Source organism: Ruegeria sp. BJ6 (genome assembly GCF_056537885.1).
Genome location: NZ_JBQFSG010000012.1, coordinates 57,672 through 115,342 on the forward strand (window position 1 = coordinate 57,672; position 57,671 = coordinate 115,342).

50 protein-coding genes (2 of these 50 cut by a window edge) are annotated in these 57,671 nt (G+C 57.1%); 13 read left to right on the plus strand and 37 right to left on the minus strand.

Features of this window, described 5'->3' with window-relative positions; genetic code table 11:
* From ACR0D6_RS19975 to ACR0D6_RS19985, 3 genes are all read left to right on the plus strand, one after another.
* On the plus strand, positions 1 to 509 hold the final stretch of the coding sequence (locus tag ACR0D6_RS19975) for a CoA transferase (RefSeq protein ID WP_480766811.1). It extends 1,954 nt beyond the left edge of the window; 509 of the gene's 2,463 nt are visible here — the last part of the coding sequence; its start codon lies beyond the left edge, outside the window; the stop codon is at positions 507 to 509.
* A gap of 63 nt (positions 510 to 572) precedes the next feature.
* Positions 573 to 2,264, plus strand: a complete 1,692-nt coding sequence (locus tag ACR0D6_RS19980; RefSeq protein ID WP_480766812.1) for a BCCT family transporter — start codon at positions 573 to 575, stop codon at positions 2,262 to 2,264.
* Positions 2,265 to 2,351: 87 nt separating this feature from the next.
* Positions 2,352 to 3,488: a mandelate racemase/muconate lactonizing enzyme family protein gene (locus tag ACR0D6_RS19985; RefSeq protein ID WP_480766813.1), complete on the plus strand. Its 1,137-nt coding sequence runs from the start codon at positions 2,352 to 2,354 to the stop codon at positions 3,486 to 3,488.
* On the opposite strand, the gene ACR0D6_RS19990 is transcribed toward ACR0D6_RS19985, so the two are convergent.
* The 12 genes from ACR0D6_RS19990 to ACR0D6_RS20045 form a co-directional block, all read right to left on the minus strand.
* Positions 3,476 to 4,138, minus strand: a complete 663-nt coding sequence (locus tag ACR0D6_RS19990; protein WP_480766814.1) for a GntR family transcriptional regulator — start codon at positions 4,136 to 4,138, stop codon at positions 3,476 to 3,478. The genes ACR0D6_RS19985 and ACR0D6_RS19990 overlap by 13 nt on opposite strands.
* A 146-nt stretch (positions 4,139 to 4,284) precedes the next feature.
* Positions 4,285 to 4,911: a hypothetical protein gene (locus ACR0D6_RS19995; RefSeq protein ID WP_480766815.1), complete on the minus strand. Its 627-nt coding sequence runs from the start codon at positions 4,909 to 4,911 to the stop codon at positions 4,285 to 4,287.
* Positions 4,912 to 4,914: 3 nt separating this feature from the next.
* Positions 4,915 to 6,372 carry an aspartate aminotransferase family protein gene (locus tag ACR0D6_RS20000; protein WP_480766816.1) on the minus strand — a complete coding sequence of 486 codons (1,458 nt, stop codon included), beginning with the start codon at positions 6,370 to 6,372 and terminating at the stop codon, positions 4,915 to 4,917.
* Positions 6,369 to 7,028, minus strand: a complete 660-nt coding sequence (locus ACR0D6_RS20005) for a class II aldolase/adducin family protein (RefSeq protein ID WP_170652734.1) — start codon at positions 7,026 to 7,028, stop codon at positions 6,369 to 6,371. The genes ACR0D6_RS20000 and ACR0D6_RS20005 overlap by 4 nt, the downstream gene beginning before the upstream one ends.
* Positions 7,021 to 8,661, minus strand: a complete 1,641-nt coding sequence (locus ACR0D6_RS20010) for a xylulokinase (protein WP_480766817.1) — start codon at positions 8,659 to 8,661, stop codon at positions 7,021 to 7,023. Before ACR0D6_RS20010 ends, ACR0D6_RS20005 begins: the two co-directional genes overlap by 8 nt.
* Positions 8,662 to 8,761: 100 nt before the next feature.
* Positions 8,762 to 9,859 carry an AraC family transcriptional regulator gene (locus ACR0D6_RS20015; protein WP_480766818.1) on the minus strand — a complete coding sequence of 366 codons (1,098 nt, stop codon included), beginning with the start codon at positions 9,857 to 9,859 and terminating at the stop codon, positions 8,762 to 8,764.
* Entirely contained in the window at positions 9,856 to 11,535 is a 1,680-nt protein-coding gene (locus ACR0D6_RS20020; protein ID WP_480766819.1) for a N,N-dimethylformamidase beta subunit family domain-containing protein, read from the minus strand. The genes ACR0D6_RS20015 and ACR0D6_RS20020 overlap by 4 nt, the downstream gene beginning before the upstream one ends.
* Before the next feature lie 167 nt (positions 11,536 to 11,702).
* Positions 11,703 to 12,983: a Coenzyme F420 hydrogenase/dehydrogenase, beta subunit C-terminal domain gene (locus ACR0D6_RS20025; protein WP_480766820.1), complete on the minus strand. Its 1,281-nt coding sequence runs from the start codon at positions 12,981 to 12,983 to the stop codon at positions 11,703 to 11,705.
* A gap of 102 nt (positions 12,984 to 13,085) precedes the next feature.
* Positions 13,086 to 13,826 (minus strand): maleate cis-trans isomerase family protein, encoded by a 741-nt coding sequence (locus tag ACR0D6_RS20030; RefSeq protein WP_480766821.1) that lies wholly within the window; start codon positions 13,824 to 13,826, stop codon positions 13,086 to 13,088.
* Positions 13,823 to 14,890, minus strand: a complete 1,068-nt coding sequence (locus ACR0D6_RS20035) for a pyridoxal phosphate-dependent aminotransferase (protein ID WP_480766822.1) — start codon at positions 14,888 to 14,890, stop codon at positions 13,823 to 13,825. Before ACR0D6_RS20035 ends, ACR0D6_RS20030 begins: the two co-directional genes overlap by 4 nt.
* Positions 14,887 to 16,551, minus strand: a complete 1,665-nt coding sequence (locus ACR0D6_RS20040; RefSeq protein WP_480766823.1) for a hydantoinase B/oxoprolinase family protein — start codon at positions 16,549 to 16,551, stop codon at positions 14,887 to 14,889. The genes ACR0D6_RS20035 and ACR0D6_RS20040 overlap by 4 nt, the downstream gene beginning before the upstream one ends.
* Positions 16,551 to 18,650 carry a hydantoinase/oxoprolinase family protein gene (locus ACR0D6_RS20045; RefSeq protein WP_480766824.1) on the minus strand — a complete coding sequence of 700 codons (2,100 nt, stop codon included), beginning with the start codon at positions 18,648 to 18,650 and terminating at the stop codon, positions 16,551 to 16,553. The genes ACR0D6_RS20040 and ACR0D6_RS20045 overlap by 1 nt, the downstream gene beginning before the upstream one ends.
* Positions 18,651 to 19,045: 395 nt before the next feature.
* Between ACR0D6_RS20045 and ACR0D6_RS20050 the strand changes: the two genes are divergently transcribed.
* Complete coding sequence (locus tag ACR0D6_RS20050) at positions 19,046 to 20,788, plus strand: thiamine pyrophosphate-dependent enzyme (RefSeq protein ID WP_480766825.1); 1,743 nt, start codon at positions 19,046 to 19,048, stop codon at positions 20,786 to 20,788.
* A gap of 104 nt (positions 20,789 to 20,892) precedes the next feature.
* Complete coding sequence (locus ACR0D6_RS20055; RefSeq protein ID WP_480766826.1) at positions 20,893 to 22,470, plus strand: FMN-binding glutamate synthase family protein; 1,578 nt, start codon at positions 20,893 to 20,895, stop codon at positions 22,468 to 22,470.
* A 26-nt stretch (positions 22,471 to 22,496) separates the two neighbouring features.
* Here ACR0D6_RS20055 and crcB read toward each other — a convergent pair whose 3' ends face one another.
* From crcB to ACR0D6_RS20070, 3 genes are all read right to left on the minus strand, one after another.
* On the minus strand, positions 22,497 to 22,859 hold the full coding sequence (crcB, locus tag ACR0D6_RS20060) for a fluoride efflux transporter CrcB (protein ID WP_480766827.1): 363 nt from the start codon (positions 22,857 to 22,859) through the stop codon (positions 22,497 to 22,499).
* The gene (locus ACR0D6_RS20065) at positions 22,856 to 23,251 is read right to left on the minus strand and encodes a fluoride efflux transporter FluC (protein ID WP_480766828.1); all 396 of its coding nucleotides are present in this window, start codon (positions 23,249 to 23,251) and stop codon (positions 22,856 to 22,858) included. Before ACR0D6_RS20065 ends, crcB begins: the two co-directional genes overlap by 4 nt.
* Before the next feature lie 65 nt (positions 23,252 to 23,316).
* On the minus strand, positions 23,317 to 23,646 hold the full coding sequence (locus ACR0D6_RS20070; RefSeq protein WP_480766829.1) for a hypothetical protein: 330 nt from the start codon (positions 23,644 to 23,646) through the stop codon (positions 23,317 to 23,319).
* A gap of 213 nt (positions 23,647 to 23,859) precedes the next feature.
* On the opposite strand from ACR0D6_RS20070, the gene ACR0D6_RS20075 reads away from it, so the two are divergent.
* The gene (locus ACR0D6_RS20075) at positions 23,860 to 24,336 is read left to right on the plus strand and encodes a hypothetical protein (protein WP_170652763.1); all 477 of its coding nucleotides are present in this window, start codon (positions 23,860 to 23,862) and stop codon (positions 24,334 to 24,336) included.
* Positions 24,333 to 25,268 (plus strand): polyprenyl synthetase family protein, encoded by a 936-nt coding sequence (locus ACR0D6_RS20080; protein WP_170652765.1) that lies wholly within the window; start codon positions 24,333 to 24,335, stop codon positions 25,266 to 25,268. The genes ACR0D6_RS20075 and ACR0D6_RS20080 overlap by 4 nt, the downstream gene beginning before the upstream one ends.
* Positions 25,269 to 25,289: 21 nt before the next feature.
* Here the strand turns inward: ACR0D6_RS20080 and ACR0D6_RS20085 are convergent, their stop codons facing one another.
* From ACR0D6_RS20085 to ugpB, 7 genes are all read right to left on the minus strand, one after another.
* Positions 25,290 to 28,571, minus strand: coding sequence for an adenylate/guanylate cyclase domain-containing protein (locus tag ACR0D6_RS20085; RefSeq protein WP_480766830.1), 3,282 nt, complete (start codon positions 28,569 to 28,571; stop codon positions 25,290 to 25,292).
* Between the two features lie 35 nt (positions 28,572 to 28,606).
* Positions 28,607 to 30,391: an FAD-dependent oxidoreductase gene (locus ACR0D6_RS20090; RefSeq protein ID WP_480766831.1), complete on the minus strand. Its 1,785-nt coding sequence runs from the start codon at positions 30,389 to 30,391 to the stop codon at positions 28,607 to 28,609.
* 142 nt (positions 30,392 to 30,533) lie between these two features.
* On the minus strand, positions 30,534 to 31,472 hold the full coding sequence (locus tag ACR0D6_RS20095; RefSeq protein ID WP_480766832.1) for a glycerophosphodiester phosphodiesterase: 939 nt from the start codon (positions 31,470 to 31,472) through the stop codon (positions 30,534 to 30,536).
* Positions 31,472 to 32,527: a sn-glycerol-3-phosphate import ATP-binding protein UgpC gene (locus ACR0D6_RS20100; RefSeq protein WP_480766833.1), complete on the minus strand. Its 1,056-nt coding sequence runs from the start codon at positions 32,525 to 32,527 to the stop codon at positions 31,472 to 31,474. The genes ACR0D6_RS20095 and ACR0D6_RS20100 overlap by 1 nt, the downstream gene beginning before the upstream one ends.
* Before the next feature lie 10 nt (positions 32,528 to 32,537).
* The gene (ugpE, locus tag ACR0D6_RS20105; RefSeq protein WP_170652772.1) at positions 32,538 to 33,389 is read right to left on the minus strand and encodes a sn-glycerol-3-phosphate ABC transporter permease UgpE; all 852 of its coding nucleotides are present in this window, start codon (positions 33,387 to 33,389) and stop codon (positions 32,538 to 32,540) included.
* On the minus strand, positions 33,389 to 34,270 hold the full coding sequence (gene ugpA, locus ACR0D6_RS20110; protein WP_170652774.1) for a sn-glycerol-3-phosphate ABC transporter permease UgpA: 882 nt from the start codon (positions 34,268 to 34,270) through the stop codon (positions 33,389 to 33,391). The genes ugpE and ugpA overlap by 1 nt, the downstream gene beginning before the upstream one ends.
* A 64-nt stretch (positions 34,271 to 34,334) precedes the next feature.
* Positions 34,335 to 35,636: a sn-glycerol-3-phosphate ABC transporter substrate-binding protein UgpB gene (ugpB, locus tag ACR0D6_RS20115; protein WP_480766834.1), complete on the minus strand. Its 1,302-nt coding sequence runs from the start codon at positions 35,634 to 35,636 to the stop codon at positions 34,335 to 34,337.
* A gap of 141 nt (positions 35,637 to 35,777) precedes the next feature.
* Between ugpB and ACR0D6_RS20120 the strand changes: the two genes are divergently transcribed.
* Entirely contained in the window at positions 35,778 to 36,695 is a 918-nt protein-coding gene (locus tag ACR0D6_RS20120; RefSeq protein ID WP_480766835.1) for a LysR substrate-binding domain-containing protein, read from the plus strand.
* Positions 36,696 to 36,742: 47 nt separating this feature from the next.
* Here ACR0D6_RS20120 and ACR0D6_RS20125 read toward each other — a convergent pair whose 3' ends face one another.
* From ACR0D6_RS20125 to ACR0D6_RS20170, 10 genes are all read right to left on the minus strand, one after another.
* A complete protein-coding gene (locus ACR0D6_RS20125) occupies positions 36,743 to 37,573 on the minus strand; it encodes a 3-oxoadipate:acetyl-CoA acetyltransferase (RefSeq protein ID WP_480731605.1) in 831 nt (276 codons plus the stop codon).
* 12 nt (positions 37,574 to 37,585) lie between these two features.
* Positions 37,586 to 38,206, minus strand: a complete 621-nt coding sequence (gene pcaG / locus ACR0D6_RS20130; RefSeq protein ID WP_480766836.1) for a protocatechuate 3,4-dioxygenase subunit alpha — start codon at positions 38,204 to 38,206, stop codon at positions 37,586 to 37,588.
* On the minus strand, positions 38,206 to 38,934 hold the full coding sequence (gene pcaH / locus ACR0D6_RS20135; protein ID WP_480766889.1) for a protocatechuate 3,4-dioxygenase subunit beta: 729 nt from the start codon (positions 38,932 to 38,934) through the stop codon (positions 38,206 to 38,208). The genes pcaG and pcaH overlap by 1 nt, the downstream gene beginning before the upstream one ends.
* A gap of 29 nt (positions 38,935 to 38,963) precedes the next feature.
* Positions 38,964 to 39,341, minus strand: a complete 378-nt coding sequence (gene pcaC / locus ACR0D6_RS20140; RefSeq protein WP_480766837.1) for a 4-carboxymuconolactone decarboxylase — start codon at positions 39,339 to 39,341, stop codon at positions 38,964 to 38,966.
* Positions 39,342 to 39,371: 30 nt separating this feature from the next.
* Positions 39,372 to 40,541 (minus strand): 4-hydroxybenzoate 3-monooxygenase, encoded by a 1,170-nt coding sequence (gene pobA, locus ACR0D6_RS20145; protein WP_480766838.1) that lies wholly within the window; start codon positions 40,539 to 40,541, stop codon positions 39,372 to 39,374.
* Between the two features lie 83 nt (positions 40,542 to 40,624).
* The gene (locus tag ACR0D6_RS20150; RefSeq protein ID WP_480766839.1) at positions 40,625 to 41,287 is read right to left on the minus strand and encodes an ABC-type transport auxiliary lipoprotein family protein; all 663 of its coding nucleotides are present in this window, start codon (positions 41,285 to 41,287) and stop codon (positions 40,625 to 40,627) included.
* Positions 41,284 to 42,600 carry an MlaD family protein gene (locus ACR0D6_RS20155; RefSeq protein ID WP_170652790.1) on the minus strand — a complete coding sequence of 439 codons (1,317 nt, stop codon included), beginning with the start codon at positions 42,598 to 42,600 and terminating at the stop codon, positions 41,284 to 41,286. The genes ACR0D6_RS20150 and ACR0D6_RS20155 overlap by 4 nt, the downstream gene beginning before the upstream one ends.
* A gap of 8 nt (positions 42,601 to 42,608) precedes the next feature.
* A complete protein-coding gene (locus ACR0D6_RS20160; RefSeq protein ID WP_170652792.1) occupies positions 42,609 to 43,424 on the minus strand; it encodes an ATP-binding cassette domain-containing protein in 816 nt (271 codons plus the stop codon).
* 1 nt (position 43,425) lies between these two features.
* Entirely contained in the window at positions 43,426 to 44,550 is a 1,125-nt protein-coding gene (locus ACR0D6_RS20165) for an ABC transporter permease (protein WP_480766840.1), read from the minus strand.
* 121 nt (positions 44,551 to 44,671) lie between these two features.
* Entirely contained in the window at positions 44,672 to 46,441 is a 1,770-nt protein-coding gene (locus ACR0D6_RS20170; protein ID WP_480766841.1) for a hypothetical protein, read from the minus strand.
* 211 nt (positions 46,442 to 46,652) lie between these two features.
* Here ACR0D6_RS20170 and ACR0D6_RS20175 point away from each other — a divergent pair, with 211 nt between their 5' ends.
* A complete protein-coding gene (locus ACR0D6_RS20175) occupies positions 46,653 to 47,879 on the plus strand; it encodes a HupE/UreJ family protein (protein ID WP_480766842.1) in 1,227 nt (408 codons plus the stop codon).
* Between the two features lie 299 nt (positions 47,880 to 48,178).
* The gene (gene gntH / locus ACR0D6_RS20180; RefSeq protein ID WP_480766843.1) at positions 48,179 to 49,348 is read left to right on the plus strand and encodes a guanitoxin biosynthesis MBL fold metallo-hydrolase GntH; all 1,170 of its coding nucleotides are present in this window, start codon (positions 48,179 to 48,181) and stop codon (positions 49,346 to 49,348) included.
* Between the two features lie 11 nt (positions 49,349 to 49,359).
* On the opposite strand, the gene ACR0D6_RS20185 is transcribed toward gntH, so the two are convergent.
* Genes ACR0D6_RS20185 through ubiT form a run of 4 tightly spaced genes read right to left on the minus strand, consistent with a single transcriptional unit; the run spans position 49,360 to position 53,019 of the window.
* Positions 49,360 to 50,571, minus strand: a complete 1,212-nt coding sequence (locus ACR0D6_RS20185; RefSeq protein WP_480766844.1) for an NnrS family protein — start codon at positions 50,569 to 50,571, stop codon at positions 49,360 to 49,362.
* An 18-nt stretch (positions 50,572 to 50,589) separates the two neighbouring features.
* Complete coding sequence (ubiV, locus tag ACR0D6_RS20190) at positions 50,590 to 51,495, minus strand: ubiquinone anaerobic biosynthesis protein UbiV (RefSeq protein WP_480766845.1); 906 nt, start codon at positions 51,493 to 51,495, stop codon at positions 50,590 to 50,592.
* Between the two features lie 4 nt (positions 51,496 to 51,499).
* Positions 51,500 to 52,477: a ubiquinone anaerobic biosynthesis protein UbiU gene (ubiU, locus tag ACR0D6_RS20195; RefSeq protein WP_480766890.1), complete on the minus strand. Its 978-nt coding sequence runs from the start codon at positions 52,475 to 52,477 to the stop codon at positions 51,500 to 51,502.
* On the minus strand, positions 52,477 to 53,019 hold the full coding sequence (gene ubiT, locus ACR0D6_RS20200; RefSeq protein ID WP_480766846.1) for a ubiquinone anaerobic biosynthesis accessory factor UbiT: 543 nt from the start codon (positions 53,017 to 53,019) through the stop codon (positions 52,477 to 52,479). Before ubiT ends, ubiU begins: the two co-directional genes overlap by 1 nt.
* 159 nt (positions 53,020 to 53,178) lie before the next feature.
* Between ubiT and ACR0D6_RS20205 the strand changes: the two genes are divergently transcribed.
* Both ACR0D6_RS20205 and ACR0D6_RS20210 read left to right on the plus strand, forming a co-directional pair.
* Entirely contained in the window at positions 53,179 to 54,687 is a 1,509-nt protein-coding gene (locus tag ACR0D6_RS20205; RefSeq protein WP_480766891.1) for a UbiD family decarboxylase, read from the plus strand.
* Positions 54,684 to 55,250, plus strand: coding sequence for a UbiX family flavin prenyltransferase (locus tag ACR0D6_RS20210; protein ID WP_480766847.1), 567 nt, complete (start codon positions 54,684 to 54,686; stop codon positions 55,248 to 55,250). Before ACR0D6_RS20205 ends, ACR0D6_RS20210 begins: the two co-directional genes overlap by 4 nt.
* A gap of 6 nt (positions 55,251 to 55,256) precedes the next feature.
* Here the strand turns inward: ACR0D6_RS20210 and ACR0D6_RS20215 are convergent, their stop codons facing one another.
* On the minus strand, positions 55,257 to 56,561 hold the full coding sequence (locus tag ACR0D6_RS20215) for a UDP-glucose dehydrogenase family protein (RefSeq protein WP_480766848.1): 1,305 nt from the start codon (positions 56,559 to 56,561) through the stop codon (positions 55,257 to 55,259).
* Positions 56,562 to 56,719: 158 nt separating this feature from the next.
* Between ACR0D6_RS20215 and gmd the strand changes: the two genes are divergently transcribed.
* Positions 56,720 to 57,671: the 5' portion of a GDP-mannose 4,6-dehydratase gene (gene gmd, locus ACR0D6_RS20220; protein WP_480766849.1), read on the plus strand. It continues 173 nt past the right edge of the window; only the first 952 of its 1,125 coding nucleotides appear in the window; its start codon is at positions 56,720 to 56,722; the stop codon falls past the right edge of the window.

Sequence of the window (57,671 nt, forward strand, 5' to 3'; positions counted from 1 at the left end):
ACGAGGCAGCAGATCAATGGATGTTCTTCGCAGCACCCACCGAACGGCAGGTTGCCCTGACAGCGGTGGCGGATCTGGCGGACCTGGCCAATCTTCCTGAAGATGAGTTGCACGGGGCACTGGCCGAGCGTTTCCGGACCCGGCCGCTGGATCATTGGCAAACCGCATTCGCAAACGGAAAAAACACCGTGGTTCCGCTGGCCTCGCTGCACGACACACGCGACCGGTCGCTGCAGCTTGAAAGCGAGGGCGAGATCGACATTTCCAGCGCAACATTTCGCGTCATCCGCCATGACCAGCACCCGATGGGCCGTTGGTGCGATCTGGTGGCGCCCAATGCGGTTCGGACAGAAACCGGCAGGATCACGATACCGGGGCCGATGCCGAAATACGGGGAACACACGACCAGAATTCTGAGGGAAATCGGATACGACGAGGAACAAATTCAGAAAATGGTCGAACACGGTGCGGCCGGCACAAGCTGGTCCGAGAAATACCTGCCCGAGTAATTCGGGCCGTAATTGGCGTGCCCCGCCGGGCGCGCCTTCATTTCGTCAAAAGGGAGGTCCCATATGTCAGACGAAAACCCCAATGCCCATCTGGTGGCTAAATCCGGTTTCTTTACCGGTCTGCACCCCGGCATGGGCTTGGCCGCGAAGGCGATGGTCGCCGCATTCGTGATCTTTACCATCCTCAACGTAGAGTTCGCAGGTGGCATCTATCGCTCGATCCGCTCCTGGCTGGAAAGCGGGTTAAGCTGGTACTACATCTCGGTCGTTGCCGGGATCATGCTTTTCTGCTTCTTCCTGATGTTCTCGAAATACGGCTCGCTGCGGCTGGGGGATGATGATTCTCGCCCCGAATTCAGCAACTTCAGCTGGTTCGCCATGCTGTTCTCGGCTGGTATCGGGATCGGCATCCTGTTCTTCGGCGTGGCTGAACCGATCTTCTATTTCGACAACTCTGGCGCATTCGGCTATCCGAATAACCCGCATGCCGACATGAACGGGCATACGGAAATGAACATGCAGCGTGCCATCGACGCAATGCGTGTGACGTATTTCCATTGGGGTTTCCACGGCTGGGCGCTGTATGTGATTGTCGGCCTGTGCCTTGGCTACTTCGGCTTCAGAAAAAAGCTGCCGTTGACCATGCGCTCGGCGCTGTATCCGCTGATCGGCGAAAAGATTTATGGCCCCATCGGTCACATGGTTGACCTGCTTGCCGTGTTCGGCGCGGTGTTCGGTATCTCGACCTCGCTGGGTCTGGGTGCAAGCCAGATGGCGACCGGCATGAATGTGCTTTTCGGGATGGAAAACACCATGGGCCTAAAGATCGCCCTGATCATCATTGTGACGGTGATCGCGGTTGCTTCGACCGTTTCAGGTGTTGGCAAGGGTATCCGGATCATTTCCGAATGGAATATCTGGCTGTCGATCGTTCTGTTGGCCGGGTTCATCATCATCGGCCCATTCCAGTGGTTGCTGGGCTTCTACGTTACCACTCTGGGCGATTACCTGTGGAACTTCATCCCGATGGGCTTCTGGACTGCGGTTGACGGCGATTCCGTCAAATGGCAGGGCGGCTGGACCATCTTCTACTGGGGTTGGTGGATCGCATGGGCACCGCTGGTTGGTATCTTTATCGCGCGCATTTCGCGTGGGCGTACCATTCGCGAGTTCATGGTGGGCGTCCTGTTTGTACCGACATGCATCGCGTTCTTCTGGCTCTGCATGTTCGGTGGCACCGCTATCTGGCAAGAGCTGAACATGGGCACCGGACCGGCAACCGAAGGTGGTGCAGGTCTGATCGAAACCGTTCGTGCTTGGGATCTGCCCGCCGCGCTGTACGGAGCGATCGAGAACCTGAACAACACGTCGTGGATGGGTGACCTGAGCTGGCTGACCTGGCCGATGTGGGCACTGGCGACGCTGCTGCTGTTCTCGTGGTTCGTCACTTCGGCGGATTCGGGCACTCTGGTGATCACGACGATGCTGTCGATGGGCGATGACAACCCGCCGAACAAGTTCCGCATCATCTGGGGCTTCGGCATCGGTGCAACAGCGATCGTTCTGCTGTTGGCGGACGGCCTGTCCGCGTTGCAGACGGCGAACATCGCGGCAGGCTTCCCGATGTCCTTCGTGATCCTGGCGATGGCCATCGGCCTCTACAAGTCGCTGCGCGAAGACCCGTCGGCGGCTCCGATCAGCCAGACTGTAACCCCGCCGGACGGCACAAGGGTTACGCAGGACCTGCGCGCCTGATCTGACCGGAGCAGTAACTTTGGGCGGACCAACCGCTTCTTACGGGCGGCCCTATTGGGGCCGTCCATTTCATTCACGGAGCCCAAGATGCGCATCACCGATATCGGCGTTATTGAACTATACGCGCCAAAACCCGCGGGGCAGGACGCCCATGACACGGCTTATTCAACCTGTCTGATCCGCATCAGTACAGATGACGGGTTGATGGGTGTGTCCGAAATCGACACCATCCCGTCTATCGCCAATGCTATCATTTCGGCACCAACGCGGTCCCCCTTGCAGCGGGGTCTGCGCGAGATTCTGATAGGCAAGGACGCCACCGATATCGAAGCGCGGTGGATGGACATGCTGGAGCAGACCAGCTTTATCGGGCGCCGCGGCCTGGTGATGCATGCCATATCGGGCATCGACATCGCGCTGTGGGATCTGAAGGGCAAGGCTGAAGGCAAAACCGTCTCAGAGCTTTTGGGGGGGTGTCGTCACGACCGGGTACCGGGATACGTGACCATCTACCCTCTGGGGCGCTGCCCGGATGAGGCGCGCCGCAAGCTGGACAAGGCTGTTCAAACCTACAACCCGGTGGGGATCAAGATCGCCGCCGACAGGTTCTGGCATGAAGATCCGGCTTTGGCCGAAAAAATGATCCGCACGACGCGCGAACATCTGGGTGCAGATTTTCCGCTGATGGTCGATGCGATCACGGCATTCGACACGGTGGAGGATGTGCAGCGAATGTTGCCGGTTCTGCACGACTGCAATATCCACTGGCTGGAGGCTCCGCTGCCGCTGGACGACATTGATGGCCACGCATTGCTGAAAGGATGCGGGTTGCCGGTGGGTGTGGGCGATCTTGGTCTGACCGCGCCGCTGGAATGGCGTCCGTTCTTTGAGGCAGGGATTGTAGACATCGCCCAACCGGACCTGTCGCATATCGGCGGGCTGACCGGGCTTGTGAAGTTGCAGGCAATGGCGAAGCGTTTTGGCTGTGACAGGATCGCGCCCCACGGCTGGAACTCGAACCTGACACTTGCAGCTAACCTGCACGTTCTTGCCAGCCGCGACCCCTTGGAAATGGCCGAATTCTCGACCTCAGCTTCACCACTCAGATGGGCCGTCACGCGTGAAGAGATCGCGTTTGATGACGACGGTTATCTGCCCGTGCCACAAGCGCCGGGGCTTGGTATGCGGATCGACTGGGAACGGATAGAAACCTATCGGACCTGAGCCTGCGCGAGGCCGGGGCGCAGGTTGTCTGTCGCGCGGGCGAACGCCTCGAGATAGTCAATAAGCGCGTGTGATGCGGCGCCCGCGGCCTGCTTGTCGCCCTGCGATACGGTGTGCAGAATATCGGCGTGCAGACTGGCCGCGTGCTGATAGTCCTCGAAAGTGGCGTGAAAAAACCAGAACCGGCGTGAAAGACCTTGAACAGGCCGCATGGCCCGAACCAGAAACGGGTTATCCGCTGCTTCGGTAAGCGCTTCGTGCGCGGTTCGCAGAATCCGCAGAAAATCGGCACGGTTATCAACATTATCCGCCGAGCGTTTCAGGTTCTCCGCCAGATCGGCAAGTGCGCGGCGTTGTGTGTCCGATGCGTTTTCACAAGCCGTTTCGATGCAGATCGATTCAACCGCGCGACGCACGCGTAGCAGTTTCATCTGATCATCCATGCTGATGGGCGGAATCTGGATGCCGCGACGTGGCTGAATCTCGACCAGCCCCTCATGCGCAAGGCGTTGCAGCGCTTCACGGATCGGAGTGCGCCCGAACTGAAGAAGCTCACCCAATTCCCGTTCGGTATGCAGGCTGCCCGGAGATAGCTGGCCTATCACCACCATGGCTTCCATGGATTCATATGCTTTTTCGGCCTCGGACAAGCTGTGCTCCGATCAATTCATATATTAGGCATGACTATTTACAACGCGCAGGTGAAAACGACCAGTGGCAAATACTGAGGCTCAGATTACGCAGCTTTGCAGTCAGCCGCAGATCCACCATCCGATCGTGCTGTAAAAAAGGGTTATCAGTACCCTTTGGCAAGAACAGAGAACTCGCCCCGCGCGTGATGCTCAGCCGCTTTGCGTTCGTCTTTTTTCAGGCGGCCATCCGCGATGAGCTGAACCCAAAAGGGTATCTGCCTGACGGTCTGGCCGGTGGACTTCGCAAGAACAAAGGCTTTGGCGCATTTCTCAAGCAGCTCAACGTTCAAAAGCAACCGTTCAAGACCCATGCCCAGACAAAAGGAAGTATCCGCAAAAACAACGGCATTCGTGGTTCCTGCAAGGCTTTTTGGCTGCACCGCCTCGTTGGCGGTTTTTTGAAAGACCGGAACGCCGCGCCCCAGATGTCGAACCTGTTCGTCAAAGATTGCAGGCATGGGGGCCGCCATTTCGTGCATTGCCCGCAGCCAGCCCATCCCGCTTTGCAGCGCAGCACCCACGTCCGGCCGGTATGAGTAAATACGCTGGAGTGTCGACCCGTCCGGGTTTGGCGCGCTCCATTCCAGAGCGCCGCCGTGTGACAACATCGCCACCTTATTCAACTCCGGGACTCGCATTGTCAGCGTATCACCAGCAAAAAAAAGTGCCTGTTCCGACAGAAGCTCTGCCGCCTGCCGCATTTTCTTTTCAATCTCGGTACGATCAGCCATTGCTCAGACCAGTTTGAATACGTCTTCGAAACGGTTCAGCGCATCGTCAATCACGTCATCCGTGTCGGCCATGCTGGTATAGATACGGCTGCCTGCAAGCGTCAGGATACCATGTGCCAGATAGGCGGCGCCCATCTCCTCCATCGCGTGTTTGCGCGCGTTGGCTTCGCGCATCAGCTTCAGCGGCGTGCGCATGCTCATCAACATGACCGCCGTGGTCTGCAGATGCACGATCGAACCGAAGTTATAGGCGACAAACGGCAGGCCCAGCCGATCAAGGATTTCAGTCAATCCCTGACGCAGGCGATCACCGGCGCGACCTGCGTGACCGGCGGCATCGGTCTTGGCCATCTTGCGGATCGCGTAGTATCCAGCGACGCAGGAGAGCGGGTTGGCGGATAGGGTGCCACCGACAAATGCGCGTTTCTGACTGCCGCCGATACCACCCGCAAGCCGCATCATCACATCTTTCCGGCCACCGATACCCCCCGCCATCGGATAGCCGCCAGTCAGGCATTTACCGAACACGGTCAGATCGGGATAAACATCGAAGTACCCTTGCGCACCGCCCATTCCGGTACGGAAGCCCGTCACCACCTCGTCAAAGATCAAAAGCGCTCCGAATTCGTCACACAGTTTGCGCACTTCGTTGTTGTAGGTGCGGTCGGCAGGGCGGGTGCCGCTTTCCGGGCCAAGCGGTTCGACTATGACGGCGGCAGTCCCACCCCGCATCCGGTTCAGCATCAGCCTGCGGCGCAACGTGCCCAACTCATTCGGGAACACCTCGTGCGTTCGTGTCGTGGTGCCGCGCGGAATGCCCATCGCCTCGCGCCGCCGGGTTCCGGGCACGCGCAGACCGTAAACCATCTGATCGCTCCAGCCGTGATATCCGCCGCCGATCTTGATGATCTGTTTTTTGCCGGTGAAGGTCCGTGCCAGCCGGATTGCGGCCATCACGGCCTCGGTGCCCGAGCCCAGCATCCGAAACATCTCGACCTTTGGCATATGCGTGCGGATGAGTTCGGCAAGCTTCATTTCGTATTCATGGAACAGGCCGGTGACGGGACCGCAATCTTCAAGCAGATCGACTACTTTCTGACGCACATCCGGATCGTTTGATCCCAACAGTGTCGGCCCGCCTGCCTGCAGAAAGTCGATATAGCGGTTGCCGTCGGCGTCCCACATATACGCCCCTTCACATTTCGACGCTTCCAGCGGAAATGGATAGTTGAAGGCCAGATTGTGCTGAACACCACCGGGTATGACCTCGGCGGCGCGTGCGGACAAAGCCTTGGATTTCTGGCAATTCTGCTCGAAATACTCCAGAATCTGCGGCATGGCGTCGGGCCGGATCGAACGCACGGGTTCCTTCAGAAGCGCCTGAAGCTTGTCCATTACAACCTGCGTATCCGGATAGGTCGGCAGGCCAGTGGGTTGCTTTATCTTTTGTTCCGCGTTCACGATTCTGATCCTTTGGTCAGGATACCTTCCAATGTGCCAAGCGTCATTTGACGGGTGACGTCCGAAAGGTTCGGGTTGTTCCGGATGAGTGGGCTCAGATATTGCGCTGCCGCGTCCTCGATCTTGGCAACCAGATCGGCACCGTGTTCTAGGGAAGAGGCGGATGCGATCACGCCGTGGCTGGCCAGAAGATAGCAGTAGGCATCCTTGCGCAACGCCTTGCCCAGGGCCTTGACCAGCATTCCGGTACCTGACGGCCGGTATTTGGCCAATGCGATGTGATCGCCGATTACGACCTTGTCCGATCCGCCTGGCCATTCCAGGCGCTTGTGCAGCAAGGCGACCGCACTGGCGACCGGCTGATGGGTATGGATGCTGGCTGGTCTGTCGGGGAACATGCTCAGCATTCGTGCGTGCAGTCCTTTTTCCACCGATGCGGGCTTGTTACCATCGATCTGTTCCAACCCGTTCAGCCGGATTACCGCGATGTCGGCGGGTGTGAGCGTGGTATAATCGGTGGCCGACGGTGTAATCGCAAACAGATCTTTATTCAGCCGCAGGGCGACGTTGCCACCTGTTCCGGCCAGATATCCCTGATCGGACAGCTGGTGACAGATATCAACAATGGCAGCGCGTTCGTGAACGAAGTCAACCATGTGCCCCTCCTGATGTTTTGGAGTTGAGATGCCGGAATGTGGGTGTCAGGCGCTTCTGCAGATCGCGAAAAACATCGAAGCGGGCGTCATAGATGCCCTTGTTTGCCAGGTCAGGCTCGAAAACCTTTTCGATATGCACCATCTCAGCCGCACTGGCATAGTCCATCTGGCCGACGCCCACGGCGCCTATGACAGCAGCCCCCAGCGCATTGGCTTTGATCGGCGCGACGGGCCTGCGGATCGGAGTATTCAGGACATCCGCGTAAATCTGGCACCAACTGTCCGATTGTGCGCCGCCACCGACGATGTTGATTTGCCCCGGCCAGCGGCCCAGAAAGCGTTTGACGGAACCGGCCATCATTCGGGTGTTTAGCGCGGTACCTTCCAAAACCGCGCGGGCCATGGTGGCGCGGCTGTGATCGGCATGAATGTTCAGAAAACACGCGCGCAAAGCGCTTTCATCATTTGGGCTGCGTTCGCCAAACAGCCAGGGAAGGTACATCAGGCCCTCGCTGCCGGGCGCAATTCCGCTGGCCGCCGTATCGAGGCGGGCAAAGATATCCCGGGGAGCACCGCCTTCGGTCAGCCCGTCAGAATGATCCAGCATTCTGTTCTTGAAAAACTCGATACTGCTTGCGCCGTTGCTTTGCATTGCCATCATCAGATAGCGTGAGGGCAGGGCACATGGAACCGAAGCGATCTGGTGAAGCACATTGGCCTTTTTGAACGGCACATGCGCCGCCAGCCACGAGGATGACCCGACATAAAGATGGGTATCATAATCCCCCACAGCACCGCTGCCGATGGCAGCGGCGGTGTTGTCGATGGCGCCAGCGACGACCGGTGTGGAGGATGGAATGCCCAACTGTTCGGCAAGATCCGGTAAAACCGGCCCCAACACCTCGTCACAGCGAACAAGGTCAGGGAATTTGTCCGCCTCAATACCGCTCTGGGCGATCAATTTGTCATCATAGCGGATGTTGGCGGGATCGCGGTTGTCTGTCACCCATGAGGTCAGAATGGAATCCTGTGTTGCCACGAACCGCCCAGTGAGCCGCAGGTTGAAGAAGTCCAAGACGTTGAGGAATTTGTAGGTGCGTTCATAAATGCCCGGAAAGCGATCCCTTACCAACAGCATATGCGCTGCCGGGTCCTTGCCCGACAAGGCAGGGGCCCCGCCACACAGGCGCAGCCATCGAAACAGTTTTAGCGGATCATATCCCGCAATCCTCAGCAAACCCTTCATGCTGTCGTGAAGGTGCTGCTGCCCGCGCATGTCCAGCCAGGTGATCGCGTTCATCAACGGATTACCATCCCGGTCGACCGGTAGGGTACCTTCACCCTGCGTGGAACTGCAGATGGCAAGAATGCTGTTTCGCTTCACCCCGCTTTGCGCAAGTGCGTCGTCAGCGGCGCCCAGAAATGCAGTCCACCAATCATCGGGCACCTGCTCGGCGCCGACCTCGCCCACAACATGCAGGGCAACGGGACGAAAGGCCCAGCCCGACACCTTTCCATCCAGCGATATGACACCGACCTTGCACCCGCTTGTACCAAGGTCGATCGCCAGAATGTGGGCTTTGGTGTTTGTATTTCCGTCGCTTTGCATCTGCTGCCCCGAAACCAATGACATCAGATACTAGGTACCATCAGGGACTGCGCTAACTTCCGAAATGGCCAGTGAAGGGTCATTATCGGCCAAAAATGTGGCCACTCAGATGCTGTCGGCCAATCTATCTTTCCATCATTTCCCGACGGGCCTGCGCTGGCGTTTTTCCGGTCCAGCGGCGAAATGCGCGGCGGAAATTTTGCGGATCGCTGAATCCAGCCTCCTGCGCGACTTGATCCAGTGACCAGACGGGGTTGCGAAGCAGTTCCAGCACCCTGAGCCTTTTTTGCCGATCCAGAAGCGATTGATAGGTCACATCCAGCTCGCCCAACCTTCTGCGGAGTGTCCGGTCGCTCATATGCAGTGCTTTTGCCACGGCAGAGAACTTTGGTGCATCGGAAAGGTTCTGCCGGATAATCCTTTCGACCGTTTCCACAAGCTCCATCATTTCCCGCGCCCGCATACCGGTCTCCTGCAGGTACCCCAGCACTTGTTTGTGGGCCAATGGGTCGGCGGTCAACAAGGGCGTCTGATGCCAAGCCAGATCATAGACAAAGGCGTTTTCCGACTGTCCGAACCGTATGTCGCATCCGAAAACCTCTGTGTATCGCAGGCCGGAATAGACCGGTTCGGGATAGGTCAGGTCGACGCGCAACGGCGCGAACGTGTCACCGATCAGGTCCAATGCAAGTTGCATGAAACTGGAAAAGGCCTCTTCAACCAGAAAGACATGGATGTCGGGATCATGAAACCGGCTGTTTGCCGACACAACGAAAGCCCCGTCTTCGGACCGCGCATCAAACTCCAGCATACTGCCGGTTTCCTTTTGCAGCCTCAGCCCCAGTTCAATGGCGTCACCCAGTGTATTGCTGGTGATCATAGCAAATCCGACCAGACCGATTGAGGTTATTCTCTCGCGCGAGCCGGTTTCCAGACCCAGTGCTCGATCCTCGGCCATATCGAGAGCACGGCGGATGAATTCGCGGCCTTGCCGAAAGGAAACGCGACAGTAGGGGTCGGTCAGGTCTTCGATCGACAGTCCCAAACCTGTCGTTAGCCGCGCGGTCGAAATCCCCAGATCCTTCATGGTCGCGGTTAGACAGCGGATCAGGAAAACTGGAATATCCGCGGTCAGATAGCGGGTGTCGTTTTCACCTGTTTCGTGACTTGTGGGCGCTGCCTCTGTGAATGAAGTATCCGGGTTGCCGGGCATTTGTTTCATATGGCCTGTTCGTTCGTTTCTTGATCGAACGGCTCCACGTCCAGAGACGTGTGACCAAACTTCTGCAATACGTTCCGGGTTATGCGCTCGACCTGCCAATCGTGACGTACAAGCCCCATAATCCACTCGCAGGTACCGGCGGTAAAAACCTCGCCCTTGCCCCGTTTCCAGTTCACGATTACCCCGTTGCCCCGCGAGCTGCGGTCCAGCGTTTCTGCCGTGACCTCACCAAACATGGTGTGCGCTTTGAAAGTCGCATCGGCGTCTCCGATATAGACGGTTTCGCCCCAAATACCGTGCTGTGGTTCGACATTGGTGGCTAGGCCAAGGGCCAGAATCTCCATCTCGGGGTCGGCCCCGTCAGTCCCTGTGGCATAGGGCAGGCCGTCCTCCATGCGATAGTCCACGCCATCCACTTCATAGCCAAAGATGCGTGAAGCCGCGCCCAACTGATCGCCATAACCCAGTTGGGTGCCATCCAACGCCCAATGACTGGGCCGGTATACCGTGAAACCGCCGCTGCCCTGACCCACGCAGCGCCCCAGCCCGGCATAAACCCCTTTCAACCCGTTGGCACCAAACGTTTTTGCACCGGGCCAGTTGATCGGATCAACCTCCCAAGCGGCCGTGACCAGATGGTCCTGATCGGTGCCCACCAGAGGGTCCTGATCGGCCGTGTACTTGTAGCAGACCTGGCTGCGCCCTTCGTCTTCGATGCGCGTCTGCCACAGGAAATTGCCGCCGAACCGCGCAATGTTACCTCCGGCTTCTGTGTATCGATCAACGGCGTGACGCATGTTGGCGGACCAGTATTCGTCGTGGCCGACAAATATGGCACAGCGATATCGGCTCAGCAAATCCGGATCGGCATCAAGATCGTGTTGGGTGGCAAAGTCGATCTCAAACCCCTGCACCTCGGCCCAACGGGCGAAATGGCGTTCATAACTGGCCCAACCGGCCGAGGCGTATTTCTTGGAATAGCCATAGCTATACGCCCATTCCATGTACGGATAACGAACCATTCCACCCGGGGTGTGAGGGGATTCTGGTACTGCCCGGGGCGCGCCTTCGGGCAATTTGCAGAACCCGCGCGTCCATGGGCGCTGGGTCGAGACCACCGGTGAGAAGGCATTGCCTTCGGGACCAGTGATGCCTTCGTAATGGTTTGATCCGCCCCAGCAGTTATAGGCCAGCCATGTTCCGGTGGCGCAGACCAGCAGATAAGGCGCAGGCGGTTTGTCGGCCGCGCGGCGGACAAGGAACATGTGGTGTTCCTCGACCATGTCTCCGTCGCGTTCGGCGCGCAACGTCACCAGATAGCCGCCTTCTCTCCAATCGTCGGGAATGGTGAACTCAAAAGACGACTGCCAACCGCAACCACGTACCGAACAATCCTCGGGTGTATCCTGATGCACGCCTTTCAGACCGGTTTCCGTCAGCATGGCCTCATAAACTGCACCATCGCGACCGATCTCAAGGCTCCATGTTTCGGCGGTCGTCGATACACGCACGGCCACGTTGTCGCCGGGCGCATAGGTCATACGCTCTGTATAACCCCAGATTTCCAATACCTCAGCATCCCGCGACGGACCGATATAGTAGTTATCAAGGATGTGCCGCGCCTTGGCACGGGTGCGTGGCGTTGTCGCCGGAGCGGCGGATTCCAAGGCGGGCATAGGTCATTCCCATTATGGCAGATATTCCGGACCAACTGACGCCAGTGGCCCCGTAACCGATCATTGCACCATTCCTTTTTTCGGAAAAGCCGACAAGTCAAAGCCTCAACTGCTCGCGCAAGAAGTGGCTACAACCAAGGTTCCGGCTAATCTGGTGGCAGTCGACGTCACATTTTTGGTCTGGGCGTGGGTTCTGAGGCCTTGCCGATCCGAACCCGTTCTCGCGTGCCCTCCCGTTGAAAGGCAGCTTGCTCGGCATCCAGATCGCTCATAAGCGCATCCAGCCGGAGCCGATTGGTCATGGGTGTCGTTTTACCTTCGGCGCGCAGGCCTTCGTGGCGGGCACCAGCAGCGTATTTCTTGTTGCGCTGATGCGGTTGGACACTGTCCATGTAACGCGGATCGACCGGCGTGGTGACCGTCAGATATCCGGCCGCGACCGCGCGGTCCACCAGATCGGCACCACGCGCTGTGCGGACGACAATGGCGTTGGTGCCGGGATCGTCATCTTCGGTCGCCGGATCAGGAGAGCCACCGGGCCATGTATCCGAGGCCGCAATATCCGCAGCCTCGCCAATACCGTCAGGGCAGACCTTGCAGCGGAAAGGCAGCACCCACATGCTTTCGTCGGTTCCCCAGAAATCAGTATAGCGCCTTTCGTGAACCATCCCGTCCGCCGTTACGACCCGGGCCAGACCGGGGCAACCGTGGCCGCGATAGCGAAATCCGGTTACCTGTTCGGGGTTGACCCCAAGTTCCTGATCCAGAAAACGCGCCATGCCCTGTGGCGGCATGAAGCCCCCGCAAACCGGGGTCAGCATGTATTTGACCAGCGTGTTCACCCGTGCATCCACGCGCGCAAGATTGCGCAGCGCAGCGATGTCGCAGGGCTTGCCCACAAAAGCAAATGGCCGATCCTTGTCCAATTGCTCCAGCACATCAATCAGCGGTGCGGTCGGGCCATAGCGCGACCCGGCACCCGCCAGTACATCCGCAGCCGTGGGCGAAACGGCGCGTTCTCCGAATGTCGGTTCTGTTGTGGACGCTCTGGCATGCAGAATGAAATCGACCTCACCGCTGTCGACCAGATACATCCCCAAGGCGGTCAAAACGCCCCCTGTTGATCCCTTGTGCCTTACATCGGGATCACTGGCATGGGCGAGAGACATGCTCTGGTAAGGACCCCAAACCAGATCGGTCTTTGTGGTTTCGTCGATCTGGCACTCAGGCAAGCCCTCAATCCGGGTGCCCGGGCACAGATCCATCAGATGATCCACCATTTCATGTGTCAGCTCTCCGGTCACGACCGGCCGCTCGTAACCGGTTTCAACGACCTGCATCTGCACTGTCTGAGGTCCGGCCACCGATTGACACAAGCCACAGCCGATACACATGGCATCTTCGGTTATCCGGTTCATCCGCTCGGCCGGGCTTGATGTTTGTGTCACGAAATTTCCTCCACCGAACCCACCCCAACCCATCCCCGCCCTTCAGGCTTGCCCAAAAACGGCAGATACAGGGCAGGGGCGCATTCTATGATCACCTGCAGATTAAAGCTGATTGAACAGTTCCCCGGGCAAGTTGTCGTGCCGCGGCAAGCCAAGCGCACGCACCAGGCAAAACATCATGGCCTGGTTCGAGGTGACGACAGGTTTTCCAAGATGTGCCTCGATCCGGTTGACGGCCTCAACTGCGCGCATGTCGGTGCAACTGAGTACGATGGCTTGCGCGTCCCGATGGTCGGCCCGGCAGGCAAGTTCAAATACCTCATCGGGTGTCAGTTCACCCTGCCCGTAGTTGCCAAGCTCGCGACCGATATCGGCACGTTTGACGGTTTCGATCCCGTTTTCAGCCAGAAACGCCACGGCCTGTTCGTTTATTTCACCCAGATAGGGCGAGGAAAATCCCACGCGGGCGGCCCCCAGCGCATTGATCGCTGCGACCAGCGATCCGGCAGCAGTCAGGGAAACCGCGCCCGAGCCTGCCTTGATCAGCCGCGCCAGATCGGTGTCGAATTCTGGTCCGTGGGTCAGTGTCGCCGAGGTGCAGCCGTACAGCACCGCGTCCGGGCGGACACCTGAAATCATCCGCAGATCATGGCTGATATCCGACGCGCCAAGACCTGCCATCTGATCCGCGCCCGGAACCTCATCCACATCGTAACCGCCCATGCGTTGAAAATGCATAGTGGTGCCGGGTGGGCGCATCAATTCCATGTCCGGTTCCAGATTGGTGTTGGTGAAGGGAACCAGCACACCAATTTTGGCGCGGGTTCGTGTCTGGATCGTCATGTCAGAACTCCTTTCAACACTGAAAACGCACGCTCCATTACCGGAGGCTGGCATATGGTGGCGCGCAGACAATCGGGCAGACCATAACCGCCCATACCGCGCATCAGCAGCTTAGCCTCGCGCAGCGCGGTATCGGCGCGGCGAGCAGTATCAGGGCTATCAAATCTCAGTAGAACGAAATTGGTGTGACTGTCGGGAACCTCCAGACCCAGCCTGCGGCAGTCGTTGGCAAAACCGTCGCGGATTTCGGCAGTTTGCGCCACGGTTTCCCGCATATGGGCCTGATCCTGCATGGCTGCGGCCGCCATAGACTGAGAGCAGATCGAGATGTTGTTCGGGTTCAGAAGTTTGCGCAGTTCATTGGCGATATCGGGAGGGAAATACCCCCAACCTGCCCGCGCGCCCGCCAGCCCGTAAGCCTTGGACAATGTGCGCATGACCACGGTGTCGCCCCGCTCCACCAAACCAAAAATATCTCCGGGGTCCTGAGCTGCATCAGCAAACTCGGCATAGGCCTGATCCACCACCAGAAGCACATCGGCGGGCAGGTTCGACCGCAGACGCAGAACGTCGGAGTTTGATATCAGGGTCCCGGTCGGGTTACCTGGATTGCACACAAAAACGATCCGCGTTTTCGGGGTCACCGCAGCAAGGATGTCGTCAACCGATACCGTCAGATCAACCTCGCGCGCCTTGACATAGTCCGCCTGCACCTGCGCGGTTGCCGAGGCCACATAGGCATAGCCGTAATCAGTGCCAAGAACACGATCGCCGGGCCCGGCAAAGGCGCGGATCAGGCAACCGATCAGTTCCATCGAACCTGCGCCGCACAGGATTTTCGCAGGGTCCAGCCCGTGAACATGGGAAATGGCCGCACGCATTCCGGTCCATTCCGGATCGGGATAAAGCGGCACCTGATCCATCGTCGCGCGCCCGGCAGCGATAGCCGCTGGGCTTGCCGGAAAGGCGCTTTCGTTTTGTGCCAGCGAGACGGTATCGGACCCGCCAAGATCGGCAAGCGCATAGGCCGCCATCGCGTGAACATGAGGAACGGGGCGGATCATGGTGCACCTCGATACAGTTTGGCTCCGGCCTCGGTCACCAGCCCCCGTTTGCGGTCTCGCGCCACAGCTTTCGGGTCGCGATCGGACGGATCGCCAAAACCACCGCCGCCTGGGGTTTCGAAAATCAGATAGTCATCTGCCTCAACCCGAAGCTCGCCTTTGCCGGGGATATCATCACCTCCATCGCGAAACCGGATGCGTCCCGGCGCGCCGGGCAGTCCTCCATCCCGGCCAAGCGCAGGGAACTTCAGCCTTTCGACCGACAGAAACACAATGAATGGCGCACCGTTGGCCGAGGTCATCTCGATCCTCTGTCCCAGCCCGCCCCGGTATTTACCCGCGCCACCTGAATCCGGGCGCAACTCGCGCTGCCAGATGGTGACAGGCGCCACGCTTTCGGTGATCTCGACCTGAGAGCCGTATACCCCTGAAGGGTAGGCGGTAGCTGACAGCCCGTCTGCATGAGGGCGGGCACCAGTGCCGCCGTTGTGGACGGGCTCGACGGCAAATTCGCGCCCTCCATCCCTCGCCACCTCGGGCGCGTGACGCATAGGCAGATCGAACATGCAGGATGCGCCTTCGGCCGGAACTTCATCGGGCAGGGCCTGATGCAGACACCCGAGTACCAGATCAGGTGTCACCTGACCCAGCGTGTGCCGCATGGCGACCGGAACCGGGCGCTGCGCGTTCAGGATGCAGCCTTTGGGTCCCGTCACGGTAAAGGGTTCCAGCGAGCCTGCGTTATTGGGAATGTCCGGCCCCACGATGCAGCGTAGCGCAAAAACGGTATAGGCGGTCGCATAGTTGAGCGGCACGTTGATACCTTTGCGGGAACAGCCGGACGTGCCTGCAAAATCTACATGCATCCCATCCTTGCTGACGGTCAGTGTGGCATGCAGTTCCAGTTCGTTTTCATAGCCATCCATCTTCAGGGCGTTCTTGTAGACGCCCTCGGGCACCTCTGCGATAGCCTCCAGCGTTCCGCGCCGTGACGTGTCGATGATGTATTGTGAGAGCGTCTCAAGATCGTCGAGCCTAAATTCCTCCATCATGTCCAAAAGCCGTTTCACGCCCGCCTCGCAACAGGCGATCAGGGCATAGATGTCGCCCTCATTGGCAATGGGCTCTCGGCTGTTGGCGCGGACGATGTCCAGCAAAAGCGCGTTGGGCTCTCCGGCCTCGACCAATTTGCAAGGTGGGATCAGAAGGCCCTCGTCATAGATGTCGGACCCTTCCGGTCCCATGCCCAGACCGCCCAGATCCACCAGATGCGACGTACACGAGGTGAAACCTACGACTTTGCCGTTCCTGAACGCCGGCATCATCAGCAGAAAGTCATTCAGATGACCTGAGGCCAGCCAGGGGTCATTTGTCATATAGATGTCGCCCGGCTGCATGTCCTGCACCGGAAAGCGGTCGCGTAAATGCAATACCGCCTCGGCCATGGTGTTGATATGGCCCGGTGTGCCGGTCACGGCCTGCGCCAGCATGCGGCCCTTGGCGTCGAATATTCCGGCTGAGATATCGCCGCATTCACGGACAATTGGGGAAAAGGCGGCGCGGATCAGGGTCTGTCCCTGTTCCTCGACCACTGCCAGCAGCCGGTTCCACATCACTTGCAAGCGGGCAGGGGACAGATCGTTTGTCGGGGTCATGTTCATCATGCAACTCCTTTCCGGTCACGGATCAGAACAAGATTGCCAACACCGTCCACATGGGCCGAGAAATCGGCCGAGACCAGCGTCGTTGTCTGAGGTTCGGTGATCAGGGCAGGGCCAGTGACCCGGTCGCCCGGTTGCAGGCTGTCGCGCGCCACGAAGGCGGCCTGTTTTATTGTACCGTCAATGTCGCAGGTGATCGGGCGGGTCTCGGATACGCTGACCGTGGCGGGGGGTGGCATCGCCGGAACTGACTGATCAGGTCGGTCCAGCGTGGACACACGGACTGCCCAGTTCAGTATCTCGATCTCCATTCCCGGAACGGGGCGCGAAAACTGCCTTTGGTATTCTGTCTCGAATGCTGTTGTCAGTGGCACGATATCTTCTTTGGAAAGTGCCCGGTTCGGCAGAGGTATTTCGATTTCGTGGCCCTGACCGCTGTAACGCATGAAAGCGGTGCGGAATGTCTGAACAGGAGCATCACCAGCGCCTTGCGAGACGACGGCCTGTGCCTCGGCAATCATTTCGTCGAACACATCATTTATCGCTTGGACATCCAGACCGTTCAGCAACGAATAGCGTGAGCGCACGATCTCGAACGAGACCGGCGCGAACAGGAACCCCACAGCAGAACCGACGCCCGGATTGGGTGGGATCACGATCCGGTCGACTCCTGCGGAACGTGCCACCCGGCTTGCATGCAGTGGACCGTTGCCGCCAAAGGCAATCATCGTGCGCGCGCCCAGGTCCTTGCCGCTTTCTACCGCATGCATCCGCCCGGCACTGGCCATGCTTTCGTCGACGATCCGACTGACGCCATCGGCAGCACCGATTGCACCAAGGTCCAGCGGCGCACCGATGACCCTTTCCAAAGCCGCAGACGCGGCTTGCGGATCGATGCTGATATGCCCCTCTGCAAATGTGTCCGGCACGATATAACCAAGCGCGATGTCGCTGTCGGTCACTGTAGGCTCGTCGCCGCCCCGGCCAAACGCCACCGGGCCGGGTTCCGACCCTGCCGATTTGGGTCCAACGGTCAGGCGGCCCAGCCGGTCGACCCCGGCGATAGAACCGCCGCCCGCGCCAATCTCAATCATTTCGATTACAGGAATTCGAACCGGCATACCCGAGCCTTTGATGAAACGCGCTGCGCGGGCAATCTCGAACTGTCGCGAGGTCTGCGGGCGGGCGTTGTCGATCAGACAAAGCTTGGCGGTGGTGCCGCCTACGTCAAATGAAAGCACCTGTTCCAATCCTGAACGCGCCGCGATCCGGGCCGCTAGAATGGCACCTCCGGCCGGGCCGGATTCGACTAATCGAATCGGGAACCGTGCGGCGGTGTCGATGGTGCACATGCCGCCACCAGCGGTCATCATCAGGATCGGGCAGGTCACACCTTCGGTCGCAAACCGCTCGGCAAATCGTGACAGATAGGTTTCCATCAGCGGCTGGATGTAGGCGTTGGCGACGGTGGTGCAGAGACGGTCGAATTCCCGCGCCTCGGGGCTGACTTCGGACGAGATCGAAACCTTCAGCTGTGGTCGCTGGCCTGCAAGAACATCGCGCAACCGGCGTTCATGCGCGGGATTTGCATAGGAATGCATGAGGCAGATCGCAACGGCTTCGGCACCGCTGTCATCAAGCTGCTCCAGCAGCGCATTGATCGATGCATCGTCCATCTCGATCAGAACCTTACCATCTGCGGACATTCGTTCGCGGACGGTCAGCGCCCTGTCTCGGGGCACCAGAAGATCGGGCTTTTCCAGATTGATATCATATTGCGAATATCGCCTTTCGTAAGCGATTTCGAGGATGTCGCGGAACCCTTCGGTGGTGATGGTGGCGACGGTTGCCCCGCGCCGTTCGATCAGCGCGTTTGTGGCCAGAGTCGTGCCGTGTATGAACCCGGTTACCTGACCCAGATGCCGGCCCGATTGTGCCATGACGCGGGCGGCACCCTCCATGGCTCCGTCGGCGGGGTTTTGGTGCGTTGTCAGGGTCTTGGTCGAAGCGACAATGGTCTCGTCACCTGAAACAAGAACGGTGTCGGTGAAAGTGCCGCCAATATCAATGGCAAGGCGCAATGCAGGAGGAGTGGTCATAGGGCATTCCAAAGCTGGACATCAAAGCATCAGAGACGGGAAAATCCGATCTCAGCCCCGGGTGACCAGATCGCAGCCGGTGATACGGCGGTTCAGACAATTTGGAACGCAATGTTTGATCATGGTGTCAGTTGGGCCTGTTGTTGCGATTCCGGCAAGCCGAATTGCGACCTAAATGCCCGTGAGCGACAAAAACCTTTTGTACGTCACCCACGTTGAAAGGTGCAAAACTACAGAATTTGGCAAAAATCCCGAGTGCACGAGCCTTACGGGTATCTGCAATCCTGTTGAAACTTTACATTTTTTTGTTTTGGCCACCTACTATGGCCAGAGTATTTGAACATTTTTCATAAGGCAGGCGTGTAGCCTGTACGCCGACCAGACCGGAGGGACCGATGAGCAAGAACGTCTGCGAAGTGTTGTTGGATATTCTCGCCGACGCAGGGGGTCACCAGATTTTTGGTGTTACCGGTGATGCACTCAACCCGCTTCTGGAAGCGATGCGTGGGGATGACCGGTTTGAATGGATCGGCGTCCGCCACGAGGAAAACGCAGCCTATGCCGCTTATGCTCAATCGCACCTGACAGGCGGGATCGGTATTTGTGCAGGAACGGTTGGCCCCGGTGCGCTGCACCTTATCAACGGGCTTTATAATGCCAGACGTGAAGGGGCCGGGGTGGTTGCGATCACTGGTCAGGTGGCGCATCGCGAACGCGGCACCGGCTATCATCAGGAGGTCAATCTGGACAAGGTCTTCGAGGATGTCTGCGCCTATCAGGCCGTCATCAACACCCCGGACCAGATGCCGCGACTGGCCCAGATCGCCGTGCAGCGCGCGCTGCTCAACCGCGAGGTGGTCCGGATCGAACTTCCCATGGATGTGTCGGAAAAGCCGGTGCCAAGTCTGCACCAGATGCATCCGCTGGTGAAAACGCCATCAACCCTGATCCCGCCGGATTGTGAGATCGACCGGGCAGCAGGGATCATCAATGCCGGAAAAAAAGTCGCCATCTTTGCCGGAGTTGGTTGCCGCGATGCAAAGGACAAGGTCATGGCCCTGTCCAAGCGGCTGAATGCGCCTGTTGCCCATTCACTCAAAGGCAAGGACATCTTCGATTACGATGATCCGAACGTTGTCGGCATGACCGGGTTGATCGGCAACCCCGGCGGGTACCACGCGGTGCGAGATTGCGATGTTCTGGTGATGATCGGCACGGATTTTCCGTATGAGTGGTTTTTGCCGGACAAGGCCAAGATCGTGCAGATCGACCGGAGCGTCGAAAATCTGGGTCGCCGCGCGCCGATTGCATCAGGTCTTTTGGGAGATGTCGGGGCGACGTTGGACCTGCTATTGCCGAAAATTGAGGAAAAAAGTGACCGCAGTTTTGCCGACTATCAGATCAGACTTTGCACCAAGTGGCTAAAACAGCAGGATCAGGAGGCGAGCCTTGAGCGCAGTTCTGAACCGTTGCATCCGCAGCTGTTTGCCCGCGAGATTTCGGATCAGGCTGCTGACGATGCGGTTTTTGCCATGGATATCGGGGAATGTACGGTTTGGGTGGCGCGGCAAACGCGGATGAAGAACGGTCGGCGCATGGTTGGTTCATTCAATCATTCATCGCTGGGATCGGGTCTGCCGTCTGCACTGGGCGCTGCCGCGCTGGACCCGGGCCGCGAGGTCTGGACATTCTGTGGCGACGGCGGATTTGGCATGTCGATGCAGGATTTTGTGACTGCAGTTCGCTATGACTGGCCGATCAAGGTGATCGTGTTCAACAACCAGACGCTTGGTTTCGTGAAGATGGAGATGCAGGTATCGGGCTATGCGATGAACCCCGCGGCGACCGACCTTGTGAACCCCAATTTTGCCGAATACGCCAAAGTGTGCGGCGGCGATGGCGTCCGGGTGGAACATGCCGCCGACATCAGGGATGCGATCTCTCAAGCCAAGACCAGCCGCAAGCCTTTCATAATCGAAGCGATGGTAACCCCGGGCGAGTTGGTGATGCCGCCCCATATCAAGGCTGACATGGCTTGGGGTTTTGGCATGTCCAAGCTCAAAGAAGGTATTCTGCTGGCCAAGGGCGATCATGCGCAGTGGGACAATTGGGTCAAGGAACTCAAGGCACAATGGTGAGGTGGGTTATCGGCGCAAATCTGACCGGCCGCATCTGGAACTGACATTGCGATCCCGGATTTCACCGGGGTCTCTACGGAATACTTCTGTCGGAGAATGGAAGAATGGTACGCAAAATCTATTACGCTGTCGCTTTCCTCGGCCTGCCGCTGACGCTGTTGCTGGGATGGCTCTGGGCACCGGCCCTGTGGTTGCTGGTGATTGTCATCCCCTATGTTCTGATCGGTTTTTATGATCTGACCACAACAAAGCACAACGTCCTGAACAACTATCCTGTTTTGGGGCATTTCCGGTACATGCTGGAATTCGTCAGCCCCGAAATCCGCCAATATTTTGTGGAAACAAACGACAGCGGCCGCCCGTTCAACCGGATTACGCGCGCGTTGGTCTATTCTCGCGCAAAGGGGCAGCAGGATACGCAAGCCTTCGGCACACAATATGACATCATGAAGGTCGGCTATCACCGGTCCAATCACTCGCTTGCGCCAAAGGAAGTGGACAAGAGCGAAGAAAGGATCACGCTGGGCGGACCGCAATGCGACAAGCCATACAACGCATCCCGCCTGAATGTGTCGGCGATGAGTTTCGGTGCGCTCAGCCATACGGCGATCCGAGCGCTGAACGGTGGCGCAAGGGATGGCGGGTTTGCTCACAATACGGGCGAGGGCGGCCTCAGCCCCCATCATCTGGCAGAAGGCGGAGATATCATCTGGCAGATCGGGACCGGGTATTTCGGTTGCCGAACGCCTGAAGGCGGCTTTGACAAGGACAAATTTGCGGAAAAAGCCGGAAAAGATGTGGTCAAGGCGATCGAGATCAAACTGAGCCAAGGGGCAAAACCGTCCCATGGTGGCGTTCTGCCCGCAGCCAAGGTGGATGAAGAGATTGCGGAAATTCGCGGGGTTGAGCCGCACAAGGATGTGATTTCTCCTCCGACTCATTCCGCATTTGACGGGCCCGAGGGGCTGATGAAATTCGTGCAACATCTGCGCGAGATGTCGGGCGGCAAGCCTGTGGGGTTCAAACTCTGCATCGGGAACCCTTCGGAGTTTATGGGGATATGCAAGGCGATGCTCGAAACCGGTATTCTGCCAGATTTCATCACGGTCGACGGGGCTGAAGGTGGTACTGGCGCTGCACCGGTCGAATATTCGAACCGTCTGGGTGTGCCGGTGAACGAAGGGCTGATTTTCGTTCACAACTGCCTGCGGGGGATCGGCGTGCGTGACAAGGTGCGCATAATCTGTTCGGGCAAGGTCGCCACCGGTTATGATCTGGTCGAAAAGTTCGCGTTGGGGGCAGATATGTGCAACTCGGCCCGGGCCATGATGTTTGCGGTCGGATGCATTCAGGCGCTGCATTGCAATACGAACCGCTGCCCCAGTGGCGTGGCCACTCAGGATCCGGTGCGGGCACGTGCAATTAATGTGCCGCAAAAACGGCAGCGCGTTCACCGCTTTCATGACACCACATTGGAGAGCTTTCGTGAGATTTTGGGTGCGATGGGCCGGCAAACCGTTCGCGAGCTGCAGCCTTCGGATATCCTGCGGCGGACTGCCGACGAAAGGGAACGGAGCTATGCCGAATTATATACGTTCCTGACGGATGGCGCGCTGTTGAATGGCGACGTGCCGGAACCTTATGCTGCCAATTGGGAACGGGCGTCTGCCATCCATTTCTAACGCTGAATGTTGCGGGCCGGGGTCTGTCACATGCTCAGGTGCAACCCGATCCACAGCGCGATCCAGCATAGACCGAGGCTTAGTAGAACGTTGCCAGCGGCCATTAGAACAGTGCGTTCACGGCGAAGCTGAAGCGACTGGTAGGCAAAGCTGGAAAACGTAGTGAACCCGCCGCAAAAGCCAAAGACAAGGCGGCGTTCTTCTTCGGGCACTGTTGGAAGGTCTCCAAGGTACCCGAGCCAGAGGCCCAAAAGCAGGCAGCCCGCCACATTTACGATCAGTGTGGACAAGGGCAGTTCATGGGTGACAACACGGGTAAGCCAGTGGCGCAGAACAGCACCCAGTCCACCCCCCAAGGCAAATGCGGCGTGCAGGTAAAACTCGTTCATCTTTGCTTTTTCTGCGCGTGATAGCGCCGCCCGATTGCCTCGCCCAGTATCGCAGCGCCCAGACCAAAGGCAATTTCAAAAAAAATGGCCGCAGTTACGTAACCGATTCCGTCTTGGGCAAGCCTTTCAAGCTCTGCCACGAATGATGAGAATGTTGATAATCCGCCGCAGAATCCGATGGCGCCCAAGTGTATTACATGGGCGTGAACGCGATGCCGGACAGCATAAAGCCAGCCCAACATAAGACAGGCCGCGATGTTGATCCCGAAAGTCGCCGTCAGAAAAGGCGCGCCGGGGATTTCCAGCGCGAAAACCTCGCGCAGCAGCGACCCCAATGCACCACCAACGAAGACGGCACCATACATCAAAATACGTTCACGCAGACCGGTCACCGTTTTCGTACACTCGTCCCCGCCAAATGGATGCAGGTTTCATGACAGCATGCTGTTGTCAGAATTTAGTTCTTTCTCTTGGCGCTGGCCTGTCGCATGGCACCGCCATTACCGGTTATCCTGAGATTGCGACCATTCTCCAGCAGCTCTACGTCCGCCTTTTCAAGCTTTCCTTCCCAGCCACCATTGGTCTTTGCAAGCGCGGTTGTTTCGGGCCCGTCGCTCAGGCGGCTCCAGACCAGCTGGGTGCAGTCGCCGTTGACGGTGAAGTCACCATAAATACCGTGTTCCTTGAATTCGTACTCTCCTCCGGCCCAGGGGCAGTTTTCGTCTGCAAACGCGGGCATTGCGGAAGCGCTCAGGCAAAGAGCAGCCGTGCAAAGATAATGTTTCATGGTTTTTCCAATAATAAATAACAAGGATGAACCTAGAGCATTGCATATTCCTGTTCCAACGCAAATCCCGGGATTGCCTGCCCTCGGTTGCTTTGGTTACGAACTGCCCAAACCCGGATAGTGTTTCCACCAACCCCCGGAAAGTGAAGAATAACTGTTTCCTTTTCGGCGGGAATGTTGAAGCATGTTAACCACAGTTAACAGGATAGATTTATGGATCAGGATAGCGACCCGTCACGCAAGACATTTCATGATCCGTCGTCAATTGACGACATGGCGGCCATGTATCTTTCAGCGCTGAAGGACGTTCTGGCGTCGCTGAAAGACCATGAAACCGGCGGCAGGAGATTTCAGTCGGACGTGATGTACCTGCTGGCGCAGGCACAGGCCAGATGGCTGACTTCGGCCCTGCGGTATTGGCAGCAGGTTGCCGCGATCATCGGGACACAGGGCGTGGACGCGATCGAGGCGATCGTGCCCGAACCCAAAGGGCAATCTTTGGAAGCGCAGCAACTGGTGTTACTGGACAAGGCGCGCGCTATCCTGCGCGAAATTTCGGAATTGTCGATGAGTGAGGCCAAGCTTTTGCAGCGCGACTTGATGGATATCGAAGCGGAACTCCGCAATGTGGTGAATTCGGACGATGATGATCTGGATGGTCCTCGCCGCTATGCAAAGCCCAAATCATGAATAACGAAGGTGTTCGCTCCGATTGGATTATTCCGGAGCTGGGATTTGAGGCCGAAACCGAAACACTGCGCGCTGCAATTGGTGAATGGGTGAAATCCACACCGCCGGAAATGCAGCCTCAGCTCGGCGAGCAGTTTCTTGCGGGGTCAAAGTATTTTCGGCCGCTGACAATTTTTGCCTGCCAAACGGCGGCGGGCGGCGATGAGGTGTCGGACGACACCATTCAGGCAGCTCTGGTGCTGGAATTGTTCCACAACATGACGCTGGTCGTTGACGATATTCTGGACCAGTCGGATGAGCGTCGCGGCAAGCCGACAATGCACACGGCCTTCGGGCAACTGACAGCGCTGATGACATCCGGCTTTATGGTCGCGGAAGGGTATCGGATAATGGCCCGGGACCCGCAGGTTATTTCCCTGCTGTCCGAACTGATGTCGCGTCTGGGCGTGGCTGAAGTGATGCAATGGGACAGTCGCAAGATGCCCCGCGGCGTCGAAGACTGGCGGCGGCTGGCGCAGGAGGACACCGGTTCCATGTTCGAGGTGGCCGCCTGTTTGGGGGACCGCAGCGAAGGTCTGCGCCAGTACGGCGCGTTACTTGGTACACTATACCATGCGTGTGACGACGTGTCGGATGTGCGCGGAACCGAGGCGCTTGGTGGTGGCGGTGAAGAAGACATCCGTGACGGCATCCTGACCCTGCCTGCGGCAATCGCAGTGCGTGAACCAGAGGTGGCAGCGATGTTCCGCAACCCCAACCCGGACAACTATGACGCTTTGGCCGAAGCCTTTCGCGCAGCGTTGCCGGAAGCCGAGGCCGAATTGGACCGAATTGCCGCAAGCGCGATTGCTGAGGCCAGACGGTTTGCAAAGGATCCCAAAAAGCTGATCACTCTGGTTGATCGCACCCGCGCACTGGGCGAAGCCCGCTGACGCGGGCGAACCTGTGCGCTGCTAAATATGTTCTTTGGCGGCGGTCAGGTATTGGGTCGAATGACCTTCCTGAAATTGCGCGTAGACGGGTTGGACAAGGCTTGTTCGAATGTCTTTTTTGGTTCGCAAGGACGCCAGACCAAGTGACGCGCGCAACTGCCAGGACAGGGCCGACCGTTCCTCTGCCAATGTCAGAGCAGCCTGATAGAATTCTTCGGCCTTTGACCTGTCATCGCAAGCCAGCGCATGTTCGGCTTTGACAAGATTCAGTTCAATGGCGTGATTGAATTCGCCCCCTTCGGTCAACGGCCCCTGCAGATCGTCCAGCACAGCGGCCGCATCCTCCAGCCGGTTCATCGCAATAAGCTGGCGTGCGTGGTTGGCCTCGAAACAGACACGGTGGTAATGAACGCCCGCAGCCTTGCAGGCGGCCGCCGCCTTTGCGGTCATCTGCTCGGCTTCTTCCAGCTGACCTTTCTGCGCCATCGCACGTGCGCGCCAGAACGATCCCCACAGTCCGAGGAATCCATAGCCGTATTCGCTGGCCACCGCGCTGCATTCTTCGGTCAACTCCATGACCTTATCCCAGTCGCCGTTCCAGTCGTGCACGCGAATGACGCCATTCGACAGCGCGTAGACCAGTGAATACGGGTCTGGCAGGGTGCGGGTATATTCAAGAATATCGTTCCCGACCTTTACGGCCTGTTCGGGATACCCCAATGACCAGAGAGCCGCTGCGCGGAAACACTCGGAAATCACCTTTGGTTCGGCGGCGGAAAGACGCGGACCAGGCTGATCCCAGACACCCTGATCATACAGCTCAAGCACACGTTCGCCATATCGAACCGACTCGGCATAGTCACCGCGGTTGAAATGCGACCAGCACTGCATGGCGTCCGAGTAGATTTCGTAGCGGGCGTTTCCGCTGCGCTCGGCCTCTTCCGCCAGCGCAGCAAAAGTCTTGTGCCCTGCTTCGACATCCCCTCGCATGGTTTGAAACGCACCGATTCCATACAGAACGGCGACGCGAAGATCGGAATCGTCCACATCTCCAAACAGCTCGCGCGCGCGCTCAAATGCTGTCTGCGCCTGAGGTGAGGCATAGCTGGTTGCTGCAAAATGGACGACACCGATGGTCGACTGAAGCTGAAGCTCCAGCTTGGCACGCTCAGCCGGGTCCTTGATTTCGTTGACGAAATCCAACCCGTGACCTAGCTGCACCAAGGCTTCCTTCATCGAAGCCCGTCCCCATGCTGATTTCCCTGCCGTCAGCCAGTAGGAAACTGATCGGTCCCCAAGACCCGCAGCCACAAAGTGGTTTGCAACCTGTTCAGGCCCTGATTTGCACCGCTCGGGAAACTTATCCTCCAGCGTTGTCGCGATTTTTCCGTGCAGCTGAAATCGACGTTTGCGCAGGATCGACCGGTATGCGGCCTCCTGAATCAGCGCGTGGCGGAACATCCAGCTATTCCCCTTTGCAGACGGATAGGCCAGATCGGCCTCGGCCAGTAGCTCCATCGAATCCGAAAGCTCGGTTAGTGGTGTGTCTGTGACCTGTGCCAGTAGATCGATATCGAATTCGCGCCCGATCACGGCCCCGATCTGGGCGAATTCACGGGTCGAACCCAGCTTGTCGAGACGGGCCATCAAACTGTCCTGCAAGCTTTCGGGCACCAGATCGACGCTGTCTTTGGCTTCCATAGCGGAGCGGGTCAGTTCTTCGGCAAACAGCGGCACCCCATCAGAGCGGTCCAGCAGTTGTTTGCGCTGCTCGGGCGTAAAGGCTTTCTCTTGCGTAATGCTGTCCAACAACCTTTCGACCTCGGCAGTTGAAAGTCGCGAGAGCTTGTGGGTTTCAAGATGATCAACGTCCCATTCAGGGCTGAATTCCGGTCGGCTGGTCGCCAGCAGCAAAATCGGATGATCGACCAGCTTCTCCACGAAGCTGTTCAAAAGCTCAAGCGATGTAGGGTCGATCCAGTGGAGGTCTTCGAAATGCACCAGCAAAGGCCCTTGCTTGGCCTGCACAATGACCTGCTCGATCAGCATGTCGTTCGTGCGGGCCTTTTGCAGCGCCGGTGAAAGGTTGAGTGACGGATACCTGTCGCAGGGCAATGAAAAAAGCGACGCCATAAGGGCGCGCGCCTCACCCAGATCCCCTTCGGCGACGACCAGCTTTTCCAGCTTGTCCAGCCGCACTTCGTCGTCATCTTCGACCGAAAAATCGAGCATATGCTCGATCCGACGCCGGATGGGATAGAGGGCCGTGTTTTCGAAATAGGGTGCGGATTGAAGGTGGAAAACCCGCGCGCCTTCAATCTTGGCCTGATTAACAATTTCGTAGGACAGCCGGCTTTTGCCGATCCCGGCCTCGCCCGATACAAGGCAAACCCTGCCTTTCCCGGATTTGACGTCATCCCACGCCGCCATCAGGCGCGCGCGTTCTTTTTCGCGGCCAACCAGTGGTGTCAGCGTTTTGCGCGCGGATGTGACGGCAAACCTTTCCTGCCGTTGCGCTTCGGAAACGACGCGCCATGCGACCTGTCCCGGTGCGAAACCTTTCAGCTGAATGTTTTTCAGGGGCTTATAGACAAACATATCACCCAATAGAGAATGGGTCCGGTCGCCGATTATGATCTGCCCCGGCTTTGCCAGGCCTTGCAAACGGGCGGCAAGGTTGGGGGTGTCCCCAGCAACGGCCGAGGTGGAATCCACACCAGTGCGGTCAAGGTCCCCGACCACAACCGTGCCGGTGGCAATGCCGATACGCACTTGCAAGGATTCCCCCGCCGTCGTGTCGAGAGACGCAACCGCTTCGACAATTTCAAGGGCAGACCGGCATGCCCGTTCGGCGGCATCCTCCTGTGCGACAGGATAGCCGAAATAGACAACGACCCCATCGCCAAGGTATTGCGCGACGTGTCCCCCCGCCTTGATAACAAAACGGGAAACCGTGGCCTGATAAAGCGCCATGAGATCGCGGTAGTCTTCCGGATCAAGTCGGGCCGAAAGTGCTGTCGAGCCGACAAGATCACAGAACATGATTGTCAGATGCCGCCGCTCAGCCGCTTCTTCACTGGCCATCGCTCCGCTGGGCTTGGCGGCGACCGGGGCAGAGCTAAGCGCGGCGATGGCCTTGGCGATCTTGAGACGATGGCCAAGTATCGAAACACCCATTTCCTTCAGGTGCTCGTCAGTCACATCCCCCAGAATATCCAGGTCGATGCCGTTCTCTTCGAACACTTCACCGTATTGAGGCAAGCCAATTTCACTTAACCACGCCTCAATTGTCTTTGTTGTCATGGGTCTTCTCTGAACTTACTTACTTAACTTCGTATCTATTTCCGCCGTTTACCGTCAACCGTGTAGTTCCAGAACAATGGGCCCAGACCCATTGTCTTTTTGTCCCACTTGCTGGCAGGCAGCCAATCGGTGAACAGCGATCCCAGGTCATCGGGGCTGGGGGTGAACTTGGATTTGGGAAGTTTGAAGTCCTTAGGTGGCCAGAATTTGTTGATCCCCAGAGTTTTGTCCGCGAATGACCAGGCTTTTGCACTGGCGGCAAGAGGCGCCCATGCCACTTTTAGCGCCTGGAACATTTGGCTTGGATAAAATTCCGGTGTGATCATTTCGATAGGCGTGCCTACTTCGCCCTTGTTCGGTTCCAGTTGCGCCATTTTGCGCACGCCTTCCGCCGCCATCAGCCCCGTGGCGCAGGCACCCTCTACGGTTGAGACATCCGCGAAGTTTCTGACATATGTTCCTGCCAGGAACATGTTCGAAAACCCCGTTTGTACCTCGGGACGATGGGCCCAGCTGCCGGTCAGGTTGGCGAACAACTCCTCGCCCGTGTTGGTTTCGACCGAGGTCTGATACAGGTCGATATCTGCAACCGTCAAATCCAGATTTTCCACAATCTCGCGCAAGATATAATCGATGGCGGTCTTGGGATTTTTCAAATCCAGAATTACGTTATTGTTGGCATCCCGACGCTCGGGTTCGACCGACAGCAGTGATTTGAAGTCCGAGACGGTGACATAGAGGAACGTGTTTTCCAGGCCCCATGTGGCGGAATAGTTCAAGAACGTCATCTCATACGGCGCGTCCATGAACACGACGACTTCGTCCGGTATGTCGTCGAGCTTGCGATTGAGGTAAAGCTCGACCGAGGCCATGGGTTCTGCTTCCAGATAGCGGACCTGTCCAAGATCAGGATCGGCAATGTACAGATCGTTCGTGACCATGGACGCGAACGCACCCGGCGAAACGCTGATGATGACGTTCTGATCCGAGACGTCGGACACGATATTTTTCTTTTTGACCTTCCAGTCCGTATAGACCGAAGGCGATTTGGTAACCTCGTCAAAAACCAGCTTGCCAATCCTCTGGCCGGATTTATCCGGATGAATCTCCTTTATCCGGTGCAGGTATTTTATTTCGAACTTGTCCCCATACGAATGGAGCTTTTTCAGAAACGGGTCGAGCAGCGTGTCCTTCTTGGGCCCGTCGAACAGCCAGAGCTGAGGAACCGGAACGCGGTTGCCATATTTCAGAAACGTTTTGTAGCTGCGGGCAGAGGCCTGCCAGCTGTCGATTGCCCAGACCGTCTGCCAGATTTTTTCATGCAGGCTCACAACTTCGTCCGTGCAATAAGGCCGGCCTCGCAACCAGCCATTGAAGGACATCCGATCAAGTTTGTCGTCTTCGCTGTCCGGGATCGAAAGCAGGTCGACCATCGAATACATGAAAAGAAACAACTCCTCCGTTGGAGCTGCACCACCTGTCAGGTTTCGATAAAAGTCCTGAATTCCGCCCGGGTTGACCATTTCGGGCATGTCATCCAGATGGCCCTTGTAGAGGAATTTGAAACTTTCCCGCGGGGTAAAGTTCTTTTCGATTCCCAGATCTTTGGCGACCGACCAGAAGTTGTAATACCAATTGCACAGCATGTGATAGCTGTGTTCGCGCGGACATTCTCCGTGATCGTGTTCTTTGTGGGATCGCAACATCCCACCGATAAAATTGTCCTGTTCATAAAGGGTTACGTGAAAGCCACGTTCTAAAAGTCTTAGTGCTGCCGTAAGACCAGCGATCCCGGCGCCAACAATTGAAACCTTATGCATTTATTCACCACCTTTGCTGGGGCGACGCCTTGCCTGCACTATTGGCCAGTGTCGCAAGTACCGACACACTACGCGTCATTACCCATTTTGGGAACAGTTTTGGAAAAAATGTAGATGTGGCCCAGAGTTACGACCAGAGCATTCAACCCTGCCAGTGTAGCCCACGGCAGAGTAATTGGCGTTGGACGCGTCCCGGGTAATCAGAACAGATCGCATCAACGCCTAATTCAATCATATTCTCGATGTCCCGGGGTTCGTTGACCGTCCAAACGACAACCTTCAACCCCAATTCCCGTGCGCGGGCCAGGGACTGCGACGTAATATCAAGATAGTAGGGGCACCAGAACTGACCGGATGCTTTTGCAATCATTTCGGGCAGATCCATGATGGACATGCCTTTGATCGGATTAACCTCCTGCGAGGAATCCTCACCCTTATCCGCTGCGTTTTCCGGTTGCTGGGTCAAAAACGAAACCGGAATTTCCGGGGCAAAACGTTGACACAACGCCAGCAACCCCCAATCAAAACTGTGCAGCACCGTGCGCTCTTGCAGACGGGCCTGCCTGACAACTTCGACCACCGACCGGACCAGATTTTCACGGGCATCAACGTCATGCAGAAAGTCCGGGTCGGATTTTATTTCCAGCAAAAGGTGCGCGTTTTGGTGTTCGGGCTGTCGCAAAAGCTCCAGCACTTCGGCAAGCCGGGGAATGCGGATATCGCTCAGGAACGCCTGATCGGGAAACCTCTGGCCATATTCGCTGTGCCCATCCAGACCGCCCACGTCATGCTGCAACAATTCGGCATAGGGCAGGGACGAGACCTTTGGTTCGGGCTCGCTCAGCCATGCGCCGTTGCTGTCCCGAACCACTGAACCGGTAAGCCGATGATTGTGCGTTACGACAGGAACCCCATCGCCCGAGTTCGTAACATCCAGTTCAAGCAACTCCACGCCGGTTTTAAGTGCAAACTCAAAACCCTCAATGGTATTTTCCGGCATGATACCGCGCGCACCGCGATGGCCGACAAGCCGGATAACCGAGGGCGCGCCGGAAAATGCTGCTATCTGTGGAAATTTCATTATTTCTCCAGACGTTTGCCGGTTTCCGGGTCGAACAAATGGATCAGCGCAGGCTCGACGCTGAAGCGGCGAAGACTGCCGACACCGTCATTCGCATGGCCGGTGACGCTTGCAACGATTGCATGATCTGTCCCTTCAAGGCGTCCATGGATCAGCGTGTTGGCGCCCAGTTGTTCCAGCATTTCCACGCGAACAGATATCGGGCCATCCGGATCATCCGATAGATGCTCGGGCCGAATGCCAAGTGTTGCGGTACCATCAGGAACCGAACCCGTGTGCACTTTGGCGCCTCCGGGCAACAGCCCATTGCCATCCTGCAACTGAGCCGGAAAGAAATTCATCGCAGGGCTACCGATGAAACCCGCCACAAAAACCGAGGCTGGCCGGTCATACAGCTCGATCGGTGTGCCAAATTGCTCGACATATCCGCCATTAAGGACCATCAGCCGATCACCCAGCGTCATCGCCTCGACCTGATCATGTGTAACGTAGATCGAGGTGACGCCGAGGCGTTGCTGAAGCTTGCGAATTTCCAGACGCATCTGAACCCGCAGCTTTGCATCCAGATTGGACAGCGGCTCATCAAACAGGAAAACCTGCGGGTCGCGAACGATGGCCCGCCCCATGGCAACACGCTGACGCTGACCACCGGACAGTTGCCGGGGTTTGCGATCAAGATACTGACGAATTTCAAGCGTATCGGCCGCTTCTTCGACCCGGCGGTTGATTTCGTCTTTCGAAAGCTTCCGGATTTTCAGGCCATACGCCATGTTCTCCCGCACGCTCATATGGGGGTAAAGCGCATAGTTCTGAAAAACCATCGCAATGTCGCGCGCCGAGGGTTCCAGTTCGTTGACCCGGCGGTCTCCAATTCGAATTTCACCCGAAGTTACAGTTTCGAGCCCGGCAATCATCCTCAGCAATGTGGACTTGCCGCATCCCGAAGGCCCGACGATCACAACGAATTCTCCGTCGTTGATGTCGCCTTCGATGTGGTGCAAAACTTCGGTCGGGCCGTAGGATTTCACCAGGTCTTTTAGTTCTATTGTTGCCATTTAGGGCGTCCTACTTGTCGGTTTCCGTCAAGCCCTGAACAAAGAGCTTTTGCATTGCGATGACCACAAATACCGGGGGGATCATCGCCAGAAGGGCGGTCATCATGATGATGTTCCATTGGGGGCTCTGCTCCGCGGCCTCCAGCATCTGTTTGATTGACATAACGATAGTCGTCATTGACGTGTCGGTCGTGATCAGCAGCGGCCAGAGGTACTGGTTCCACCCAAAGATGAAAAGGATCACGAACAATGCCGCGATGTTTGTGCGCGACATCGGGATCAGGATGTCCCAGAAGAACCGCATGGGACCCGCACCGTCGATCCGCGCGCTTTCCAGCAACTCGTCCGGTACGGTCAAAAACACCTGACGGAACATGAAAGTCGCAGTGGCCGACGCGATCAGCGGGATGGAAAGCCCCCAATAGCTGTTTAGCATTCCAAGGTTTGCCACCACCTCGAAGGTGGGCAAAATCCGCACTTCGACCGGCAACATGAGCGTGATGAAAATCAGCCAGAAGAACGTCATGCGGAATGGAAACTTGAAGTAGACGATGGCAAAGGCCGACAGCAATGAGATCACGATCTTTCCGACGGAGATCATCATCGCCATGGCAAGGCTGTTCAGCAACATCAGCCAGACAGGTGCCTGTTCAGTACCGCTCAGCCCTTTGCCGAACAGTGTCTGGTTCATATTTTCCCAGAAATGCGTGCCGGGCCAGAGTGGCAATGGCGCCTGAGTCATACGCAATTCATCATGGGTGGATGCAACGAAGGTGATCCAGACAGGAAGCGCGATTGCAAAGACGCCAATGATCAGGGCCACATGCGTGAGGAACGTGGCAAGCGGGCGATTTTCGACCATCAGTATTCCACCTTTCTTTCGACAAAGCGGAACTGGATTACCGTCATCGCAATGACCAGCGCCATCAGGATCACCGATTGCGCGGCCGAACCGCCGAGGTCCAGACCAACAAACCCGTCATTGAACACCTTGTAGACAAGGATCGTCGTCGCCGTACCCGGTCCGCCCTGCGTCACCGCATGAATGATGCCGAAGGTTTCGAAAAAGGCGTAAACCATGTTGATGACCAGCAAAAAGAACGTGGTCGGCGAAATCAGCGGAAAGATGATTGTCCAAAACCGGCGACCGGGTCCCGCGCCATCGATGGCGGCGGCCTCGATAACCGAGTTGGGGATGGATTGCATGGCAGCTAGATAGAACAGGAAGTTATAGGCGACCTGCTTCCATGCGGCTGCGAGGATCACAAGTGCCATTGCCTGATTTCCGTTCAGGTAGTGGTTCCAGGTGATGCCTGCGAATTCCAGAAAATACGGGAAAATGCCCAGCGTGGGGTTGAACATGAATACCCACAACGCCCCGGCCAGAACTGGGGCAACCGCGTAAGGCCAGATCAGCAGCGTCCGATAGAACATGGCGCCGCGAATTACCCTTTGCGCGAAACCCGCCAGAACAAGTGCGAACCCCATCGAAAGCGCAGCCACGAGGATCGAAAACACCGCCGTTCTTTTGAAACTTGCCAGATACAGCTCATCCGACCAGAGAATTTCGAAATTCTCGAACCAGACAAATTCGGTGCCAAGGCCGAACGCATCCTGAATAAGAAAGGACTGATACATCGCCTGACTTGCGGGCCAGATAAAGAATATCAGCGTGATGGCAATCTGCGGCGCAACCAAAAGATATGGCAGCGGCGCGGAAGGGAAGTGTACTCTCTTGAGCATGAATGGCCCTGACCGAATTGGATCATGCCGCTCCCGAAGGAACGGCATGATCCCTGATTATGGATTAGTTGGTGGTGCGTTCGAAACGGCGCAGCAGATCGTTGCCACGCTCGACCGCGTTATCAAGCGCTTCCTGCGCCGACTTTTCACCGGCCCAAACGGCCTCCATCTCTTCGTTGATTACGTCACGAACCTGCACGAAGTTGCCATACCGCAGACCACGGCTGTTGGCGGTCGGGGCGTTCAGGCTCAGCTGCTGGATGGCGATGTCGGTGCCGGGGTTCTTGTCATAGAAACCCTGTTCCTTCGACAGGTCATAGGCCGCTGTGGTGATCGGCACGTAACCGGTTTCCTGATGCCACCATGCCTGAACTTCGGGCGATGACAGATAGGTCAGGAACTTTGCGGTCCCTTTGTATTCTTCATCGTCATGGCCCCCAAGGACCCACAGAGTTGCACCACCGATGATCGAGTTCTGCGGCGCATCTGCCACGGCTGTATCCAGCGGCAGCATGGTCTGACCGAATTCGAACTCGGCCTGCGAAGAAATCGAACCATAATAGGCAGACGAGTTCATCCACATGCCGCATTCACCGTTGGTGAACATCGGAAGGCTGTCACCGCGGCGACCGCCGTAGACGAACAGATTACCATCGGACATCGAGGCCACGTCATCCAGACGCGCGGCGACTTTGTCGTTGTTGAAGGTGAATTCGGTGTCAAACCCGCCAAACCCGTTTTCGAGGGTGCCAGTCGGGAGATTGTGCCAGGCCGAGAAATTCTCGATCATAACCCAGGATTGCCAGCCAAAGGAAAAGCCGCACTTCATGCCGTTGTCGACCAGCTTTTGTGCAGATTCCTTAACTTCGGCCCAAGTGGTGGGAACCGCCGCGCCTGCCGCGTCCAGCGCATCCTTGTTGTACCACAGAACCGGGGTCGAGCTGTTGAACGGCATCGACAGCAACTCGCCCTCAGGTGTCTCGTAATACGAGACCACCGCCGGAAGGAAAGCGTCGCCGTCAAACGGTTCGCCCGTATCGGACATCAACTTTTCAACCGGATAGATTGCGCCTTGCGCCGCCATCATCGTCGCGGTGCCGACCTCGAACACCTGAACGATTTGGGGGTGTTCCTGCGCACGGAACGCGGCAATCGCGGCGGTCATGGTTTCCGTGTAGTTCCCCTTGTAAACAGGAACCACCTTGTAGTCGCTCTGCGAGGCATTGAAGTCCTCGGCGATCTTGTTGACGCGCTCACCATTGGTGCCGCCCATCGCGTGCCACCATTGAATTTCGGTTTCAGCAAAAGCCATGCCGCCGGTTGCTGCGACCAGTGCAAAGGCGCTGAGTGAGGACTTGATTGTCATGAGTCTCTTCTCCCTGAAGTTAGCTCTCGAACCTTTTTGCGTCAGGCCGAGAGAATAATTCAAGCAAAAGTTTTTTGACAATTTTCATAACACAACATTATATAACCGGTAGCAGAAATCTCTCCAAGGGACCGTAATCCATTGAAATTTAAACTCAGGCAACTCGAAGCGTTTCAGGCCATTGCGCATACGGGTTCTGTGACTCGTGCCGCAAAAATACTTGGAATTTCCCAACCCGCTGCCAGTCGGCTTTTGTCGGATTTCTCAAAATCGGTGGCGGTGGATCTTTTTGTGCGCAAGGATGGCATGTTGGTTCCGACCAGCGAAGCGCGATATTTGTTGTCCGAGGTTGGCCGCGTTTTCGAGAATCTGAACCACCTCGAGGAACTCACCCGGGACCTGACAGAGCGCACTGCAGGACACCTGCGGATTGCCTGCCTGCCGGGTTTTGCCAATACACTTTTGCCCGAGCTACTGGCGGGATTCCTGAGGCATCGGCCAAGCGTCCGCCTTACACTTGAGCCGGACAGGCCAGAGCGCATTCTGGAATGGATCATCGGGCAGCAATACGATTGCGGAATTACCGATGAATTTGCAACGCACCCCGCAGTTGAGAACATCAATGTACCGATCCGCACCGTCTGTGTTTTGCACAAAGACGATCCGCTGGCCCACCGAGATTCGGTATCACCATCCGATCTTCGTGATCTCAAATTGATCCACACCCGGCGTGACAGTCCGTTTTATAGAAAGCTGTCAAACGCATTCGCCGAATATGGTGTGGAAATGAACAGCTGGATCGAAGTGCGCCAATTTTCGACCGCGTGTATTATCATCAATCAGGGGCAGGGGGCGTCGATCGTCAGCGCCCTGGATGCCGAGGCTTTTCGGGATCAGAACGTCGCGATTGTCCCGTTTCGGCCCGACATCCACCATCGCCTGTCCATTTTGCAACCTGCCGCCGGCAGCAGGTCGCTGCTGGCGCTGGACTTCATCGATGCGTTCTTGCAGGGATTGCAGCCCTTTCTTGCCGACCCGACGCGTCAGCCTTCGATTTGATCCGTACCACGCGTCAGGAACGTTGAGACAATCCGTTCTGGGGATTCCTACGCCGGGCGCAATTCCAGAATGTTCCGGGCCTGTTGCCATGTGGCGACGGGGCGCTCGTATTTCTCGCAGAGTTCAACGGCACGTTTGACCAGAGCCGCGTTAGATGGGGCAAGCGATGATTTGTCCAGACGAACATTGTCTTCCAATCCGGTTCTGGTGTGCCCGCCTGCGGCAATCGCCCATTCGTTCACTGCCAGCTGATTGGCTCCGATCCCGGCTGCGCACCATTCGGCCTCCGGTGCCCGTGTCTGCATGGTGTTTACGTAGAAATCAAACACCTCGCGGTCAGCAGGCATGGCATTTTTGACGCCCATAACAAACTGGACATAAAGCTTGCCGTACAGCACCCCCTGACCATGTAGGCGTATGGCCTGCAGGATATGGGACAGATCAAATGCCTCAATTTCTGGCGTTACTTCATAGGTGCGCATTTCGCCCGCCAGCCAGTCAATCAGATCGGGCGGGTTTTCATAAACGCGCGTGGGGAAATTGTTTGACCCCACGGACAGAGAAGCCATGTCCGGGCTCAGGGGCAACATACCCCCACGGGCCGCGCCAGCACCGGATCGGCCACCTGTCGAGAACTGGATGACCATACCGGGGCAGTGTTTTTGTAACCCTTCCTTGAGCCGGGCAAACCGCTCGGGGTCGCTGGTTGGTGTCTGATCCTCGTTGCGTACGTGGCAATGGGCGATTGAGGCACCGGCTTCAAAGGCTTCATGCGTGCTTTCAATCTGCTCATCCACGGATATGGGAACTGCAGGATTGTTTTCTTTGGTCGGAACCGATCCGGTGATCGCGACACAGATGATGCAGGGTTTGGACATGTTCCCTCCGGTTCAGATGTCAAAAAAGACGGTTTCATCTTCGCCCTGAAGGCGGATGTCAAAGCGATAGACGATCCGCCCATCGCGTTCCTGCCGATCTGCAATCAGGGTTGTTCGGCGGTTTTTCCATTCAATGGTGTTCAGCACCGGGTCGGCACCGTTTGCGCCAGCTTCGTCACTGAAGTACAGGCGCGTGTTCAGGCCGACATTGATCCCGCGTGCCACAATCCAAAGGTTGATATGCGGCGCCATCACTTTGCCGGATCGCCCCGGAACCGCGCCGGGCTTGATCGTGTCAAAACCCCATTCGCCTGTTTCGAAATCGGTGATCACACGGCCCCATCCCCGAAACCCGTCCTCGACCTGACCGGGCTGTTCGGGATGGGCATAGATGCCGGCAGCGTTTGCCTGCCAGACCTCCAGCATCACGTCCCTGACGGGGCTGCCCGTGCCATCGATCACCAGACCCTCAACCCGAATTCTCTCGCCCTTTGCGCTGGGTCCGGCTATGTCCCAGCCAAGTTCGCGCCCGTAGATGTCAAATCCGGCAGCACCCGGCGCCAGGCCAATGTGGACATACGGTCCGGCCGTCTGCGACGGAGTCTCCCGAAGGTATTTGAGATCTTGTGCCATCAGTTTCCCTCCAACCGGTTTTCGAACAGGGTCGAGCGCCGCCCGCGTAAAACAATGTCGAATTTATAGGCCAGCGCATCCAGAGGGATCGCTGCGTTCATGTCCAGCACCGCAACCAGTTGGTTCACAGCCTCGGGGTCAGGGATCGTTCTGACGATCGGGCATCTGGGGATTAGCGGGTCGCCCTCGAAATAACATTGTGTGATGAGGCGTTGCGCAAAAGCCGTGCCAAAGACCGAAACGTGAATATGGGCAGGTCGCCAGTCATTGATCCGGTTGCGCCACGGATATGCTCCGGGTTTGACTGTTCGGAAATAGTAATATCCGTTTTCGTCAGTCAGGGTGCGGCCACACCCGCCGAAATTCGGATCAATAGGGGCGAAGTAGGTATCGTTCTTGTGACGGTACCGCCCACCCGCATTGGCTTGCCAGATTTCCACCAGCGTATTGGGAACCGGACGCGCATTCTCATCCAGTACGCGGCCATGCAGGATGATGCGCTCTCCAATCGGACTTTCGCCCGGTTTGGCATAGTTCGACAGCAGATCGTTGTCGCCGGGGTTTATGTCGCCATGACCAAAGGCAGGCCCGGTAATTTCGCTCAGGGTATTTTCGATGCTGATAAGCGCGAGTCTTGGGGAGCGCGCGACCGAGGTCTTGTAGCCCGGTGTCAGGGCAGGGGGGTGCCAATCGCGGTCACGTTGGTAAAATTCGCCGGGCTTTGACATGGGTACGCCTTTTCCAGAGTGATCTTGGGTCATTCCCCCTCCATTTCGGCATAGGTTTGTCTGGCCAGTTTCAGGGCATGGTTCGCACGTGGCACGCCCGCATAGATGGCGACGTGCTGAAACACCTCCAGAACATCCTGCTTGGTTGCACCGGTATTGGCGGTGGCGCGTATATGCATCGGAATCTCTTCGAAATTTCCAAGTGCGGCCAGCAATGCAAGGGTCAACATCGACCGTTCGCGCAGGGTGATGCCTTCGGACGCCCAGACCGTCCCCCAGGCGCCTTCGGTGATCAGGGTCTGAAACGGCTCGTCAAAGTCAGTTTTGGTTGCCTCGGCCCGATCGACATGCGCATCGCCAAGAACGCTGCGTCTGATCTGCATCCCGCGTTCAAATTTTTCGGACATACTGACCCCTCTGATGCGTCGCCGCTTTGATCAATAAGGCAGCCCTACGTAATTTTGTGCAAGTACCGATTGCGCTTCGCGGTTGGTGCGCAGGAAATCCAGTTCGGCGCGCTGAATCCGCAGATCGAATTCCGTTTGGTGCGGAAAACGGTGAAGCAGGTTTGTCATCCACCAGCTGAAACGTTCGGTCTTCCATACGCGCGCCAGAGCGTTTTGCGAGTAAGTATCGATCCCTTCGGTGTCGCTGTTTTCAAAAAACCCGGTCAGAGCGTGATACAAATAGTGGATATCACTCGCAGCCGTGTTCAAACCCTTGGCGCCGGTCGGCGGCACAATATGCGCGGCATCCCCACACAGGAAAAGCCGCCCCCAACGCATCGGCTCTGTCACGAACGACCTGAGCGGAGCGATTGATTTTTCGATCGAGGGTCCTGTGACCAGGCGGTCGGCGGCATCGGTGGGAATGCGGCGTTTCAGTTCGGACCAGAACGCCTTGTCAGTCCAGTCCTCGGGGCTGTCTGACAGTGAGCATTGAATGTAATACCGGCTGAGGTTGGCATTGCGCATGGAACAAAGCGCAAATCCCCGATCCGAGCAGGAATAGATCAGCTCGTCATGGACAGGAGGTGTTTCAGACAGAATGCCAAGCCATCCAAACGGGTAAACCTTTTCATATTCCCGCCTTACGGTCAGAGGTATGGTTTGGCGGCTGACGCCATGAAATCCATCACATCCGGCAACAAAGTCGCAGTCTATCCGGTGTTCGGTACCGTCCTTTTCATAGGTAACGAATGGTGCGTCACCATCGGCCTGATGTATTTCCACATGCTCGGCCTCAAAGACGGTCTTTGCGCCCGAGGCGTCGCGGGCATCATACAAATCTCGGGTCACTTCGGTCTGGCCGTAAACCACGACGTGACTGCCAGTGTGTTCCTTGAAATTGATCGTGAACTGGCCATCGCCATCAGAAATCACCGCGCCGTCATGGGTGAAACTTTCTTTGTCCATGCGCTCGCCCACGCCTGCTTCGCGCATCAGATTGACGAAACCTACCTCAAGGATGCCAGCGCGAATACGGCTTAGAACATGATCTTGGGTCCGGCGTTCCAGAACCACTGTGTCTATTCCACGACGGTGCAGCAACTGACCCAGCAACAACCCCGAAGGTCCGCCACCGATAATGGCAACCTGTGTCCTCATGCAACTCTCCTCCCACCTGCAAGCTTATGAGCGGGAGCAGAAAAGTAAATTGGAAACCGCCGTTTACGCAGATACCGGTGTGTTCAGTTCAGGGATGGGCGCGGGTTGTTGGCGGCGTGGGCACTGATCTTGCGGATGCTCCATTCCACCGAGTCGCGCATGGCATCGCCCAAGGCCTCATCGAACGCCTTGACCAGATCCGGCGTTTGATCGCTGACCGATACCACTTTTTCCTCGAACGAACTGGAGGCGATGATTTTATCTTCGAATTCGTCAATGATCTTGATGTTCAACCGCACCTTGATCTGAACTGTTTTCGAGTTCTCGGTTTCTCCGATCACGTGACCCTGAAATTCGCGCAAATCCGGAACGACCAGGTAATCTGCACGCAGCCCGACGGTGGAGCGTCCGACCGCAGCCACTTTTCTGGTGTTTTCAAAGCTTTCGACCAGCAGAGACTGAACGAACAGGGGCGCCCGGTCCACCCACCTTGCACGCGGCAGGTATTGAACCTGCAACTGGGTCGGTTGAATGGCGATCTGATCGGTGTTCACAGCTGCAGTGGCAGTCGGCTCTTCGACAACGATCTGTTGTGCGAGACGCGGAAGGGAAGATGAAAAGGTGCTTTTGGGTGTCAGCGTATACAAATCGTTCGGCTTGGCCGCCTGCTTCAAAGTGCCCAACCCCGCGCAACCGCCAAGGATTGCTGTGACGACCAGTGCGAAGAATAAATTAAGCCGGTTCATTGACGAAACTCCGAAGCCTGGGTTCCCAGCAGAAAGCGGGCGGGGTCGCGTTCCACCCTGTCCACAAGACGATCAACATTGACGACCAGTCGTTGGGCCTCTTCGATGAAGCGCACGAACTGAGGCAACCCTACGCGCAGAAAATCCGAGACCTGACGCTGGTTCGCCTGCACGATTCCATCGACCGTTCCCAGCAACTCGGATGCAGAGTTCGAGGCGCTCAGGATGTTGTCCGAAACCTTGTCGAGGCTGCCGGCAACGTTCGACACGGTTGTCGCCACCTGTTCGGCCGCATTGCGGATATCGGCCACGACGGGAGAGATATCGGTGTCCAGGACCCTGTTGGCCGAGTCAAATGCCTGTTCGGCGGAAGAAAGCGCGCTCTTTGCGGTTTCCATCGCAGAGGTGATCGAAACCAGAGTTTCGTTTGCGTTTTCCACCGTTCCGGTAATGGTGCCAAGGGTTACACTGCCCTGTTCGCTGAGAACAATAAGATGGTCGGCCAGTTCAGAGCCGCGTTCGATAAACGGCTTCACATCGTCTTTGATGATGGTCTCCGCCGTTTCAAGTGTCTGTTTGGCCGTATCAAGCGCCGATTTCGCGGAATCGCTGGCATCTTTGACGCTGTTCAGAGTGTCTGTCCCGGTTTTGAGAGTGGTTTCGGCTGTATCGGATAGCTCATCCAGCCGTTTTGTGAAGGCGCCGATATCGCGGGCCGCGCTGCCCAGGTCGCCCGAGAGCGACTCGAAATCAGACAGGGTCTTGTCCAGACGCCCCGAGGCGGAGGCAAGGTTGTCCAAAATCCGGGTGACTGCTTGTCGGTTTTCCTCATCCACGACTGTGTTGAGGTTCTCCAGCAGTTCGATGGCCTTGTTCAAAAGCTCTGGCGCGCCCTCGAAAAGCGACTGTATCGCGCTGCGTTTGCTTTTGATGACACTGTTTTCAGGCAAGCGTTCTGCCGTAGGCGATCCGCCCGAAAGTTCAACATAGCTGACCCCAGTGACACCCAGAGATTGCAGTTGTGCAATTGTGTCGGTTTTGACCGGGATGTCGGCATTCACTTCAATCCGGACGCGCACCTTGGCGGGGTCGTCCTCGTCCAGATTCAGTGCGATGACCTGTCCGACCGGCAGGCCGTTAAAGCTGACACCGCCGGCTGTTGCCAGACCCGACACGTTGTCGAACAGCACGTCATAATAGGCGTATTGGCGGTTGACCTCGAACTTGGCAAGCCAGAGGAAAAAGCCAAATGTGCCCAGAATACCCGCCAGGGTAAATGCACCGATCAGAAGATAATTCGCTCGGGTCTCCATGGCTGCCTCTAACTGTTATACCCCTTATCTTGCGCTGCGCGCGCCCTGGGGCCGTTGAAATACTCCTTTACCCAAGGATGATCGACCTTGGCCATTTCTTCAATCGGACCTTCCACCAGTACACGTTTCTCGGCAAGTACGGCTATCCGGTCACAGATCGCGTAAAGGCTGTCGAGGTCATGGGTTACCATGAATACCGTCAGCCCCAACGCCTGTTGCAGTTCCTGAATCAGTTCGTCGTATGCCGCCGCCCCGATCGGGTCCAGACCGGCGGTCGGTTCATCCAGAAAGACGATCTCGGGGTCCATTGCCAATGCACGGGCCAGCGCGGCGCGTTTGCGCATGCCGCCCGACAATTCCGAAGGGAACTTGTCGCAACTCAGTTGTGGCAGACCCACAAGGCTTATCTTGAGCGCGCCAAGCGAACGCATCAGGCTTTCGCTGATATTCACATGCTCGCGCAGCGGGGCCATCACGTTTTGCAATACAGTCAGCGACGAAAACAGCGCCCCGTCCTGAAACGCCACGCCCCAGCGTCTTTCGATGCGGCGGCGTTCTTCTTCGGGTGCGTTCAGAACATCAACACCCAGAACTTCGATGCTGCCCGACGCAGGCGTGTTGAGGCCCACAATGGTACGGAGCAGCACCGATTTGCCCGTGCCGGAACCGCCGACAACGCCCAGAACCTCACCCCGCCAGACATCCAGATTAAGGTTGTCATGGACAACCTGAGGCCCGAACCGATTGGTCAGGTTGCGGACGCGGATGACCGCCTCGCGCTGTGCGCCGGTTCTTGTGGTCTGCTGTACGGTTGAGCCGTCCATGTCAGACCCCCACTTCCGAAAAGAAGATCGAAAACAGAGCGTCGATGGCAATGACCATAAAGATGGACTGTACGACCGAAGCGGTTGTGCGTTGCCCAACACTCTCTGATGACCCCTTGACCTGCATGGCCTGCCAGCAGGCGATCACGCCTATAACCAATGCAAAGAAGGGGGCCTTGATCAAGCCAACGGCAAGTTGCCAGACATCGGTGTTTTCCTTGAGGCGCGTCAGGAACATGCCTGGGCTGACACCTAGGTCGATCCAGCTCATCAATGCGCCGCCGAACAGACCGGCGATGTCAGCGACAAAGCCTAGGATGGGCAGCACGATAATCAATGCCAGAACACGCGGGACTACCAGCACCTCGATCGGGTCAAGGCCCAGCGTGCGCATCGCGTCGATCTCCTCTTGCACCTTCATCGATCCGATGGACGCGGTAAAGGCCGACCCGGATCGGCCCGCAACAATGATGGCGGTCAGAAGGATGCCCAGTTCCCGAAGGATCGAAATCGAAATCAGTTCGACCACAAAAATTTCTGCGCCAAACTGTTTCAGCTGCGTTGCGCCCTGAAATGCCAGCACAACACCGATCAGAAACCCCATCAGGATAACGATGGGCATGGCCTTGAAACCGGTTTCGTCCATATGCGTGACAAGTGATGCCTTGCGCAGCCGCCAGGGCATCAGCAGACATCGGACAAGGCGATGCAGAGTCAGGCCGAGAAATTCCAGAATTGACATGGAATCCTTGAACGTACCGGCGGTTTTTTCACCCAGCCGTTCCAGCCACGGTACAAAGCCATGTGGTGGGGCTTCGGGTCCGGCCTCGTCGGGCATGTTTTCGGAAACGGTTTCGATAAGCGCAGCATGGGCCGGCTTGGCCCCCGTTACCTGCGCATCGCAGCCTTCAGCCTCTAACCGGCGTTTCAGGTTGGCGATCAGCCACGCGCCACCGGTATCCAGCGCTTCGACCCCGGACAGGTCAAGCACAGCCTTGGAATTACTGCCTGTTACATCTTCAAATGGACGTTCAACCACGTTCAGCGACTGAGTCAGCATTCTACCTGCAACGCGAACAAGCAATCCGTCAGCCGTTTGTTCTGAAGAAAGCGAAGGCTGGGTCATGTTTGGAATGAGTAGCCGATAACCCCCCGACTGCAATGGAAATCTTTCGGTCAGGGTGATTTTGCCGGGCATGTTTGCCAAGAGGTTACAGTCTGCTCCGTGACCGGGGGATGAGGATTTGTTATTCGAGTTGCCTTGCGGACAGTATCGTCAGGCCGGCGAGCTTCCATTCGCTCGCGGCGTTTTCAAGCTCAACCACAGCCTGATAGGCGACGTTGCGGCGATGATTGTGCCCCCAATGGCCCGCGCCCGCACGCGCGGTCCAGGTGGCGACGGCCGAAAAGCCCGGCCCGCTTTGACGTGGCCGGATTTCGGTCAGCGTCACGTCTTCAACCCTGTCGGACCTGGCGTTTCCACCACCCACAACAGGAATGGTCAGACCGCGTTCGATCTCGGCCAGAACCTCCTTTTTTGTTTGCTCGGCCAGCACCGGCTCCAGTATCGCGGCCTTCCTGTCCGCAAGAACCTCATAGCCCGCAATGTTTATGTTGTTCAGCATGGTTGCAAAGATCGCTGTCGCGGTTTCGGCGTCTGGAGTTTTTTGAAGAGGGTTTGCAAAAGCCAACTCGCCGCGCCCATAAAACAACCCGGCCAACATCAGACACGCGATGGAAAGGCCTGACAATATCAGTCTGGTTCTTCCATTCTTTCGCATTGCAAATACCAGAACGATCAAGGCCACAAGCGCAAAGGCCAGTGTCAGGACAGGCAAACGAATGCTATCTGCTCCGCTTGTGGTCAAGTGAGACAGCACTGGTTCTTCATATGTCAAAAGATGATTGGTCCACTTTATTTCAGGTGCATCGGGGGTCGCGCCGCTAAGAAAAGGCCCTGCAGGATCAGTGAGTGTTGCGGGAACTTTCAGAATTCGATCATTGAAGAGGTTCCAGGTTATGACTGCCTCTTGCGGAATGACATCAACCGGATAGGACAGAATGACGCCCAGCATAGTGGTGGATGGATCAACGAGTTCCGGATTATCCAGTACCTCCAGACCATTGGTCGTGATTTTCAGAAACTCCGCACGGCCGGAATGGGCCGATACCTGTTTCCCGTCCAAGGTCAGCGTGTTGTCGCTTGTCAGAAAATCAATTGCGGCGGCTTTGAACTTTTGCTGGTCTTCTTTGTTTAAGTCTTGGCTGTATAATGCTGTTTTATCAATAAAATTCGCCAGATCGCGAACTCTGATCAGACTTTCATGCCGGACTTCCCTCGGTTCCACATAAAGAAACGTCATTGCCGCAGATTCATGGTGCCTTCTGAGGTTCCTGTTGGCGAATTGCGAATACCATGGATCGTCCCAATTGATATTCAACTGGGCTGGACCTGACAGAAACTTGAAGCTTGTGACCGGAACATCCCTATCGAACAAAACCATCCCGATCGAGACATCGGGCTTTCCGTTGTCGCCCATGGGCGGGGTCAGCGTTATCGCATCCGGTTTTGTACCCTCGAAATCATAAAACAGATCGGCATAAAGAACGCGTTTATCTTCCGGTGGTTCCGGAAATCGCCGCCCTGAATAGGGATCTACCTTGCCGGACAACGGGGTCGTGCGATCAACCCGCATACGCGGCTCAACGGTCTTTATCTGAATAGGCAGCGGTGTCCCGTCATCCCGTTTCAGGCTCAGACCGCTCTGCGCAAATTTCTTAATCCGATCCTGAAAAATCGGGGCCTGACGTTCTGAGTCTGTAAGCCAATCGTCCGGGATCAGCGCCGCGAACTCTGGAATATCGCCGTAATAGACCTCCAGCTGAAGATGCACGCCGTTTTCATCAACGTGAAACTCTGCGACGTTCGGCGCAACCTCTGCACCGCCAAACGGCATGTAATCCGCCCGTGCGGCAGAAGCCGCCAGAAGAAAGAAAAAGCAGAATAACTTTACCATTACGCGTGCCGTTCGGCCCAACACCGCCGAAATGTTGAACTCTCTTCGCTGTTCATATTCAAAATTTCATATTGAGCCTGTGAAATCAAAAGGTTTCATGATTTTCTGTACCGGATCGCACAGAGGCTTAGAAATGATCATGATGATGGGTCAATCTAACTCAACCACCGGCAAGCCGCGCAAATTGGCAAGGGCGATTGCCTGTCTAGTATTGCTCGCAAGCCTTTGCGGCACCGCTGCGCTGGCGCATTTCAAGCTCAACCAGAATGTGCGGATACATCATGTTGTCCATAACGATGAGGGGGCTGATCTGTACCTGCGTCTTCCTCTGGCCTACCTTTTGGCGGGTCTTTTGGGCCCGGTACAGGATGATGGTTTACCTGAACCTGCTCCGTTTACCATCAACCGGCTGGAAGATGGCACCGTTATGCACATCGTTGATCATCGGGCGTTGACCGCCGATCCCATGGGTCTGGGCAGAATCGCGACAAGTGATATTCAGGTGCAAAGTGACGAAGGTGAGTTGCAGCTGGAGGTCGTGGCCGTAAGGGTGCATCCAATTGGAACAGAGCCCGGATTTGCAACACGGCACGAAGCAAAGGCCGCATTAGAAAGTGAAGCGGCTTTTCCTCCCGACGCGCCAGAGACATATGTTGGTGATGCTGTGGTCGACATTCACCTTCAGTACGGCGGCGGACCGATCCGATCTTATGCGATGTCGCATTCTTTTGATCCGGGACTGCCGGAACAGGAAAAGACCGCAAACCTGATATTGGATTATCGCGGGGACACAATCAGGACCTTTCGCGCAACCGGACTGATGGGCGAACCCGTTCAGATTATGCAGTCGTCTGCCGCTGCCGTATCGACCTTTGTTGTCGAAGGGATACGCCACATCCTTGAAGGTCCGGACCACGTTCTGTTTGTGCTTTGCATGATTATCGGGGCCAGTGGTCTTTGGTCGCTTGTCGAGCGGGTAACGGGATTTACAATCGGCCACACGGTTACATTGATCCTCGGCTTTTTTGGCATCGCACCCAGTGGCGCATGGTTTATCCCGACCGTTGAGCTGGCGATTGCTCTGTCGATCATCTACGCCGCCTGGATGGCCGTGTCTAAGGACGACACAGCACCCGGCGGTAATCTGCGTGCATTTTCGGTGACTTCCGGCATCGGATTGCTGCACGGATTCGGATTTTCGTTCATGCTGCACCAGATCCTGAAAGTTGATGCCCCGAATGTCTGGCAAAGCCTTCTGGCGTTCAACGTCGGCGTTGAAATCGGCCAGCTGGCCATTGTTGTGCTTGTTTGGCCGATAGTTGTCGTGTTGCGCAGAATTCCCGGACGCGTTTGGTTGTTGTCGCGCGGGGTTGTTGCTGGCTGTGCATCGATCATCGCAATGTTTTGGGTAGTCGAAAGAGCCGCATATTTTCTGTGAGCAGATCGTCACGCAAGCATTCATCATCGGGCAAAAACACGTTTGAGTTTGCGCCTGCAAAGACCAGCCAGATGCGAGTTCTCAACTCCAACTCCAAACACTGTGCCTATTGATTGGTCACTGAGGACAACGGTCAGAAAATATGCAAAAATTATTCACAGATAAGAATAATAGGGGCTATCCGCAAAATTAGTGTCCTGTCCGAAGCTTCATCAAGAAAGGGGAGAGTTTTGATGACCGCAAAGGGAAAAACCCGAAACGTTGGGAAGATTAATAACACCAGTTTTCTGGCGTTCTGCATGTCACTCATTCTTTCGCCTGCAGTATTCGCTGCTGGCGGAACCGTTTCAGACCCAAATGGCACTGCCCCTGATCGATACGTCTATTATCCCGGCACCGAAGAGCTTGCGGATGACGAAATTCGTCTCATTGCGTGCGGAACAGGCATGCCGGCAGCGCGGCACAAACAGGCGGCGACCTGTTTTCTGGCCGAATTGGGTAATGGCGATAAGTTCTTTTTTGATATTGGCACGGGTTCAATGGCCAATGTCGCAGCGTACATGATCCCCTATGACATGCTGGACAAGGTATTCATCACACACCTGCACACCGATCACTGGGGTGATCTCGCCACTTTGTGGGCGGGTGGCTGGACCGCAGGCCGGACTGGCCCGTTGCGTATCTGGGGACCGTCCGGCGCAACCGAGGACATGGGCACAAAATACGCGGTCGAACATTTTCTGAAGGCCTACAACTGGGATGCGCAAACGCGCAATTTTGCCCTCAGCCCGGAGCCCGGAAAAATTGAAGTAACCGAGTTCGATTTTCGTGGGGAAAACGAGGTCGTGTATGACGAAAACGGCGTTGTAATCCGGTCATGGCCCGCGATTCATTCGGGTGACGGCCCGGTCAGCTTTTCGCTGGAATGGAATGATCTGAAGATTGTGATTGGCGGCGATACCTATCCTAACAAGTGGTACATCGACTATGCCAAGGACGCGGATTTGGCGATTCACGAAACCTTTCTGACACCGGATCAGCTGGTCCAGTGGTACGGTCAGTCGCCCGAACAGGCCCTTGGCGTGGGCACTCAGGTCCACACGGCACCGGCCGCCTTTGGTAAAGTGATGGCCGAGATTAAACCGCGCCACGCTGTCGGGTACCACTTTTTCAACGAAGAAGGTACGCGGTTCGATATCTATGAACAGGTTCGAACGGTCTATGACGGGCCATTGTCATTGGCCACGGACAACATGGTTTGGAACATTACCAAAGACGCCATTACAGAGCGCATGGCCGTCATCACCGAAGAAGCCTGGTCGGTGCCTGGAGCGAAACCTCCGCCAAAACCCGATACGATCGGTCTGACTGATCCCCTGAGTGACGAGATGAAAGCAGGAGCCTGGGATGTGAGTGACGTGCTGACGGATCTGGTCAATGAATTCAAGAAAGAGCATGACATGCAGTGATCGCACCTGCCTCAGTCGTTTCTGAGATTACCGATCCGGTTCCCGCTTAATACGGGCCGGTTCGGCGGTCCGATCAATGCGGGTATGAATGTGATAGTGAAGGCAAGCCATCCCAGGCACCACATCAGGGCCGAGGCTGAAATCACGGAGCCATAGTGACCTGGAAGTAACGGCGCCGCCAGCCGACAGACCGAGGCCAGCCAGATCAGGGTTGCGCACAGCGCAAAGCCACGGCGAGCCTGCAGGACACCCTTTTCCCGCTTTGCTGCGGCGCGGGCGGTGATCGCCATGATCAGACAACCCATCGCGCCAACCGTGATGGCGTGCAACGCAGCTGCGGTGGAAAGGGCACTTGGGGCCATCACGGCAACTGCAATCAGCGACAACCCGAATGGCAACCAGAGAAATGCAGCATTCAGCGCAGTCAGAAGCGGGTTCGTCAGTGTTTCCCACTGGAACCATGTTTGCAACCTTCGAACCAGAATGCCTGCGGCCAACAACAAGGCCAAGCCGCCGAACATCCCCGCATTCACGAGATAAGACACAGTCCCTATGGCGATGCAAAATACTGCAACCCACGGAGCTGGCGATGTGCCATCCCCCTTTTGGTCATGCACAGCCAGCATCCAGTTTCGGCTAAAAGCAGGGATTGCCTTGACGCCAATCACCGCTATCAACATCGAAAACAACAATATCGTAGCTCCGGCCACCTGACTGGCCTGCGCGTATGCACCGCTGACAGACGAAATGAGAAGCAGAGCATCGCAGACACCCAACGCCAGAACGACGGCAACAAACCCGGCCTTTCGACCTTCTTTCGCAGAAATGATCGCCCGTGCCAGAATTGCCGCGAGAAACAGAAAGTAGCCCAGGCCCGGCAACAGAACCGCCCAGACTGGCAGTTGGCCGCCGTTGGCACAGACCAATCGAGAAAGGCACCAAAGCAGCAAAAGCAACTGCAACGGCCTGCCCTGCAACGGGCGGCTTCCGGTCCATGAGGGCAGTGCAGTCAGCATGTAACCACCCACGGCAGCTCCGCCAAAACCGAACAGCAGTTCGTGTGCGTGCCACAGCGCCGGAGTGCCAAGTGATGGGGCGTTCCAGCCGAACTCCGCACCCAACGGCCAGATCAGAACGACGGTGACGGCGCAAAGGAAGGCCGCAGGAAAAAGCGGCCTGTAGGGCATCGCCCAGAAAGACCTGAACCCACAGGCGAATTGCATCGCTATTTCCGCAGCAAATTACGCAGGTGCAGACCGATCAGACCATTCAACACCGCTGGTACCTAACAGAAAACCGTTGCTCAGCCGGATGCCGGGCGTTTGATCCTGAACGGCTTGGGACACTGCGCCGGGACCCACGGCCCCACTGACACGCTGTCGGTAAATCTCGCAGAGGCTTCCAAACCCCGAGGATTGCGGTGACAAACGCAGTGCGGATACCCCTGCATCGCACAGTGCTTCAATCTGATAATCGACGCAGGCATAGCTGTCCGACAGGGTTTGCACCCCGTTCATCGATAGAAAAGGCTGGTCGTCCATCGTGCGGACGTCGAGGCCATCGAGGTCCTCTTCGCAGGCAAACTGGCAGTTATCCTTGGTCCGCCCGTGCCTGCGTGCGTGATAGCATCGCCCGGAGATAGCCAAGGGCACACGCCCGTGTCCCCAAACCTCGATTGCGACACCGTGTTCTTGCCCTGCACGCGTTAGGACACAAACCGAAGCTAGGGGAAGCTCTGGCGGCAGGCAGATACGGGTCGCGCCGCGCCCAGCAAGCCAACGCAGAGTGCTTTCGTTATAAACATTGACCAAGGGGCCAACCGAAAAGGCGGTGTCTTCTGGCAGATAGGCAATTGCCGTCAGGTCGTTAACCTCGATCTCCACTCCCATTTCGGCCAGTTCCGCAGTGATCTTGCGCTCGCGTTTCAACGTAATCAGCGCAAGGCTGGTCAGGGCAACCTGTTTTCCGGCCGACAGCAGGGTCGAAATTGCGCCGGGAATACGGTCCTGAAAAAAGGGCAGGCGTTTCGAACACACCAATTCGCCCAGAACCACGCGATCGACGGGGGCTGTGGCAAGATCGTCGTAAAATACTGCCCATTGGTCGGCTTTCCAGAAATACTGAACGGGGCCTGCGGTCAGTTCCATGCCATCACCTCCAGGTTTTTCGATAAGCGCCCGTGGTTGTCGCCTGACCTTCGGATAGCGACGCCAGCAACCCCTCGGGCACGGGCTGGCCCTTGTCGTGCGCGTCCACGGCCGCGCGAAAATTGCGCACGACTTGCGCGACATAAGCCTTGGATCTTTGCCGCCCCTCGATTTTGAGTGCCGTGACACCTGCCTTAGACAACTGCGGGATCAGCCGTTCAGCATTTAGGCTCACCGGGTCTTCGAACAGGTGTCCGGTCTTGCCACCGGCGCTGAAACAGCCTTTGCAAAGAGTCGGGTAGGGTACCGGCTCGTCCTGTCCGACACGATGGATCGTAAAGCCGTTCAGCCGGGCATCCAGTTTTCCGGCGCTTTCGCGGTATTCCACATGACTGGCCGGTGAGCACACGCCGTTCATGTTTGGCGATTTACCTGTCGCATAAGAAGAAAGTGAACAGCGCCCTTCGGCCATCACGCATAGGCCGCCGAAAACAAAAACTTCGGTTTCCACATCCGTCTCGGCATTGATGGCAGCGATTTCGGGCACGGACAGGACACGCGGCAGCACGACACGTCGGATGCCAAACTCGGTGGCGCAGAAGTTGATTATATCGGCATTTGCCGCCGCTGCCTGTACGGACATATGGCGCCTTAGGGCCGGGTGGTTTCGTGCGGCGTAATCCAGCAGCCCCAGATCAGCCAGAATAACGGCATCTGCCCCTGCAGCAGCAGCATCACCGATTGCCTGATGCCAGATATGTTCGGCACCAGCTCGCGGAAAGGTGTTGATCGCCACCAGAACCTTGGCCCCATGCGCATGCGCAAATGCAACGCCGTCGCGCATTTCAGCCCGGTCAAAGTTCAGACCGGGAAAGTTTCGGGCGTTGGTTTCATCCGCAAAACCACAATAGACGGTATGAGCCCCGGCTTTGACTGCAGCGCGCAACGCCGCAGGTGTTCCGGCGGGGCAGACGATTTCCATTACCATGCCAACGCCTCCTCTGGCCGGGACAGGCATAGCCCGGCTCGGCGTTCAGCCAGCCCGACCAGTTGCCGCAACGCGGGAGAGAACGGACCAGATATGCGTGTCAGTTCCTCCGACAAATCAATCTCGCTGTCGTCGATCGCATTGCGCAGGGCAAGTACGGCGGCGGTGTCGCCTTCGATCACCAGATCGCGAGAGAAAAACAGCGCATCACCGTCAACCGCGCCATGCAGTAGGCCCAGCAGCACGGACAACGCCCCCGCGATCCTTGCATCGCCTTGCCCATGCCCGCGCAACGCCCGAACGTTTGGGCGGCCACCCTGCGGTTCCAAACTGATGACAAAGGGCAGGTCGGTGGGGTCCAGAATAAACCGCGCATGCGCGTGCTCGCCCAGACGTCGAAACAACGAAGGGTGTCTGCCCGCGACGGCTCTGGAGAACTTTGTGAGTGTTATGGAAAGCGGCACAAGCGGGGCTACCCGCAAGGCGCGTTGCAGCGGCGCGGGGCACGTTGGAAACGCCGATGGGAAGTGATCCAAGGATTGTTCCTTTTCTGCCTTGGCGGTCAACAGGTTCAGCGCGGCCTTTCTAGAAGCGTGAATCCAAACGCGAATTGACGAACGTCAATTTCGTTCCACGAACCTGCTGTTAGGCGCGAACCAGAGGCCGCAATGACAAGGCCCTGCAGGAGAAGACCCATTCGCGACTACCCTTCCTTTCCCAGCCTGCGCCGCTTTCTCGACTGGTGCCGTGACTCCGGGCAGTTCAGCCCAATTCCGCAACCGGTGCCTGTCGCGCACAGGATGACAGCGGTGCACAAGGCTGTACTGGAAGGCGGGGGGCCGGTTCTGCAGTTTGACCACCCGACCGGGGCAGATGGGGCCAGTTTCGACATTCCGGTTGTAACCAATCTGTTCGGACACCCGGATCGCGTTGCTGCGGGATTGGGGGTGGCCCCGGAAAACCTTGGCGCGCTGGGTTACTTCCTGTCTGAGCTTCGGGCGCCTACGCCGCCGGACGGAATGAGAGATGCACTGGCGCGCTGGCCATTGCTGCGGGCAGCGCTCAGCACACGGCCAAAGGTTTGCCGCAGTGCCCCGGTTCAACAGATAACGCATGAAGGCGAGGCCGCAGATCTGTCCGCACTGCCTGTTCAGACCCACTGGCCGGGCGATGCCGGTCCCCTGATCACATGGCCAGTGGTCCTGACGCGGCCATTCGGATCGGAACCGGATGAAACCGCACGCTACAATGCCGGGGTCTATCGTGCTCAGGTTCTGGATCAAAACCGCCTGATCATGCGATGGCTGCCGCACCGGGGTGGGGCGGCGCATCATCGCAGCTGGTCTGCAAAGGGTCAGGCCACGCCCGTTGCGGTTGTCCTTGGTGCTGATCCCGGAATGCTGCTGGCCGCGGCTCTGCCCCTGCCGGAAACCGTGTCTGAGCTGACCTTTTCCGGTGTGCTCAGCGGCACGCGTCCACGACTGGTCAGGGCAAAGACAATACCTCTGATGGTTCCCGCCGAAGCCGAGATCGTAATCGAAGGCTGGGTGTCAGCAACGGAAACAGCCCCCGAAGGGCCTTTTGGCGACCACACCGGCTATTACAACCCGGCTGAGCCGTTCCCGGTCATGAATGTTACCGCCGTGACGCATCGTGAAAATCCGTTGTACCTTTCGACCTATACCGGACGCCCGCCGGATGAGCCGGCTATCATCGGTGAGGTTTTCAACCGGCTTGCACTGCCGACGATCCGTGCGCAGATTCCCGACATACTGGATGTCTGGCTGCCTCCTGCAGCATGTTCGTATCGTATGGCCGTTGTTAGCATCGACAAACGCTATCCTGGTCAGGCGCGGCGGGTCATGATGGCGCTTTGGGGGATGTTGCCGCAATTCAGTTACACCAAATCCATAATCGTTGTGGACGACGATATTGAAGTCAGAAGCTGGGACGACATCGCATGGGCGATCGCAACCCGCATGGACCCGGCGCGGGATGTGATGATGATGCAGAACACACCCATCGACTATCTCGACTTTGCGTCCGTGCAACCCGGGCTGACCGGAAAAATGGGGTTCGACGCGACACGCAAGATCGGTGCGGAAACAACCCGTGAATGGGGGGAAGTCATGACAACGGATCCAGCAGACACCGCATTTGCGGCTGAACTTCTACGTGATCATTTGCCGGGTCTGGTCTCATGAACGGGAAACGTGTGGTACTGGGATTGTCCGGCGCTTCGGGCGCAGTTCTAGGTATATCGGTTGCAAGGCAACTGAGTGATCTGGGTGCCGAGATTGATCTGGTCATCAGTGCGGCGGCAGAGCGCACCATTGCTGCCGAATGTGGTCCGGATGCAATGGACAAGCTAAGCTCGTTCGCGACACGGGTTCATCCAGCCGAAGACATCGGTGCCTCTATCGCTTCGGGCTCGGTGCCAGTTGCGGGTATGATCGTGGCCCCTTGTTCAATGCGCAGTCTGGCCGCCATTGCTCATGGGCTGGATGACAACCTGCTGACCCGCGCCGCGTCGGTTCAACTGAAAGAACGCCGCCGAGTGGTGTTGCTGGCGCGAGAGGCGCCTTTGACGCTGGCGCATCTTCGGAACATGACCGCTGCTACCGAACTGGGGGCAATCATCCTGCCACCGGTTCCGGCCTTTTACCTGCTGCCCCAATCTGTGCCTGAAATCATAGATCAGATTGCAGCACGGGCGATTGATCTGTTGGGCATTGGACAACCCATGGCCCGTCAGTGGGATGGCTAGGTTCGATCAGCGCCCCACGCCCACATATTTTTCAAAGCCCGAATTCATTGCCCGCTTTTCGGAATAAATGTTACGCAAATCCACCATGCGCGGGGTCTTCATTCCTCTGGCGATATCTTCAAGATTCAGGGCGCGGAATTCGTTCCATTCAGTCAGCAAAACAACTACATCGGCGCCTGCAGCTGCCTTGTAGGGGTCATCCACCCATTGAACGCCAGGCAACAACGCCTCTCCTTCGGCACGGCCCTGCGGGTCCACAACCCGAACCTGGGCGCCGCCTCCAATCAGTGCCGGTACGATTGTCACGGACGGGGCGTCGCGCATATCGTCGGTGTTCGGTTTGAAGGTGACACCCAGAACCGCAACCGTCTTGCCGTTGAAGTTGTCGTCGCAAGCGTCGCGAATTTTGTCGACCATCCGGCTCTTGACGCCGTCGTTCACCCGGATGACGGTTTCAGTGATCTGCATCGGATAGGCATGTTCCTGCCCGATACGCGCCAGCGCCGCGGTATCCTTGGGAAAGCAGGACCCGCCATAACCTGGCCCTGCATGCAGGAATTTATTACCGATGCGGCCATCCAGACCGATGCCGCGCGCCACCTCCTTGACGTCGCCTCCAACACGTTCACACAGGCCCGCAATTTCATTGATGAATGTGATCTTGGTCGCAAGAAATGCATTGGCCGCGTATTTGATCATTTCAGCGGATTCCAGATCGGTCGTCAGAATCGGAAAATCACGCAGATAAAGCGGGCGATAGATTTCTGCCATCACCTCGGCCGCGCGGTCCGACTCGACACCGACAACCACGCGGTCGGGGCGCATGAAGTCGTCTATTGCCGCGCCTTCGCGCAGAAATTCGGGGTTGGAGGCAACGTCGAATTCCGCGTCTGGATTAGCCTCGGCCACAACCTGCTGCACCTTACGATTGGTGCCGACAGGGACCGTGGATTTCGTGATGATCACCGTGTAACCGGAAATGGCATGCGCAATCTCTTCGGCAGCGGCCATCACATAGGTCAGGTCTGCGTGACCGTCACCGCGGCGGGTCGGCGTGCCCACCGCAATAAAAACGGCATCAGCCCCGCGCACTGCGGAGGCCAGATCAGTGGTAAAATTCAGGCGCCCGGCAGCGACGTTCTTGGCCATCAACGTATCAAGGCCGGGCTCATAGATAGGAACCTTCCCGGCCTGCAACATCTCGATCTTGGCGACTGCTTTGTCGACGCAGGTCACGTCATGTCCGAAATCGGAAAAACACACCCCTGACACCAGGCCCACATAGCCGGTGCCGATCATCGCAATTCGCATTATCCGAAACCCTTCTTACTCAATTACCGCCGATGGCGGCCCTACATTTGAAGAATCCGCCGCCGGATTCAATGCCTGTAATCAGCGTCCGCTTGCATTCCCTTCGATCTTGAGGTTTTTGGGGCGACAAACAAGAACGTGAATTTGGTGGGGCTTTAATGACCAAAACAGCTTTGATTACCGGAATTACAGGTCAGGACGGATCGTATCTGGCCGAGTTTCTATTGGCCAAAGGCTACGAAGTGCATGGAATCAAACGCCGCGCCTCGTCTTTCAACACACAGCGGATCGATCACATTTATCAGGACCCGCACGAACCAAACCCGAAGTTGCGGCTGCATTATGGCGATCTAAGCGACACTTCGAACCTGACGCGAATCATTCAGGAGGTGCAGCCGGACGAGGTTTACAACCTCGGCGCGCAGTCCCACGTGGCCGTCAGCTTTGAATCGCCGGAATACACGGCGGACGTGGATGCCCTTGGCACCCTGCGCCTGCTTGAGGCAATCAGGTTCCTCGGGCTGGAAAAGAAAACACGCTTTTACCAGGCATCGACATCCGAACTTTACGGTTTGGTTCAGGAAATCCCGCAGCGCGAAAGCACGCCGTTTTATCCGCGCAGCCCCTATGCGGTGGCCAAGCTTTATTCCTACTGGATCACCGTCAACTACCGTGAGGCCTATGGCATGTATGCCTGCAACGGCATCCTGTTCAATCACGAAAGCCCGCGCCGCGGCGAGACCTTTGTGACCCGCAAGATCACGCGGGGCCTGGCGAATATCGCGCAAGGCCTGGAAGACTGCCTGTATATGGGCAACATCGACAGTCTGCGTGATTGGGGCCATGCCAAGGACTATGTGCGGATGCAGTGGATGATGCTGCAGCAGGACAACCCCGAAGACTTCGTGATCGCGACCGGTAAACAATATTCCGTCCGCCAGTTCATCGCTTGGTCGGCGGCTGAGCTGGGCGTCACTCTGGAATTCTCGGGCGAAGGCGTGGATGAAATCGCAACCGTTTCCGCGATCGAGGGCGAAAATGCCCCTGCGCTGAAGGTCGGTGATGTCATTGTCCGTATCGATCCACAGTATTTCCGCCCAGCCGAAGTGG

Bases quoted from the DNA above. Each gene is read 5' to 3' on its own strand.
- ACR0D6_RS19995 (WP_480766815.1), bottom strand. From the start codon at position 4,911: ATGGCTGATCGTACCGAGATTGAAAAGAAAATGCGGCAGGCGGCAGAG.
- ACR0D6_RS20095 (WP_480766832.1), bottom strand. From the start codon at position 31,472: ATGAAATTTCCACAGATAGCAGCATTTTCCGGCGCGCCCTCGGTTATC.
- ACR0D6_RS20160 (WP_170652792.1), bottom strand. From the start codon at position 43,424: ATGGACGGCTCAACCGTACAGCAGACCACAAGAACCGGCGCACAGCGC.
- ACR0D6_RS20125 (WP_480731605.1), bottom strand. From the start codon at position 37,573: ATGTCCAAACCCTGCATCATCTGTGTCGCGATCACCGGATCGGTTCCG.
- ubiV (WP_480766845.1), bottom strand. From the start codon at position 51,495: ATGGAACTGACCGCAGGCCCCGTTCAGTATTTCTGGAAAGCCGACCAA.
- ACR0D6_RS20155 (WP_170652790.1), bottom strand. From the start codon at position 42,600: ATGGAGACCCGAGCGAATTATCTTCTGATCGGTGCATTTACCCTGGCG.
- ACR0D6_RS19985 (WP_480766813.1), top strand. From the start codon at position 2,352: ATGCGCATCACCGATATCGGCGTTATTGAACTATACGCGCCAAAACCC.
- ugpB (WP_480766834.1), bottom strand. From the start codon at position 35,636: ATGACAATCAAGTCCTCACTCAGCGCCTTTGCACTGGTCGCAGCAACC.
- ACR0D6_RS19980 (WP_480766812.1), top strand. From the start codon at position 573: ATGTCAGACGAAAACCCCAATGCCCATCTGGTGGCTAAATCCGGTTTC.
- ACR0D6_RS20215 (WP_480766848.1), bottom strand. From the start codon at position 56,561: ATGCGAATTGCGATGATCGGCACCGGCTATGTGGGCCTGGTGTCAGGG.
- ACR0D6_RS20165 (WP_480766840.1), bottom strand. From the start codon at position 44,550: ATGACCCAGCCTTCGCTTTCTTCAGAACAAACGGCTGACGGATTGCTT.
- pcaH (WP_480766889.1), bottom strand. From the start codon at position 38,934: ATGTCAAAGCCCGGCGAATTTTACCAACGTGACCGCGATTGGCACCCC.
- ACR0D6_RS20040 (WP_480766823.1), bottom strand. From the start codon at position 16,551: ATGAACATGACCCCGACAAACGATCTGTCCCCTGCCCGCTTGCAAGTG.
- ACR0D6_RS20090 (WP_480766831.1), bottom strand. From the start codon at position 30,391: ATGCATAAGGTTTCAATTGTTGGCGCCGGGATCGCTGGTCTTACGGCA.
- ACR0D6_RS20020 (WP_480766819.1), bottom strand. From the start codon at position 11,535: ATGCCCGCCTTGGAATCCGCCGCTCCGGCGACAACGCCACGCACCCGT.
- ACR0D6_RS20015 (WP_480766818.1), bottom strand. From the start codon at position 9,859: ATGAAACAAATGCCCGGCAACCCGGATACTTCATTCACAGAGGCAGCG.
- ACR0D6_RS20035 (WP_480766822.1), bottom strand. From the start codon at position 14,890: ATGATCCGCCCCGTTCCTCATGTTCACGCGATGGCGGCCTATGCGCTT.
- ACR0D6_RS20185 (WP_480766844.1), bottom strand. From the start codon at position 50,571: ATGCAATTCGCCTGTGGGTTCAGGTCTTTCTGGGCGATGCCCTACAGG.
- ACR0D6_RS20210 (WP_480766847.1), top strand. From the start codon at position 54,684: ATGAACGGGAAACGTGTGGTACTGGGATTGTCCGGCGCTTCGGGCGCA.
- ugpE (WP_170652772.1), bottom strand. From the start codon at position 33,389: ATGGTCGAAAATCGCCCGCTTGCCACGTTCCTCACGCATGTGGCCCTG.
- ACR0D6_RS20050 (WP_480766825.1), top strand. From the start codon at position 19,046: ATGAGCAAGAACGTCTGCGAAGTGTTGTTGGATATTCTCGCCGACGCA.
- ACR0D6_RS20085 (WP_480766830.1), bottom strand. From the start codon at position 28,571: ATGACAACAAAGACAATTGAGGCGTGGTTAAGTGAAATTGGCTTGCCT.
- ACR0D6_RS20005 (WP_170652734.1), bottom strand. From the start codon at position 7,028: ATGGTTGACTTCGTTCACGAACGCGCTGCCATTGTTGATATCTGTCAC.
- ACR0D6_RS20075 (WP_170652763.1), top strand. From the start codon at position 23,860: ATGGATCAGGATAGCGACCCGTCACGCAAGACATTTCATGATCCGTCG.
- ACR0D6_RS20055 (WP_480766826.1), top strand. From the start codon at position 20,893: ATGGTACGCAAAATCTATTACGCTGTCGCTTTCCTCGGCCTGCCGCTG.
- ubiU (WP_480766890.1), bottom strand. From the start codon at position 52,477: ATGGAAATCGTCTGCCCCGCCGGAACACCTGCGGCGTTGCGCGCTGCA.
- ACR0D6_RS20070 (WP_480766829.1), bottom strand. From the start codon at position 23,646: ATGAAACATTATCTTTGCACGGCTGCTCTTTGCCTGAGCGCTTCCGCA.
- crcB (WP_480766827.1), bottom strand. From the start codon at position 22,859: ATGAACGAGTTTTACCTGCACGCCGCATTTGCCTTGGGGGGTGGACTG.
- pcaG (WP_480766836.1), bottom strand. From the start codon at position 38,206: ATGGCACAAGATCTCAAATACCTTCGGGAGACTCCGTCGCAGACGGCC.
- ugpA (WP_170652774.1), bottom strand. From the start codon at position 34,270: ATGCTCAAGAGAGTACACTTCCCTTCCGCGCCGCTGCCATATCTTTTG.
- ACR0D6_RS20080 (WP_170652765.1), top strand. From the start codon at position 24,333: ATGAATAACGAAGGTGTTCGCTCCGATTGGATTATTCCGGAGCTGGGA.
- ACR0D6_RS20170 (WP_480766841.1), bottom strand. From the start codon at position 46,441: ATGGTAAAGTTATTCTGCTTTTTCTTTCTTCTGGCGGCTTCTGCCGCA.
- ACR0D6_RS20150 (WP_480766839.1), bottom strand. From the start codon at position 41,287: ATGAACCGGCTTAATTTATTCTTCGCACTGGTCGTCACAGCAATCCTT.
- ACR0D6_RS20045 (WP_480766824.1), bottom strand. From the start codon at position 18,650: ATGACCACTCCTCCTGCATTGCGCCTTGCCATTGATATTGGCGGCACT.
- pobA (WP_480766838.1), bottom strand. From the start codon at position 40,541: ATGAGGACACAGGTTGCCATTATCGGTGGCGGACCTTCGGGGTTGTTG.
- ACR0D6_RS20010 (WP_480766817.1), bottom strand. From the start codon at position 8,661: ATGTCATTGGTTTCGGGGCAGCAGATGCAAAGCGACGGAAATACAAAC.
- ACR0D6_RS20100 (WP_480766833.1), bottom strand. From the start codon at position 32,527: ATGGCAACAATAGAACTAAAAGACCTGGTGAAATCCTACGGCCCGACC.
- gntH (WP_480766843.1), top strand. From the start codon at position 48,179: ATGTCACTCATTCTTTCGCCTGCAGTATTCGCTGCTGGCGGAACCGTT.
- pcaC (WP_480766837.1), bottom strand. From the start codon at position 39,341: ATGTCCGAAAAATTTGAACGCGGGATGCAGATCAGACGCAGCGTTCTT.
- ACR0D6_RS20030 (WP_480766821.1), bottom strand. From the start codon at position 13,826: ATGACGATCCAGACACGAACCCGCGCCAAAATTGGTGTGCTGGTTCCC.